This window comes from Pseudomonas sp. FSL W5-0203 (genome assembly GCF_001896155.1).
GTDB classification, from domain to species: Bacteria; Pseudomonadota; Gammaproteobacteria; order Pseudomonadales; family Pseudomonadaceae; genus Aquipseudomonas; species Aquipseudomonas paracarnis.
This window is the reverse complement of record NZ_MPOR01000014.1, coordinates 57,672-115,342: the sequence shown is the minus strand read 5'-3', so window position 1 is coordinate 115,342 and position 57,671 is coordinate 57,672. Positions and strand designations below refer to the sequence as shown.

Annotated in this window: 46 protein-coding genes and 1 pseudogene (2 of these 47 cut by a window edge); 35 read left to right on the top strand and 12 right to left on the bottom strand. The window is 62.2% G+C overall.

All coding sequences use genetic code 11. The features are described 5' to 3' along the window. Positions 1 to 106 carry the end of a hypothetical protein gene (locus BOP96_RS15005; protein WP_003188208.1) on the top strand. Its footprint begins 188 nt before the window's first position, so 106 of the gene's 294 nt are visible here — the last part of the coding sequence; its start codon lies off the left edge, out of view; it ends in the stop codon at positions 104 to 106. 69 nt (positions 107 to 175) lie between these two features. Here BOP96_RS15005 and BOP96_RS15000 read toward each other — a convergent pair whose 3' ends face one another. After that, complete coding sequence (locus BOP96_RS15000; protein WP_073453183.1) at positions 176 to 5,071, bottom strand: alpha-2-macroglobulin family protein; 4,896 nt, start codon at positions 5,069 to 5,071, stop codon at positions 176 to 178. Between the two features lie 307 nt (positions 5,072 to 5,378). On the opposite strand from BOP96_RS15000, the gene BOP96_RS14995 reads away from it, so the two are divergent. Beyond that, on the top strand, positions 5,379 to 6,722 hold the full coding sequence (locus BOP96_RS14995) for an MATE family efflux transporter (protein ID WP_072434919.1): 1,344 nt from the start codon (positions 5,379 to 5,381) through the stop codon (positions 6,720 to 6,722). Between the two features lie 112 nt (positions 6,723 to 6,834). Here the strand turns inward: BOP96_RS14995 and speA are convergent, their stop codons facing one another. The 4 genes from speA to BOP96_RS14975 form a co-directional block, all read right to left on the bottom strand. Continuing rightward, entirely contained in the window at positions 6,835 to 8,748 is a 1,914-nt protein-coding gene (speA, locus tag BOP96_RS14990; protein WP_003188203.1) for an arginine decarboxylase, read from the bottom strand. Positions 8,749 to 8,890: 142 nt separating this feature from the next. Next, complete coding sequence (locus BOP96_RS14985) at positions 8,891 to 9,262, bottom strand: translation initiation factor Sui1 (protein ID WP_003188201.1); 372 nt, start codon at positions 9,260 to 9,262, stop codon at positions 8,891 to 8,893. A gap of 182 nt (positions 9,263 to 9,444) precedes the next feature. Further along, entirely contained in the window at positions 9,445 to 9,981 is a 537-nt protein-coding gene (locus BOP96_RS14980) for an NUDIX hydrolase (RefSeq protein ID WP_014716735.1), read from the bottom strand. A gap of 2 nt (positions 9,982 to 9,983) precedes the next feature. Then, entirely contained in the window at positions 9,984 to 11,051 is a 1,068-nt protein-coding gene (locus tag BOP96_RS14975; RefSeq protein ID WP_003188197.1) for a DUF2333 family protein, read from the bottom strand. 298 nt (positions 11,052 to 11,349) lie between these two features. On the opposite strand from BOP96_RS14975, the gene BOP96_RS14970 reads away from it, so the two are divergent. The 13 genes and pseudogenes from BOP96_RS14970 to BOP96_RS14910 all read left to right on the top strand — a co-directional run bounded on the left by BOP96_RS14970 (position 11,350) and on the right by BOP96_RS14910 (position 28,288). Continuing rightward, positions 11,350 to 13,020: a response regulator gene (locus BOP96_RS14970; protein ID WP_014716734.1), complete on the top strand. Its 1,671-nt coding sequence runs from the start codon at positions 11,350 to 11,352 to the stop codon at positions 13,018 to 13,020. A gap of 1,499 nt (positions 13,021 to 14,519) precedes the next feature. Beyond that, a pseudogene (locus tag BOP96_RS30875) lies at positions 14,520 to 15,035 on the top strand (methyl-accepting chemotaxis protein); the annotation flags it as partial. 263 nt (positions 15,036 to 15,298) lie between these two features. After that, entirely contained in the window at positions 15,299 to 15,754 is a 456-nt protein-coding gene (aroQ, locus tag BOP96_RS14960; protein WP_014716732.1) for a type II 3-dehydroquinate dehydratase, read from the top strand. A 24-nt stretch (positions 15,755 to 15,778) separates the two neighbouring features. Then, the gene (gene accB / locus BOP96_RS14955; protein WP_003188191.1) at positions 15,779 to 16,243 is read left to right on the top strand and encodes an acetyl-CoA carboxylase biotin carboxyl carrier protein; all 465 of its coding nucleotides are present in this window, start codon (positions 15,779 to 15,781) and stop codon (positions 16,241 to 16,243) included. Positions 16,244 to 16,260: 17 nt separating this feature from the next. Further along, the gene (gene accC, locus BOP96_RS14950; protein WP_003188188.1) at positions 16,261 to 17,622 is read left to right on the top strand and encodes an acetyl-CoA carboxylase biotin carboxylase subunit; all 1,362 of its coding nucleotides are present in this window, start codon (positions 16,261 to 16,263) and stop codon (positions 17,620 to 17,622) included. 185 nt (positions 17,623 to 17,807) lie between these two features. Then, positions 17,808 to 18,686, top strand: a complete 879-nt coding sequence (gene prmA / locus BOP96_RS14945; RefSeq protein WP_014716730.1) for a 50S ribosomal protein L11 methyltransferase — start codon at positions 17,808 to 17,810, stop codon at positions 18,684 to 18,686. A gap of 30 nt (positions 18,687 to 18,716) precedes the next feature. Then, positions 18,717 to 19,976 carry a DUF3426 domain-containing protein gene (locus BOP96_RS14940; protein ID WP_032904014.1) on the top strand — a complete coding sequence of 420 codons (1,260 nt, stop codon included), beginning with the start codon at positions 18,717 to 18,719 and terminating at the stop codon, positions 19,974 to 19,976. A 185-nt stretch (positions 19,977 to 20,161) separates the two neighbouring features. Continuing rightward, positions 20,162 to 21,175, top strand: coding sequence for a tRNA dihydrouridine synthase DusB (dusB, locus tag BOP96_RS14935; RefSeq protein ID WP_003188182.1), 1,014 nt, complete (start codon positions 20,162 to 20,164; stop codon positions 21,173 to 21,175). Beyond that, positions 21,172 to 21,492 (top strand): DNA-binding transcriptional regulator Fis, encoded by a 321-nt coding sequence (fis, locus tag BOP96_RS14930; RefSeq protein WP_002555375.1) that lies wholly within the window; start codon positions 21,172 to 21,174, stop codon positions 21,490 to 21,492. Before dusB ends, fis begins: the two co-directional genes overlap by 4 nt. A gap of 82 nt (positions 21,493 to 21,574) precedes the next feature. After that, positions 21,575 to 23,182 (top strand): bifunctional phosphoribosylaminoimidazolecarboxamide formyltransferase/IMP cyclohydrolase, encoded by a 1,608-nt coding sequence (gene purH, locus BOP96_RS14925; RefSeq protein WP_014716728.1) that lies wholly within the window; start codon positions 21,575 to 21,577, stop codon positions 23,180 to 23,182. A 125-nt stretch (positions 23,183 to 23,307) separates the two neighbouring features. Continuing rightward, on the top strand, positions 23,308 to 24,600 hold the full coding sequence (gene purD, locus BOP96_RS14920) for a phosphoribosylamine--glycine ligase (protein ID WP_073453181.1): 1,293 nt from the start codon (positions 23,308 to 23,310) through the stop codon (positions 24,598 to 24,600). Between the two features lie 116 nt (positions 24,601 to 24,716). After that, the gene (locus BOP96_RS14915) at positions 24,717 to 27,491 is read left to right on the top strand and encodes a hybrid sensor histidine kinase/response regulator (RefSeq protein ID WP_019818278.1); all 2,775 of its coding nucleotides are present in this window, start codon (positions 24,717 to 24,719) and stop codon (positions 27,489 to 27,491) included. A 200-nt stretch (positions 27,492 to 27,691) separates the two neighbouring features. Further along, positions 27,692 to 28,288 (top strand): MarC family protein, encoded by a 597-nt coding sequence (locus tag BOP96_RS14910; RefSeq protein ID WP_003171467.1) that lies wholly within the window; start codon positions 27,692 to 27,694, stop codon positions 28,286 to 28,288. Here BOP96_RS14910 and BOP96_RS14905 read toward each other — a convergent pair. The 5 genes from BOP96_RS14905 to cobG form a co-directional block, all read right to left on the bottom strand. Further along, entirely contained in the window at positions 28,285 to 29,064 is a 780-nt protein-coding gene (locus tag BOP96_RS14905; RefSeq protein ID WP_032904016.1) for a hypothetical protein, read from the bottom strand. The genes BOP96_RS14910 and BOP96_RS14905 overlap by 4 nt on opposite strands. Positions 29,065 to 29,300: 236 nt before the next feature. Continuing rightward, entirely contained in the window at positions 29,301 to 30,938 is a 1,638-nt protein-coding gene (cobJ, locus tag BOP96_RS14900; RefSeq protein ID WP_044482917.1) for a precorrin-3B C(17)-methyltransferase, read from the bottom strand. Then, positions 30,938 to 31,669: a precorrin-2 C(20)-methyltransferase gene (locus BOP96_RS14895; RefSeq protein ID WP_073453179.1), complete on the bottom strand. Its 732-nt coding sequence runs from the start codon at positions 31,667 to 31,669 to the stop codon at positions 30,938 to 30,940. The genes cobJ and BOP96_RS14895 overlap by 1 nt, the downstream gene beginning before the upstream one ends. After that, the gene (locus BOP96_RS14890) at positions 31,669 to 32,295 is read right to left on the bottom strand and encodes a precorrin-8X methylmutase (RefSeq protein ID WP_073453177.1); all 627 of its coding nucleotides are present in this window, start codon (positions 32,293 to 32,295) and stop codon (positions 31,669 to 31,671) included. The genes BOP96_RS14895 and BOP96_RS14890 overlap by 1 nt, the downstream gene beginning before the upstream one ends. Further along, the gene (gene cobG / locus BOP96_RS14885; protein WP_073453175.1) at positions 32,288 to 33,634 is read right to left on the bottom strand and encodes a precorrin-3B synthase; all 1,347 of its coding nucleotides are present in this window, start codon (positions 33,632 to 33,634) and stop codon (positions 32,288 to 32,290) included. The genes BOP96_RS14890 and cobG overlap by 8 nt, the downstream gene beginning before the upstream one ends. 38 nt (positions 33,635 to 33,672) lie before the next feature. On the opposite strand from cobG, the gene cbiE reads away from it, so the two are divergent. The 20 genes from cbiE to ureC all read left to right on the top strand — a co-directional run bounded on the left by cbiE (position 33,673) and on the right by ureC (position 52,059). Continuing rightward, entirely contained in the window at positions 33,673 to 34,878 is a 1,206-nt protein-coding gene (gene cbiE / locus BOP96_RS14880; RefSeq protein WP_073453173.1) for a precorrin-6y C5,15-methyltransferase (decarboxylating) subunit CbiE, read from the top strand. After that, the gene (locus BOP96_RS14875; protein WP_073453171.1) at positions 34,875 to 35,600 is read left to right on the top strand and encodes a cobalt-precorrin-6A reductase; all 726 of its coding nucleotides are present in this window, start codon (positions 34,875 to 34,877) and stop codon (positions 35,598 to 35,600) included. The genes cbiE and BOP96_RS14875 overlap by 4 nt, the downstream gene beginning before the upstream one ends. Positions 35,601 to 35,656: 56 nt before the next feature. Next, on the top strand, positions 35,657 to 35,989 hold the full coding sequence (locus BOP96_RS14870; RefSeq protein WP_019818285.1) for a type II toxin-antitoxin system RelE/ParE family toxin: 333 nt from the start codon (positions 35,657 to 35,659) through the stop codon (positions 35,987 to 35,989). 5 nt (positions 35,990 to 35,994) lie between these two features. After that, positions 35,995 to 36,318, top strand: a complete 324-nt coding sequence (locus BOP96_RS14865) for a helix-turn-helix domain-containing transcriptional regulator (RefSeq protein WP_014716718.1) — start codon at positions 35,995 to 35,997, stop codon at positions 36,316 to 36,318. A 468-nt stretch (positions 36,319 to 36,786) separates the two neighbouring features. Further along, positions 36,787 to 37,179: a DUF2946 domain-containing protein gene (locus BOP96_RS14860; RefSeq protein ID WP_003188156.1), complete on the top strand. Its 393-nt coding sequence runs from the start codon at positions 36,787 to 36,789 to the stop codon at positions 37,177 to 37,179. A gap of 47 nt (positions 37,180 to 37,226) precedes the next feature. Further along, a complete protein-coding gene (locus tag BOP96_RS14855; protein ID WP_032904022.1) occupies positions 37,227 to 37,709 on the top strand; it encodes a copper chaperone PCu(A)C in 483 nt (160 codons plus the stop codon). Between the two features lie 10 nt (positions 37,710 to 37,719). After that, entirely contained in the window at positions 37,720 to 38,121 is a 402-nt protein-coding gene (locus tag BOP96_RS14850; protein ID WP_032873444.1) for a DUF2946 domain-containing protein, read from the top strand. A gap of 93 nt (positions 38,122 to 38,214) precedes the next feature. Then, positions 38,215 to 40,275: a TonB-dependent copper receptor gene (locus tag BOP96_RS14845; RefSeq protein WP_014716715.1), complete on the top strand. Its 2,061-nt coding sequence runs from the start codon at positions 38,215 to 38,217 to the stop codon at positions 40,273 to 40,275. Between the two features lie 118 nt (positions 40,276 to 40,393). After that, positions 40,394 to 41,755 (top strand): PepSY-associated TM helix domain-containing protein, encoded by a 1,362-nt coding sequence (locus BOP96_RS14840; RefSeq protein WP_073453168.1) that lies wholly within the window; start codon positions 40,394 to 40,396, stop codon positions 41,753 to 41,755. Positions 41,756 to 41,949: 194 nt separating this feature from the next. Further along, positions 41,950 to 43,215 (top strand): urea ABC transporter substrate-binding protein, encoded by a 1,266-nt coding sequence (gene urtA, locus BOP96_RS14835; protein ID WP_003188149.1) that lies wholly within the window; start codon positions 41,950 to 41,952, stop codon positions 43,213 to 43,215. 165 nt (positions 43,216 to 43,380) lie between these two features. Further along, complete coding sequence (gene urtB / locus BOP96_RS14830; protein WP_032904025.1) at positions 43,381 to 44,883, top strand: urea ABC transporter permease subunit UrtB; 1,503 nt, start codon at positions 43,381 to 43,383, stop codon at positions 44,881 to 44,883. Then, a complete protein-coding gene (gene urtC, locus BOP96_RS14825; protein ID WP_034126400.1) occupies positions 44,883 to 45,950 on the top strand; it encodes an urea ABC transporter permease subunit UrtC in 1,068 nt (355 codons plus the stop codon). Before urtB ends, urtC begins: the two co-directional genes overlap by 1 nt. Continuing rightward, positions 45,947 to 46,780, top strand: coding sequence for an urea ABC transporter ATP-binding protein UrtD (gene urtD, locus BOP96_RS14820; RefSeq protein ID WP_014716710.1), 834 nt, complete (start codon positions 45,947 to 45,949; stop codon positions 46,778 to 46,780). Before urtC ends, urtD begins: the two co-directional genes overlap by 4 nt. A 140-nt stretch (positions 46,781 to 46,920) precedes the next feature. Then, positions 46,921 to 47,619 (top strand): urea ABC transporter ATP-binding subunit UrtE, encoded by a 699-nt coding sequence (urtE, locus tag BOP96_RS14815; protein ID WP_073453166.1) that lies wholly within the window; start codon positions 46,921 to 46,923, stop codon positions 47,617 to 47,619. 30 nt (positions 47,620 to 47,649) lie between these two features. Then, positions 47,650 to 48,489: an urease accessory protein UreD gene (locus tag BOP96_RS14810; RefSeq protein ID WP_014716708.1), complete on the top strand. Its 840-nt coding sequence runs from the start codon at positions 47,650 to 47,652 to the stop codon at positions 48,487 to 48,489. Positions 48,490 to 48,581: 92 nt separating this feature from the next. Continuing rightward, positions 48,582 to 48,884, top strand: a complete 303-nt coding sequence (gene ureA, locus BOP96_RS14805; RefSeq protein ID WP_003171437.1) for an urease subunit gamma — start codon at positions 48,582 to 48,584, stop codon at positions 48,882 to 48,884. Positions 48,885 to 48,893: 9 nt separating this feature from the next. After that, positions 48,894 to 49,406 carry a GNAT family N-acetyltransferase gene (locus BOP96_RS14800; protein ID WP_019818288.1) on the top strand — a complete coding sequence of 171 codons (513 nt, stop codon included), beginning with the start codon at positions 48,894 to 48,896 and terminating at the stop codon, positions 49,404 to 49,406. Positions 49,407 to 49,411: 5 nt separating this feature from the next. After that, a complete protein-coding gene (locus BOP96_RS14795) occupies positions 49,412 to 49,945 on the top strand; it encodes a GNAT family N-acetyltransferase (protein ID WP_020301611.1) in 534 nt (177 codons plus the stop codon). Beyond that, on the top strand, positions 49,942 to 50,247 hold the full coding sequence (locus BOP96_RS14790) for an urease subunit beta (protein WP_003188134.1): 306 nt from the start codon (positions 49,942 to 49,944) through the stop codon (positions 50,245 to 50,247). The genes BOP96_RS14795 and BOP96_RS14790 overlap by 4 nt, the downstream gene beginning before the upstream one ends. Before the next feature lie 111 nt (positions 50,248 to 50,358). After that, positions 50,359 to 52,059 (top strand): urease subunit alpha, encoded by a 1,701-nt coding sequence (gene ureC / locus BOP96_RS14785; RefSeq protein WP_020301612.1) that lies wholly within the window; start codon positions 50,359 to 50,361, stop codon positions 52,057 to 52,059. On the opposite strand, the gene BOP96_RS14780 is transcribed toward ureC, so the two are convergent. Together BOP96_RS14780 and BOP96_RS14775 are read right to left on the bottom strand one after the other, a co-directional pair. Then, the gene (locus BOP96_RS14780; RefSeq protein ID WP_073453164.1) at positions 52,056 to 57,227 is read right to left on the bottom strand and encodes a dermonecrotic toxin domain-containing protein; all 5,172 of its coding nucleotides are present in this window, start codon (positions 57,225 to 57,227) and stop codon (positions 52,056 to 52,058) included. The genes ureC and BOP96_RS14780 overlap by 4 nt on opposite strands. An 83-nt stretch (positions 57,228 to 57,310) precedes the next feature. Beyond that, positions 57,311 to 57,671, bottom strand: partial view of a DnaJ C-terminal domain-containing protein gene (locus tag BOP96_RS14775; RefSeq protein ID WP_014716703.1) — the 3' portion only. It continues 578 nt past the right edge of the window; only the last 361 of its 939 coding nucleotides appear in the window; its start codon lies beyond the right edge, outside the window; its stop codon occupies positions 57,311 to 57,313.

Sequence of the window (57,671 nt, the reverse complement as noted above, 5' to 3'; positions counted from 1 at the left end):
GTTGTTCCTCTACTCGGCGGTACGCGCCTTTATGCGGGCCTCGATTATCGTGGGGATCATCTGGCTGATGCTGGGGCTGTGGTTGCTGAGTTGGGTTGTGCACTGACGGGCAAACGCTCGATTCCCCCTGTAGGAGCGAGCTTGCTCGCTCCTACAGGGATTCAACCATTGTCTTTCAGCGGCCCTTGATCACCATATACACCGGCGTCTCGCCCACCGCCTGCCAGTTCGGCCGATACATCGACTCTACCTGCGGCGGCGGCACGCGGTAGGTTCCCGGTGTCACCGCGCGCGCCAGGTACAGCAAGTGCGTGGCGCCATAGCCATCCAGATTCATCGCGGCCACATAGCGATCGTCCCTGAACTCCTGATGCTTGAGCGAGGCATTCTGCATCGACTCACGCCACTCCTTCACCTGGCTGCTGGCGTTCTCCAGGCTCGCCGCGCTTTGGGCCAGGTTCTGGTTTTCCAGTTCCAGGCCGGCAGGCAACAGGTCGACCACCAGGGCATCCGGCACCCGTTGCTTGGCGCTGACCGCCAAGTGCACCAGCACCAGATCACCGCTGTTGAGGTTACGCAGGTTCAACGGCTGGCCGTTCATGCCCAGGTATTCGCGGCGGATACTCAGGTTGTTGCCACCGGCCGCTGGCGGCACGTGTGGATAACCCGAGACCGTCAATTGCTGGTACACCGGCGCTTCACCCTGATTGCTCAAGGCCAGGTCGCTGGACAACAACTTACCGTCCAACTCCAACGTCGATTGCTGGTTGTTCAACTCACGCACACCGCCGCTGCCGGTGAGCGACACTTGCCAGTTCGCTTGGGGCTTGGCGAACCCGAGGCGCCCGGCCAGGAACAGGGAATTACGCTCCTGGGTCGACAGGTACGGGCTGGCGGCCAACTGATCCGACAAGGTGAACAACCGCTCCTCGCGCTGGCCCTTGGCCAAGTCGTTCTCCTCCAGCAACGCCAGGATCATCGCCTGGTCGCGCAGCGGGCTACCGTAGTCGGCCAGCCACTCATTGGCATTGCGCTGCGCCGCCAAGCCGGCCAACAACGCCTGATCCGCACGGGGCTGGTCACCCATTTTCTGCAGGGCAATGGCCAACTGCACCAGCGGTAAGCCGGAGCGTGCGTCGCTGCGCCGTTCGAACAGGCTGCGCAACGCGCCCAATGGCGCCTGCTGACTGCGCGCCAACACCATGCCGGCATACGCCTGCACGGCAAACCGGGTGTGTTCGGCGTTGTCGCTGTAATCCACCTCGATCAGATTACGTTCCTGCACATACCGCAACAGGCGCTCGCTGGCCTTTTTCAAGGCTTCAGGCGGGACGGCAAAACCCTGGTCGCGGGCGCGCAGCAGGAAGTCGGTGACATAGGCGGTCAGCCAATATTCTTCCTCGCCATCGGCGCCCCACAAACCAAAGCTGCCGTTGTAGCGCTGCATGCCCAGCAGGCGCTCAATGCCCAACTCGATCTTGCGCTTGCGCTCGGCATCCGGCTCGCCCTTGATACTCAGGCGCTTGAGCAGCGCGTCGTCGGCGTACAGCGACGGGTACAAGCCACTGGCGGTTTGCTCCAGGCAACCGTAGGGGTACGCCTTGAGTGCACTGATCTGCGCGCCCAGGTTCAACGGCGGCCGGCTCGACAGGCTCAACAACGCCTCACGTCCCGATGCATCGAATTGATCCAGTGCGCCCGACGGCAAGCTCCACGGCTGATCCTTGAGCACTGCGCGGTAATGCTTGAGCAAGGCCGGGTACGCCGGGCGTACGCCCAAGGTCCATTCGCGGCTGAACGGCGGCAGGTTTTCACCCGGCAAGTCCAGGCCGTTGACGGTGACCGTGACCTTGCCCTGGCCGAGCCCGCCCCAGGCTTGTACCGGAATATGCAGGGTGGTGCGCTGACCTTGCTTGAGCTCAACCGATTGCGTGCCACTGTTGACCAACTGCAACTGACCTTGCGCGGTCAATTGCACATCGAGTTTCTGGGCCTTGCCCGACAGGTTGGAGAGGTCCAGGGCCAGGGTGGTCTGGTCGCCTCCTGCCAGGAAGCGCGGCGCCGACAACTCGGCAATCAGCGGGGCGGCGATCACGGTCTTGCCTTCGGCCATACCGTAGCGATCATCGCTCCAGGCTTGGGCCATCAGGCGCAGTTCGCCGTTGAAGTCGGGAATATTGACGCTGACTTCACCCTCGCCTTTGTCGTTCAGAGTCACCGGGGCGCTTTGCAGGGCAACGATGGTAACGCTGGTGTCCGGGCGCTTGCCGCCTTTGGCCAATGCCGCGTCGCCACCAAATGCCAGGCTGGCCAGGCGCCCTTGACCGGCTTCGATCAGTTGCCCATAGATGTCGAATTGGTCGACGCCATAGGCTTTGCGGCCAAACAGGCTGGCGTACGGATCGGGCGTTGGGTATTCGGTGATATTGAGGATGCCCACATCCACCGCCGCCAGCAGTACGTGCACCTGTTGGGGCACGCTGCCATCGGCGTTTTTGGCGGCGATCTTCACCGTCAGCGGTTGTTTGGGGCGCATTTTTTCTGGCGCGGTGAGGGTCAGGCCGAGTTTGCGCTGGGTACGATCCAGCGGCAGGTGCAGCAAGCCCACGGCGCGTTTAGGCGTGATGTTGGCTTTGCGCTCGCCCGGACGAATCACCAGGGCGCTTACATACAGATCGTGGCGCGACCATTTCGGGTCGAGCTTCACCGCAAAGCTTTTGCCTTCGGCCGGCACGTCGATTTCCTGCCACCACAGCGGACCTTCGGCAGACTCCACCAACAGGTAGCCTTTACCGGCAGCCGGTGGCGTGACGGTGACGTTGGCGGTGTCGCCATCACCATAGGCGGGTTTGTCCAACGCCAGCTTGACCTGGTCGGGGCGCACAGCACCGCCTTCGGTGTTGTCCTGGGCCTGGTAGCCGGCCCAGAAGCGCAGGCTGCTGACCAGCCCGGTCTGCGGGTCTTCGACCTCCACGCGGTAAGGGCCCCACTCCACCTGGAAGCTGACCTTGGCGGTGTCGCCAGCCTTGATGTTCAGGCTCTGCTCATCGAGATTGAGGAATTTCTCGTTGAAGTGGTAGCTCCAGCCGTCATTCTCCGAGTAGTTCCAGTAGTAGTCGCGGCGCTCACGCACCAGGCGCACCTTGAGGTCTTGTGCGGCCAGTTTCTGACCGTCCTGGTTGGCCACCAGCACTTCGAATTCCACCGGGCCATCGCCGTTGGTTTCCTTGCCATCAAACAGGCCACGCAGGCCCGGCAACCGCTCGGCCGGCCAGATCGGCTGCACCAGGCGCCGGGTAATCGGCCGCCCGCCGGACTCTTGCAGGCTGGCTTGCACGATCAGTTGCAACGGCGATTTGGCCTCGGCCCACTTGCTTTCCAGGGTCAGCGCTTGCTCGCCATTGGCGTCGAGTACGCTTTCGTCCAGCTCGAAATCCTGGCTCAGCTCTTCTTCCGTGACGGAACCGAACTGGTAGCCCGGCAGGGATTTGACCGCCTCACGCAGTGGGCGCACGTACACCTGGCCACTGACGCGGTTACCGGACGCGGGCGCGCCGTAGAGGTAACGACCGTTGACCTGGATGACCGGGTTATCCGCCGGGCTCAACGCCGTGTCACTGCCCTTGAGTTCCAGCGCCAGGCGTTCGGGCAGGAAGTCTTCGACGAGAAATTCATACAGTTGCGGCTTGCCGTCACCGAGGTCGAATACCAACTGCCAGCGACCGGTCGGCGCCTCGCCGGCCAGTTGCAACGGGTATTGATACAGGCCGGACGCGTCGGCCTCCCACACGAACTTGCGGCTCACCTGTTCATCCGGGCGCCGTACTTCGACGCTGACCGGTTGCGGCTTTACCGCCTTGCCATCCTTGTCACGCAACAGCGCGTTGAGCAGCACGGTTTCGCCGGGGCGATACAGGTCACGCGGGCCGAACACAAAGAACTGCAACGGGTGAGAGGGCTGCCCGCCGATATCGAACTCGGCGAGGTCCAGCGCGGCGCTGTCCAGGCGCAGCAGGCTGGTTTGCTCGCCCTGCTTGGCCAGTAACACCTGGGCTTTTTTCGGCAGTGGCAACTCGGCGTGGCCACCGTCTTCGGTCTTGCCCTGTCCGAGCACACGGCCTTCGGCATCGAGGATTTCCAGTTCGACGCCGTTGAGCGCCTTACCGCCTTCCAACGCCTGGGTAAACACATCCAGGCGATTGGCATAGCGGTGCACCGACAGACCGATATCACTCAAGGTGAACAGGGTGGCCGGTTGCGAATAGTTGTAGGTGCCCGAAGCACGCATCACCGCCAGGTACACGCCCGGCTGCTGCAACTGCTTGAGGCCGGCAATCGGCAGCAGCAGGGTTTCGCGGGTATTGCGCGCCGGGTTCAGGTCGAAACGCCCGCCGTAGACCAGCTCGGCCATTGGCAGCAGTTCACGGGACTCATAGCTTTGCAGGCTGGTATTACGCCCCCACTGCGCCAGGAATGACGGCAGGGATTCGGGTTTGATCCGGAAGAATTCCACGTCGATCTTGTCGACGTTCAACGCGATCACCGGCAGGCCCTCGGCCAGGCGCGTCGGCAACAGGGTGCCGCGGCTGGCGAAGCCGACGGTGGCTTGCAGGTCGCGGGTTTCCAGGCGGGCGTTGTATTCGGCGGCGAGGGTGTTGCCGTTGACTGCCTTCACCCCGGCGTCCACGGTCAGCACCAGCTTGCGCTGCGGCTCAAGGTGGCGCAGGCGCAATTCCATCAGGTTATCGGACAGTTCCCAGGCGCCATCGACCTTGCCGGACTTGCTGTCTACCAGGTGCAGCTTGTCGGCGAACTTCTGATCCGGATCCAGAGGAATGGAAAAGCTCACCGACAAGGTGCTGGCCCCGTCCAACTGCACCTCGGACACGTCCACCACGCTCAGCTCGCGCCCGGCATAGCGTTGCTTCAACGCTGCCACGTCCACCGCAGCTTTCACCGGCTTCGGCGCTGCCGCCACAGTGGGCGCAGGCGGTGCAGCGGGTTTATCGGAAGAATCGCAAGCGCTCAGCAGGGCCAGCGCGCAGGCCAGGAACAGTCCTTTGTTAAGCATGGGGCACTCATAGTCAGAGGGAACCGAGGGGTGAACTATATATCAGCGCCGACCAAGCCGCTGCGGCACCGGTCACATTGACCGACGGAGGGGCGGTTGGTTCTTGGTGGGGCATGAAGCCAAGCCAAATCCCACAACCATTGGCGATCAAGATCAAAATGTGGGAGCTGGCTTGCCTGCGATAGCGGTGGGTCAGTCACCGGATGAGTTGGCAAAGAGTCCGTCATCGCAGGCAAGCCAGCTCCCACATTGGGCCTGCTGTACAACTGATGGCCGGGTACAATGCCGCTCCCCCGAAGGAGACTGCATGTCCACCTTATTGTCCGACTGGCGCCACCGCCCTACCCACCGCCGCGTCTGGGCCCTGGCCGCGCCGATGATCCTGTCGAATATCTCGGTGCCCTTGGTGGCCCTGGTGGACAGCATGGTCATCGGCCACCTGCCCCACGCCCATCAACTGGGCGCCGTGGCTGTCGGCGCCAGCCTGTATACCTTCCTCGCCTGGGCCATGGGCTTCCTGCGCATGGGCTCCACCGGCTTCGCCGCCCAGGCCGCCGGGCGCAACGATGGTGCGGCGCTGCGGCAAATCCTGTTGCAAGGCTTGCTGTTGGCGCTGGGGTTGGCGATGTTGCTGGGCACGGTCGGTATTCCCCTGAGCCACCTGGCTTTGGAATGGATGCAGCCCTCCCCTGAATTGAACCAACTGACCCGCGAGTTTTTCCACACCCGTCTGTTCGGTCTGCCAGCCGCCCTCGCCAGCTATGCGCTGGTCGGCTGGTTCCTCGGCACTCAGAATGCGCGGGCGCCGTTGGCGATTCTGCTGACCACCAACCTGGTCAACATTGCGCTTAACCTGTGGTTTGTACTTGGCCTGGACTGGGGCGTGGTCGGCTCCGCCCGTGCCTCGGTGATCGCGGAATGGACCGGCGCCCTGCTCGGCCTGGCGCTCACGCAAAAAGCCCTGCGCGCCTATCCGGGGCATATCGCCTGGGCCGCGTTGAAACTGTGGCAAAGCTGGCGCCCGTTGCTGGCGGTCAACCGCGACATCTTCATCCGCAGCCTGGCGTTGCAGTCGGTGTTTTTCATGATCACCGTGCAAGGCGCAAGGTTGGGCGATGCCACCGTGGCAGCCAATGCGCTGCTGCTTAACGGCCTGTTACTGACGGCTCACGCATTGGATGGCTTGGCCCACGCGGTCGAAGCCCTCTGCGGCCACGCCATCGGCGCCCGTGACCGGCAGGCGTTGCGTCGCTCATTAGTCGTGGCCTGCGGTTGGTCACTGATCGCCAGCATCGGCTTCGCCCTGCTGTTCACCTTCGGCGGCCATCTATTTATCGCCATGCAAACCGATATCCCCAGCGTACGCGAAACCGCCGATATCTACCTGCCCTACCTTGCGGTATTGCCGTTGATTGCGGTGTGGAGTTATTTGCTCGATGGCTTGTTTATCGGCGCAACGCGCGCGCGGGAGATGCGCAATGGGATGTTGCTGACGGTGCTGCTGGTACTGCCGATTGCCTGGGCGTTGCAGGGCTTGGGTAACCACGGGTTGTGGATCACCTTCCTGCTGTTCATGGCGGTGCGCAGCCTGACGCTGTGGGCGATCGCCTGGCACTTGAATCGGCAAGGGCTGTGGCTGGGCGGGAACTGAAGGAACGCAGACCCAAATGTGGGAGCTGGCTTGCCTGCGATGGCGGTGGGTCAGCCCCCTAACGGTTGCCTGACACTCCGCCATCGCGGGCAAGCCCGCTCCCACATTTTTATTACGAGGACAGGTACGAAGAACGGGTCAGACCCAGGCGCAACGCGTCCAGAAACTGAGTGCGCTCCGAGGCCGAGATCTTCGCACTGGCGCACTTGTCCCGGTAATGAGTCATCAACTCCTCCGGCGACAAGTGCACATAGCGCAGCATGTCTTCGATGGTGTCGTGAGTCTCGATCCCGGCGCTGTACACCGAACCGTCTTCACGCTGGTAGATGTTCACCGAGTCGGTGTCACCGAACAGGTTGTGCATGTCGCCCAGGATTTCCTGATAGGCGCCGACCAGGAAGATCCCCAGCAGGTAATCTTCGCCTTCATTCAAGCCGTGAACCGGCAGGCTGGTTTCGATGCTTTGCTCGTCGACGTATTGCTTGATCTTGCCGTCGGAGTCGCAGGTCAGGTCTTGCAGCACGGCGCGGCGCAGCGGCTCTTCGTCGAGGCGGTGCAGCGGCAGAATAGGCAGGACCTGGCCGATGGCCCAGGTATCCGGCAAGCTCTGGAATACCGAGAAGTTGCAGATGTACTTGTCGGCCAGCTTGTCATTGAGTTCGTCCAGCACCTGGCGGTGCGAGCGCTGGCGGGCTTTCAACGAGTTGTGCAGGCGGCGGCACACCGCGAAGTAGCACTGTTCGGCCAGGGCTTTTTCGGCCAGGGTCAGCTTGCCGTCGGCGTACTGGGCCGCCACATCGCTCATGTAGTGGGTGGCGCGCCAGTAGGTTTCGGTGACCATCTCGATGTCGGTCGGGCCCAGCAGGTCCACCAGCCATTGCACGGTTTCGGGCAGGCTTTCCTTGTTTTCAATGGTCGGGATTTCGTCGTTGTGCTTCTCGACGTCAGTGACCTGTACCACCAGCATGGCGTGGTGAGCGGTCAGGGAACGGCCGCTTTCGGAGAAGATGTTCGGATGCGGCAGGCTCTGCGCGTCGCAGAATTCCTTGAGCATGCCCACTACCACGCCGGCGTAGTCGTCCATGTCGTAGTTGATCGAACTGGCGTTGCGCGAGTGGGTGCCGTCGTAGTCCACGCCCAGGCCACCGCCGACGTCGATGTGGTCCACCGGCAGGCCGAGGTTGCGCAGTTCGCCGTAGTAACGAATGGCTTCCTTGAACCCGTGCTGGTAGTCGGCCAGGTTGGCGATCTGCGAGCCCATGTGGAAGTGCAGCAGGCGGATGCCCTGGTCCAGGCCGGCCGCGCGGAAGCGCTCGACCACTGACAGCAGCTGCGCTGCGGATAAGCCGAATTTGGATTTCTCGCCACCGGTGTCCGCCCACTTGCTCGATGCCAGAGACGACAGGCGCACACGCAGGCCCACCTGCGGCTTGACCTTGAGGCTCGCCGCCTCTTCGATCACCAGCCCCACCTCGGACTCTTTCTCGATCACGATGAACACGTTGTGGCCGAGCTTCTGGCCCATCAGCGCCAGGCGGATGAACTCACGGTCTTTATAACCGTTGCAGACGATGGTGCCGCCCTTCGGCGCCAGGGCCAGCACGGCCAGCAGCTCAGGCTTGGAGCCGGCTTCCAGGCCGATGGAGACGTTCTGGGTGGCAATGATGTTCTCGATCACCGCTTCCTGCTGGTTCACCTTGATCGGGTACAGCGCGGTGTACTTGCTCTGGTATTCCAGGCGCTCGATGTTGGCATCGAATGCACCGGTCAATTGGCGCACGCGGTCTTGCAGGATATCGGGGAAGCGCACCAGCAGCGGCAACGACAGGCCGCTTTTGCGCAGCTCATCGACTTGCTCGTACAGGTCGACGGGCGTGCTGTTCGGGCCGTTCGGACGGACTTCTACGCGACCGGCTTCATTGATCGCGAAATACCCGGCCCCCCAATGGCGAATCCCGTAAACACTGCGGCTGTCCGCAACTGTCCATTGGCTGCCATCGTCTTTGCGTGTGCGTCGTACGGACATCGAAGTCCCCTATAAATGAAGGCGAAGGCGCCACCTCTCGCGGAGGCTGGCGCAGTCTAAAGAATGAAAATGACGATTTGCCTGCAAGGGAAGTAGACCCCACTGGCAGGACAGAGTTTAGCCACAGGTTGGGAAGAGGCTTTCAGCCGCCGGACTTCTTGGCCTTGTACCCGAGCTTGATCAGCTCGGCCAACAGCAACTCGACGTGATCGCCCTGGATCTCGATAACCCCGTCTTTCAACGCGCCACCGGTGCCACAGCGCTTTTTCAGCGAGGTGGCCAATTCCTTCAGGGCCTCTTCAGCCAGGGGCACGCCGGTGATGGTGGTCACCGTCTTGCCGCCACGGCCTTTGCTCTCGCGACGCACGCGGGCAATACCGTCGCCTTCAGGGATCAGAGTCTGTTTGCAGGTGCACGAATCCACGGGCTGACGACAGTCCGGGCAGTGTCGACCTGCGTCGGTGGAAAATACCAGGCCACCAAGGGCGGCGAAGGATGCGGCTTTTTTGGCCACCGGCAATCCTCTTGGGAGGATGAAGACTGATCGGCGCCGCACAAGGCGGTGACCGACCGCGAAGCCCCACTCAGGCAGGGGCAGCGCTACCGAACCGCTAATGTGGTTCGGGTGAAAAGGCGCGCAGTGTAACGGCAAAAAGCCGACTTGCTAAGAGCCAAATGGCGCCATTTTTTGCAACTTTAGCGACGCGAGGCCAGATAGCGCCGCAAGCCTTCCTGGGCGTCCGGGCAGTAGGGCTTTTGTTCGGCCTCTTGCTGGATGATTTCGATGCTTAAAAACCGCGCTTCCATGACCTCCTCGGGCTGCAGGCGCAGGGGGCCGTCCCAGACGGCAGAGTAGGATTTGCACCAAAGCCGACTGTCGCCATCCTCAAAATAGAAATGGTCATGTTCGGTCAAGGGCACACCGCTGACGCCCAATTCCTCTTCCAGCTCGCGGGCTGCCGAAACGGCATAACTCTCACCTTCGGCCACCATCCCACCCGCCGCCGTATCCCAATACCCTGGATACAACGCCTTGCTGAGCGTGCGCCGGTGCACACACAACTCGCCTTTGGAATTGAACAGGAAGATAAACGTGCAGCGGCCAATCAAGCCGCGCTGGCGCAGGTCGGACCTGACCAGGTGGCCGAGCAGGTGGTCCTGCTCGTCGACCCAGCAGATCAGTTCAGCATCGGAAGCCGCTCGGTGTGCGGCCTCCTTTTGAGTAGCGTCCATCATCAACCCTGGTTGAGGAGCTGACGCAAGTCGATCACTGCAGCGTTTGCCCGGGAAATGTAGTTGGCCATCACCAGCGAATGGTTCGCCAGTACGCCGAAGCCACTGCCGTTAAGAATCATAGGACTCCATACCGGTTCCTGCGAGGCCTCTAGCTCACGAATGATCTGGCGCACGCTGACGGTGGCGTTTTTCTTGGCCAGTACGTCGGCAAAGTCGACTTCGATGGCTCGCAACAGATGGGACAGGGCCCACGCCTGGCCGCGCGCTTCGTAGAACACGTTGTCGATTTGCATCCATGGGGTTTCCACCACTTCTTCATCAACCTGCGGCACTTCACCCGGCGCCAGCGCCTCGGTTTTCAGCGCAGTGTTCAACTTGACCCGGCCTACGCTGGCGGACAGACGCTGGGACAACGAACCCAAACGGGTGGCCACATCACCCAGCCAGTTGTTGAGGTTGTCGGCACGCGCATAAAACAGCGCGCCGCGCTGGTTCGGGTCAGACAGGCGCGCTTCGTAGCGGCTCAGGGAATTGATGCCTTCCTGATATTCCGACTCACTGGAAGGCAGCACCCAGCTCTTGTTATCGAAGTTGAAGCGCGGCTCGGCCTTGGCCAAGTCAGCGTCTTCAGCCGACTGCGACTGGGAGCGGGCGAAGTCTTTACGCAGGGCGCGGGTAAGGTCACGCACCTGCACCAGCACGCCGTACTCCCAGCTCGGCATATTGTCCATCCACAAGCCCGGAGGGAAACGGTCGTTGGAGATGTAGCCGCCTGGCTTGTTCAGCAAGGTGCCGACCACGGTCTTGAGTGTTTCAACGGTGGTGTAACCCACCACCATCTGCTTGCCTTCCTTCTCGGCGGCAAGCTGGGCGTTTTGCTGCACCGGAAACAGCGCCGGCTCCTGGCTCCAGTACCAACCCAGGCCACCGGTGACCAGCAGGTACAAGCCGATGATGCTGAGCAACGCCCGGCTCATCAGCAGGTTGCGAAAATAGCTGCGGTTGGCCGACTTGGGCTCAGGGGCGGGGCCTTTGGCACTGCCTTCGCGGTTTTTCCAGTCCAGCATGGCGATATCCTTTCAATCACTTGAGTTCATGCACGTCAATTGTCCGGGTGCGTTCAGACATTCCGACCACAACCCTACCCCATCGTGCCCATCGGTGCGGGGCTTTTACACGAAAGTGGCGCACCGGGCCGCTTGGACTATAAAGGATGCACACCTTTTACGCTGGGCGACCAGCCGGTCAATAACTGAATCTCTGGCATGCAGACTTAATTGACGTATGACACTCATCTATCAGAAAAGAGGTGCTAGCATAGAGCCATCAGTCGACCTCAGCATGCACCCTCACAGTAGTCAGGATATGACCGAGTCAGAAGACCCCAGCCGCGAGCGTCTCAAGCAGCACTTTGCCCAGCGGGTAATTCATCAGGCACGTCAAATTCTTGAGATCTGGCAGCGCCTGCAACGCAGCGAGTGGTCGAACGCCGACTTTTCCGAACTCAGCGAAGCTAACCTGCGCCTGCAGCGCTTCGCCGAACGCTTCGAACAGCCCGAACACACGCAACTGGCACGGCATATCAGTGAGTCCCTGCAAGCCGTGGACGAGAACAGTGGCCGCCTGAGCAGCCAACTGATCACCGAGCTCAACCGCTTGATGCAACGCCTGTCCCGCACCGGCCTGCGCCAGGGCGACCAGCTTGAGCAAACTTTCCTGCCGCCGATGCGCAAGCCGATCTATGTGATGCTCGCCGACCATGACCGCGCCGAGCGCCTGGCCAAGCAGCTCGAATTCTTTGGCATGAGCGCCCACGCCCTGGACAGCGTCGCCGCCTTTCGCGCGGCCATGGCCGAGCGTTTGCCGTCGGCGATCGTGATGGACGTGGACTTCTGCGGCACAGGCCTGGGCCTGAAGCTCGCTGCAGAAGCCCAAGAGGGCCTGGAGCACAAGCTGCCACTGTTGTTTTTCAGCCTGCACGAAACCGACACCCCGACGCGCCTGGCCGCCGTGCGCGCCGGTGGCGAAGAGTTCCTGACCGGCACCCTGGAAGCCTCAAGCCTGCTGGAAAAGATCGAAGTGCTGACCTGCGCGGCCCAGTACGAACCATACAAAGTGCTGATCATCGACGACTCGCGGGCCCAGGCGCTGCACACCGAACGCCTGCTCAACAGTGCCGGGATTATCACCCGCACCTTGATCGAACCGATCCAGGCCATGGCCGAGCTGGCGGATTTCCAGCCCGACCTGATCATCCTCGACATGTACATGCCTGCCTGTACCGGCACCGAACTGGCCAAGGTGATTCGCCACAACGACCGCTACGTCAGCGTGCCGATCATCTACCTGTCGGCTGAGGACGACCTGGATAAGCAACTGGATGCGATGAGCGAGGGCGGTGACGATTTCCTCACCAAACCGATCAAACCGCGTCACCTGATCACCACTGTGCGCAACCGGGCGTCGCGTGCGCGCAACTTGAAGGCGCGGATGGTGCGCGACAGCCTCACCGGGCTGTACAACCACACGCATATCCTGCAACTGCTCGAAGATTGCAGCTTCCGCGCCCGCCGCGAGAACAAGCCTCTTAGCTTTGCCATGCTCGATATCGACCACTTCAAGCGCGTCAATGACAGCCACGGCCACCCCATGGGCGACCGGGTGATCAAGAGCCTGGCACTGTTTCTCAAGCAGCGTTTGCGCAAGACCGATTACATCGGCCGCTACGGCGGTGAAGAGTTCGCCATCGTGATGCCCGACACCGACCTGGAATCGGCCTGCAAGGTGCTAGACGACATTCGCCGGCGCTTTGCAGAAATCCACTACCCCGCCCAACCGCAGGATTTGTGGTGCACCTTCAGCGCCGGCCTGGTGGAGCTGTGCGACGATTCCGACAGCCTGATGATGGCCGCTCAGGCTGACGAAGCGCTCTACCGCGCCAAGGACGCCGGACGCAACCGCGTGCAAGCCGCTCGCACATCAAAGCAAAGTGCCATCTTTTCACCAGAATCCACCGATTCGGTCATAACGCTGTAATACAAACGCAATAAATTCAGGCGCTTATCTCTTGCCGTCGGTTGAAACCCCGCATGCGCCTGAAGCTGCTGACCAATCTCAATACCCTTCTGCTGGTGGCCGTGTGCCTGGCCCTCGGCGCGACGCTGTGGTGGTCGCAACGGGCGCTGGAGCGCCCGTACTTGTTGATGGAGCGCTACCTGGGGTTGTCCCAGATCTTTCAAAACCAGGCCGCCCGAAACATCGAGGACTACTTGGCCAGCGGCGATGCCCTGCGCCTGAGCAGTGCCACCCAGAGCCTGGAAAGCCTGCAGCTGCAACTGGGCGAACTGCCGCCCGAATTGGCGCAAAGCCTGCGGCCCAGCCTCGTGGAGTTGGAGACCTTCAGCAAGACTGACCTGTTGGCCGCCGGTAAATTGGCTGGCGACCCGCAAGCGCTGTTGCTGCAAGCCGAACGTGAACTGGGCGCAAACCTGGAACAACTGAGCCAGTACGCCAGCGGCGTCAATTCCGCGGAGGCTGCGCGCTATATGTCGCCGCTGCTCGCCGCCTCGCAACATTTGGGCAAACTGTCCCTGGCCCGCGACAAGCTGGTCAGCAGCGGGCGCGCCGAGTTGGCTGCGGATGTCGAGCGGGAGGTGACTAACCTGCGAACCCAGGCCGACCTGCTCGCGCAACTGCCCCTATTGGGAATAAAGGCCAGCGCTGAATCCAACACCGATGATTTTTCCGCGCTGATGGGGCTGGAAAACACCGAAAAAACCGAAGCTCAGGACACCGGCGTCGACCTCAAGCGCGAACTCAACAGCCTGCTGACCCGCTACCCCGCCGAGCTGCAGCGCACCCGTGAACAGATCCAGCAACGCGCCGATCTCGCCGCCAGCACCCACCTTAAAATCACTAACGTGCAACAAGCCATCGCCGGCCTGGAACCCGTGGTGCGCGCGCAACATGCCAGGATCCAGGGCGAAGTACGCGTGATGCAGGGCGTGATGATTGGCCTGATCCTGCTGATCGCATTGCTGATCGACACCCTGCAACGCCGCCTGGCGCGCGTACTGACCAACCTGGCACCCGCCTTGTCGACCTGGGCCGAAGGCGACTTCAGCCAACCGATTGCCCTGGGCAAGACCAACCGTGAACTGCACGATATCGAGGCCTCCCTCAACCGCCTGCGCGCCTACCTGGTGGATTTGGTAAGCACCATCCGCGGCAATGCCGAAGAAGTGGCGGGCAGCAGCCGCGCCCTGGCCGAACTGAGCAGCGGCCTGCACGACGGCGCCGAACGCCAGGCCGGCGACACCGCGCAAATCCGTGATTCCCTGGGTGAGTTGGAAGCCACCATCCAGCAAGTTGCCGGGGATGCCAGCCAGGCGGCCGGCGCCAGCCGCAGTGCGGGCCAGGCCGTGGAGCAAGGCCAGCGTGTGATCGGCCTGAGCCTCACCGGGCTGCATGCGCTGGTGGGCGAAGTGCAGCAAAACGCGCAGATGATCGAGAAACTTGCCGAAGAGTCCGCCACCATCGGCGGCGTGCTCACGGTGATTCGCTCGATTGCCGACCAGACCAACCTGCTTGCGCTCAACGCCGCCATCGAAGCCGCCCGCGCCGGTGAGGCCGGGCGTGGTTTCGCCGTGGTGGCCGACGAAGTGCGCTCCCTGGCCCAGCGTACCGCCGGTGCCACTGCCGAAATCCAGGGCCTGATCGCCGGCCTGCAAACCGCCGCGCACCAGTCGGTAGAAGGCATGCGCGCCCAGGTCGAACACGCCGAAGCCACCGCCCAGCAGGCCCAGGCGGCGGATGGCGCGCTGGATGAAATCGTCGGGGCGATCCAGACCATCTCGGATACCGCCGTACGCATTGCCGATGTGACCGCGCAGCAGAGTGGCGCCGTGAGCGAGATACGCGACAACAGTGAGCGGATTCATCAATTGGGTGAGGATAATTTACTGCGCATTGGCCAGGGCCGTAGCCAGGGCGAACACCTGCTGGTACTGGGCGGGCAACTCACCACCGCAGTACAGGCCTTTCGCGTCTAGCCCGATCTGATGTCCCATGAAGACCAAAATGTGGGAGCTGGCTTGCCTGCGATAGCGGTGGATCAGCCAACTCATCCCCCACTGATACACCGTCATCGCAGGCAAGCCAGCTCCCACACTGACCGAACGCAGGCTCTTGGTCACAAATTTTGCGCAATCCTCGCTAATCGTGCCGGCTACTGCATAGAACTGGACAGTCACAAAGGCTTTGCGGCATAGTCGCCGGGTTCTGACGCACCCACACCAATAACAAGGAACAGCCAATGGCGACCTTACTGGTTCTTCACGGACCCAACCTGAACCTGCTTGGCACCCGCGAACCGGGCGTCTACGGGGCAGTAACCCTCGATCAGATCAACCTCGACCTGGAACGACGGGCACGTGAAGCCGGCCACCATTTGCTCTACCTGCAAAGCAATGCCGAGTATGAATTGATTGATCGTATCCATGCCGCGCGCGGCGAAGGCGTGGACTTTATTCTGATCAACCCCGCCGCTTTTACGCATACAAGCGTTGCATTACGTGACGCGCTGCTGGCGGTGAGCATCCCATTCATCGAAGTGCATTTATCGAACGTGCACAAACGCGAAGCTTTCCGCCATCACTCTTACTTCTCCGACGTAGCGGTAGGAGTGATCTGCGGCCTTGGCGCCAGCGGTTACCGACTGGCCCTGGAGGCCGCCCTGGAACACATTGAAGAACAGGCTAAACGCCCCTGACCGACCCTTGGGAGTTGATGATTCATGGATATCCGTAAAGTTAAGAAACTGATCGAACTGCTGGAAGAATCCGGTATCGACGAGCTGGAAATCAAGGAAGGCGAAGAGTCCGTACGGATCAGCCGTCACAGCAAGACCCCGGCCCAACAGTTCTACGCGCCACAGATGCAAGCACCGGCTCCAGCCGCTGCAGCTCCAGCTGCCGCACCTGCCGCCGCCGCTGCACCTGCCGCCCCAGCCGCGCCTGCGCTGAACGGCTTCGTGGTCAAGTCGCCAATGGTCGGTACTTTCTACCGCACCCCGGCACCGACCTCGCCAGCCTTCGTTGAAGTGGGCAAAACCGTGAAAGTGGGTGACACCATCTGCATCGTTGAAGCGATGAAAATGATGAACCACATCACCGCGGAAAAAGCCGGCGTCATCGAATCCATCCTGGTAGAAAACGGTCAGCCGGTTGAGTACGACCAGCCGCTGTTCACCATCGTTTGAACCGCGGAGCGCCTTCGATGTTGAAACCTGCGAAGAAACTGCAAAAAGTCCTGATCGCCAACCGCGGCGAGATCGCGCTGCGTATCCTGCGCGCCTGTAAGGAAGAGGGCATCAAGACCGTCGCTGTTTACTCGACGGCCGATACCGAATTGATGCACGTGAAACTGGCGGACGAAAGCATCTGCATCGGCCCGCCACTGGCCACGAACTCGTACCTGAAAGTCTCGAATATCATCGCCGCGGCAGAAGTGACCGGCGCCGATGGCATCCACCCGGGCTACGGCTTCCTCGCGGAAAACGCCGACTTCGCCGAACAAGTGGAAAAATCGGGGTTTGCCTTCATCGGCCCGAAAGCCGAAACCATTCGCCTGATGGGCGACAAGGTCTCGGCCAAGGACGCCATGATCGCGGCCGGCGTGCCCACCGTTCCAGGCTCCGACGGCCCACTGCCTGAAGACGAGGAAACCGCTCTGCGCATTGGTCGCGAAGTCGGCTACCCGGTGATCATCAAGGCCGCCGGTGGCGGTGGTGGTCGCGGCATGCGCGTGGTGCACAAGGAAGAAGACCTGATCGAAGCCGCCAAGCAGACCCGCTCCGAAGCGGGCGCCTGGTTCGGCAACCCGATGGTCTACCTGGAGAAGTACCTGACCAATCCACGTCACGTGGAAGTCCAGGTACTGTCCGATGGCCAGGGCCACGCTATCCACCTGGGCGACCGCGATTGCTCGCTGCAACGTCGCCACCAGAAAGTCCTGGAAGAAGCTCCGGCTCCGGGCCTGGATGAAAAGGCGCGTCAGGAAGTCCTGGCACGCTGCGTCAAGGCTTGCATCGATATCAACTACCGTGGTGCCGGCACCTTCGAGTTCCTCTACGAGAACGGCCGTTTCTACTTCATCGAGATGAACACTCGTGTGCAGGTAGAGCACCCGGTATCGGAGATGGTCACCGGTATCGACATCGTCAAGGAGATGCTGAGCATCGCCGCCGGTAACGTGCTGTCGTTCACCCAGGACGACGTGAAGATGCACGGCCACTCCCTGGAGTGCCGCATCAACGCCGAAGACCCGAAAACCTTTATCCCAAGCCCTGGCCTGGTCAAGCATTTCCACGCGCCCGGCGGCAACGGCGTACGTGTGGATTCGCACCTGTACAGCGGCTACAAGGTTCCGTCCAACTACGACTCGCTGATCGGCAAGCTGATCACCTGGGGTGCCACTCGCGACGAGGCCATGGCCCGTATGCGCAACGCCCTGGACGAAATCGTGGTCGACGGCATCAAGACCAACATTCCGCTGCATCGGGATCTGGTTCGTGATGAAGGCTTCTGCGAAGGTGGTGTTAACATTCACTACCTGGAACACAAGCTGGCCAACCAGTAAGTGCTCCACCCAACAAAGCCGCCTTCGGGCGGTTTTGTTGTTTATGGGCCACCGACCCCCGATCGTTCCCACGCTCCGCGTGGGAACGATCGTCGGCGCAGTCGTCTTCTGGCTTGCTCTCGCGTAAACTTGCGCGCTTTCGCGGCCTGCCCGCCGCACATTCATTTTTTTCAAAGGTGCCCGCCATGCCTTGGCTGCAAGTCCGTCTCGCCATCAGCCCAGAACAAGCCGAAACCTACGAAGACGCGTTCCTCGAAGTGGGTGCCGTGTCGGTGACCTTCATGGACGCCGAAGACCAGCCGATCTTCGAGCCGGAACTCAATACCACGCCGCTGTGGTCCCACACCCACTTGCTGGCCCTGTTCGAAGACGGCACCGACGCCGCTGCCGTTCTGGCCCATATGGAACTGCTCACCGGCAGCCCGCTACCCGAGCATCACAGCGAAGTCATCGAAGACCAGGACTGGGAACGCAGTTGGATGGATAACTTCCAGCCCATGCGCTTCGGCCAGCGCTTGTGGATCGTGCCAAGCTGGCACGCTGCTCCTGAGCCAAACGCCGTCAACCTGCTGCTGGACCCGGGCCTTGCGTTCGGTACCGGCACGCACCCGACCACTGCCCTGTGCCTGGAATGGCTGGACGGCCAGGACCTGACCGACAGCAACGTACTGGACTTCGGCTGCGGCTCGGGGATCCTGGCCATCGCCGCCCTGCTGCTGGGCGCCAAGGAGGCCGTGGGCACCGATATCGACGTGCAGGCCCTGGAAGCCTCCCGCGATAACGCCGGGCGCAACAACATTGCCGAGGGCAAATTCCCACTCTACCTGCCTGAGGACCTGCCCCAGGTTCAGGCCGATGTGCTGGTGGCCAATATCCTCGCCGGGCCACTGGTGTCGCTGGCGCCGCAACTGTCGAGCCTGGTCAAGCCGGGCGGGCGCCTGGCGCTGTCGGGCATCCTCGCCGAGCAAGGTGAAGACGTGGCTGCGGCCTACGCCAAGGACTTCGAGCTGGACCCGATCGCCAACCGTGATGGCTGGGTACGCATCAGCGGTCGTCGGCGCTAGAATGAGCGCTTGCCTGAATCGGATGGCCGCATGACCGACAGTTTCGTCACCCAGTGCCCACATTGCCAATCGCGTTTTCGCGTCAACCACGCTCAGCTGAGCGTGGCTCGCGGCGTGGTGCGTTGCGGCTCGTGCCTGCAAGTATTCAACGCCGCTCGCCAGTTGCTGGAGCAACGGGCCCAGGCGTCTGCGCCGGAGCCTGAAGTGCCGACCACCGCCGAGCCGGCCGCCGAACCGACTGTCGAAATGCCTCCCCCGCCACCGCGGGCCATCAGCCAGAAGCAGTGGACGGCCGAAGAGCTGGACCTGGATAACCTGGACAAGGAACTGGCCAGGCTGGAACGTCGCGAGATCCAGCACACCCAGGCAGTGGGCGCAGAACGTCGCCAGCCAGGCGCCGACCGTCGGCAAAAGGAAGAGTCCTTCAGTGCCAGCCGCGACACGGTCAAGGCCGAGGAAGAAAAATGGGCGGCCAGCCTGTTCAGTGAGCCACCCGAAGAGCGTGCACAGGCACCAGAAGAAGAGCCCGAGCCGGTTAAGGCACCTGCGTCCAAACAGCGCACCGAACCGTCCATGTCTGCCCACGTCGACGAACTCGATGACGAACCAGCTCTGCACGCCACTACCGTGGATGACGACCTCGACCCGCCGCTGACACCCACCCGCGACGAGCACGATGAGCCTGAACCCGAAGACCGCGCGTTCGCGCGACGCAAGCGCGCGCGAACGGAGGCCGGTGTACACGATGAGTTGCTCCAGGACCTGGAAGACGACCCCCTGCACCTGTATGCGCAGAAGCGTCCGTCAGGCTGGGGTCGCCGTCTGCTCTGGATATTGTTGGTCGTACTCGCCGCCGCCGGCCTGGCCGGCCAGTACATCGCCTACCAGTTCGACGACCTGGCCCGCCAGGACGCCTATCGCCCGTGGTTCCAGACGCTATGCCCGAAACTGGGGTGCACCGTGCCATCGCGGGTCGACATTACCCATATCAAGAGCAGCAACCTGGTGGTGCGCAGCCACCCCGAGTTCGCCGGGGCACTGGTGGTAGATGCCATCCTCTATAACCGCGCGACCTTCTCCCAGCCCTTCCCACTGCTGGAGCTGCGCTTTGCGGACTTGAACGGCGGCCTGATTGCCAGTCGTCGCTTCAAGCCCGCCGAATACCTGAGCGGCGAGTTGGCCGGCGTGAGCGAAATGCCCTCGCAGACGCCGATCCACATCTCCCTGGATATCCTGGACCCCGGCAACAAAGCCGTGAATTACAGCCTGAGCTTCCATTCACCCGAGTGAAACGGCGCGCCCACCGAGGTTTGACGGCGGATTATTGACTTGGCCATCGTCAACCAAACCGATGGCGATAAAAAAATAACTGTTCAGATTTTATCCAATTCAGCCTTTAACCCGTCATCGAGAGCGGGTATCATGCCAACCCTTTTTCGAACTCTAATGATCCGGCCCCACAACAGGGAAGTCCTATGTCGGCGGTACGCATCGGCCCATACACATTGCAGAACGGCTTGATCCTCGCCCCGATGGCGGGTGTCACCGACCAGCCCTTTCGTCAGCTGTGCAAGCGTTTGGGCGCGGGTCTAGTAGTCTCTGAAATGGTTACCAGCGACATGAGTTTGTGGAACACCCGCAAGTCGCGGATGCGCATGATCCACGAAGGTGATCCCGAGCCACGCTCGGTGCAGATCGCCGGTGGCGATGCGCAGATGCTGGCGGATGCAGCCCGGGCCAATGTGGAGCTGGGTGCACAGATCATCGATATCAACATGGGCTGCCCGGCCAAAAAGGTCTGCAACAAGGCCGCCGGTTCCGCGCTGTTGAAAGATGAGCAGTTGGTCGCCGAGATCCTGCAGGCCGTTGTCGGCGCAGTAGATGTACCGGTGACCCTGAAGATTCGTACCGGTTGGGACCGGGACAACAAGAATGGCCTGACGGTGGCGAAGATCGCTGAACAGGCTGGTATTGCAGCGCTGGCGGTGCATGGCCGCACCCGCGCCGACCTTTACACCGGTGAAGCCGAGTACGACACCATTGCCGCGATCAAGCAGGCCGTGTCGATGCCCGTCTTTGCCAATGGCGACATCGACAGTGCCGAGAAAGCCCGGCGCGTGCTGCACGCGACCGGTGCCGATGGTTTGTTGATTGGCCGGGCCGCCCAGGGGCGGCCGTGGATTTTTCGTGAAATCGAGCATTTCCTGCGTACTGGTGAAGTCTTGCCGGCACCAGAGTTGGTCGAGGTGGAACGTATTCTGCTAGAGCATCTGGCCGCCCTGCACGCCTTCTATGGGGACGTGATGGGAGTACGCATTGCTCGCAAGCATGTCGGCTGGTATCTCGCCACCTTGCCGGGCGCCAAGGAATTCCGCGCTCAGTTCAATCGTTTGGATGAAACGCAGGCACAGGTCGCCACCGTTCGTGAGTTCTTCGCCGGACGCGACAAGAGCCTGGGAACAGGGGATGGAGAAGGGGTGGCCGCATGACGATGATGACCGAGACTTTAGTGAGTGGAACAACACCCGTGAGCGACAACGTCAATTTGAAACAGCACCTCAACACGCCTAGCGAAGAAGGCCAGACCCTTCGCGGGAGTGTCGAGAAGGCGCTGCACAATTATTTCGCCCACCTTGAGGGCGCTTCCGTCACGGATGTGTACAACCTGGTGCTCTCCGAAGTCGAGGCGCCCTTGCTCGAAAGCGTGATGAACTACGTCAAGGGCAACCAGACCAAAGCCAGTGAGCTGCTGGGCCTCAACCGTGGCACCTTGCGCAAAAAGCTCAAGCAGTACGATTTGCTGTAAGCATTCAATCAAACCAGAAAGGCGCCCGCGTAAAACCGGTCGCCTTTTTTGCTGACTTCCTTTGCTTTTGATGGAAATTGAGATGACCGACCAGACCACCCGCCTGCCGATCCGCCGTGCCTTGATCAGTGTTTCCGACAAGACCGGGATCCTTGAATTTGCCCGGGAGCTGGAAGCCCTGGGTGTGGAAATCCTCTCCACGGGCGGGACCTTCAAACTGCTGCAGGACAACGGCGTGGCCGCAGTGGAAGTCGCGGACTACACCGGTTTCGCAGAAATGATGGACGGTCGCGTCAAGACCCTGCACCCGAAAATCCACGGCGGCATCCTCGGCCGTCGCGGCATCGACGACGCCATCATGACCGAGCACGGCATCAAGCCGATCGACCTGGTGGCCGTTAACCTCTACCCGTTCGAAGCCACCATCAACAAGCCAGGCTGCGACCTGCCGACCGCCATCGAAAACATCGATATCGGCGGCCCGACCATGGTGCGCTCGGCGGCCAAGAACCATAAAGACGTGGCCATCGTGGTCAACGCCAGTGACTACGCCAACGTCCTGGAAAACCTCAAGGCCGGTGGCCTGACCTACGCCCAGCGCTTCGACCTGATGCTCAAGGCGTTCGAACACACCGCCGCCTACGACGGCATGATCGCCAACTACATGGGCACCGTGAACCAGGCGGCTGACACCCTCAGCACCGAAGGCCGCAGCCAGTTCCCGCGCACCTTCAACAGCCAGTTCATCAAGGCCCAGGAAATGCGCTACGGCGAGAACCCGCACCAGAGCGCGGCGTTCTACGTGGAAGCCAAGCCTGCCGAAGTGGGCATTGCCACCGCGACCCAACTGCAAGGCAAAGAACTTTCCTACAACAACGTGGCCGATACCGACGCCGCGCTGGAATGCGTGAAGAGCTTCGTCAAACCGGCCTGCGTGATCGTCAAGCACGCCAACCCGTGCGGCGTGGCCGTCAGCCCGGACGCTGAAGGCGGTATCCGCCAGGCGTACGAACTGGCCTACGCCACCGACACCGAATCCGCATTCGGCGGCATCATTGCCTTCAACCGCGAACTGGATGCCGAGACCGCCAAGGCCATCGTCGAGCGCCAGTTCGTCGAAGTGATCATCGCCCCAAGCGTCAGCGAAGAAGCCCGCGCCATCGTCGCCGCCAAAGCCAACGTGCGCCTGCTGGCCTGTGGCGAGTGGTCGGCAGACCGCGCCGCGGCCTGGGACTACAAGCGCGTCAATGGCGGCCTGCTGGTACAGAGCCGCGACATCGGCATGATCGGCAGCCAGGACCTGAAAGTCGTGACCAAGCGCGCGCCGACCGAGCAAGAGATCAACGACCTGATCTTCGCCTGGAAAGTGGCCAAATACGTCAAGTCCAACGCCATCGTCTACGCCAAGAACCGCCAGACCATCGGTGTCGGCGCTGGTCAGATGAGTCGCGTGAACTCGGCGCGTATCGCCGCGATCAAGGCTGAGCACGCCGGTTTGCAGGTGGTGGGTTCGGTGATGGCTTCCGATGCATTCTTCCCGTTCCGTGACGGCCTGGACAACGCTGCAAAAGCCGGCGTGACCGCCGTGATCCAACCGGGCGGTTCGATGCGTGATGCAGAAGTCATCGCCGCCGCTGATGAAGCTGGCATTGCGATGGTCTTCACCGGCATGCGCCACTTCCGCCACTGATTGATCGTTCCCACGCTCCGCGTGGGAACGCAGCCAGGGACGCTCCGCGTCCCTCGGACGCAGAGCGTCCGTAGAGGCATTCCCACGCAGAGCGTGGGAACGATCATCCTAACGAGGTTTTTGAAATGAATGTTTTGATCATTGGCAGCGGTGGCCGTGAACACGCCCTGGCCTGGAAAGTAGCCCAGGACCCACGCGTGCAGAAAGTCTTCGTGGCCCCCGGCAACGCCGGCACCGCCATCGAAGCCAAGTGCCAAAACGTCGCCATCGACGTGCTGGCCCTGGAGCAACTGGCAGATTTTGCCGAGAAGAATGTTTCCCTGACCATCGTCGGCCCGGAAGTGCCACTGGTGGCAGGCGTCGTCGATCTGTTTCGCAGCCGTGGCCTGGACTGCTTCGGGCCTACCGCGGGCGCCGCCCAGCTGGAAGGCTCGAAAGCCTTCACCAAGGACTTCCTGGCTCGCCACAAGATCCCCACGGCCGACTACCAGAACTTCACCGAGATCGAGCCGGCCCTGGCTTACCTGCGTGAGAAAGGTGCACCGATCGTGATCAAGGCCGATGGCCTGGCTGCCGGTAAAGGCGTGATCGTCGCCATGACCCTGCAGGAAGCCGAAGACGCCGTGCGCGACATGCTCGCCGGCAATGCCTTTGGTGACGCCGGCTCGCGGGTGGTCATCGAGGAATTCCTCGATGGCGAAGAAGCCAGCTTTATCGTGATGGTCGACGGCAAGAACGTATTGCCGATGGCCACCAGCCAGGACCACAAGCGCGTCGGCAACGGCGACAGCGGCCCGAACACCGGCGGCATGGGTGCCTACTCCCCGGCACCCGTCGTAACCGCCGACGTGCACCAGCGCGTCATGGACCTGGTGATCTGGCCAACCGTGCGCGGCATGGCGGATGAAGGCAACGTATACACCGGTTTCCTCTATGCCGGCCTGATGATCGACAAAGCAGGTAACCCCAAAGTCATCGAGTTCAACTGCCGCTTCGGCGATCCGGAAACCCAACCGGTGATGCTGCGTCTGCAATCGAGCCTGGTGCTGCTGGTGGAAGCCGCCCTCGCCCAGGCCCTGGACAAGGTCGAAGCGCAGTGGGACCCACGTCCTAGTGTTGGGATTGTGCTGGCGGCCGGTGGCTACCCTGCCGACTACGCCAAGGGCGATGTGATCGAAGGCCTCGACGCCGCCGCTGCGCTGGAAGGCAAGGTGTTCCATGCGGGCACCGCGCTCAAGGACGGCAAAGTTGTAACCGCCGGTGGCCGCGTATTGTGCGCCACCGCGATGGGTGCCAGTGTCGATGCCGCGCAACAACAGGCCTACAAACTGGCGGCGAAAATCGACTGGAAAGGCTGCTTCTACCGCACCGACATTGGCTACCGTGCCATTGCCCGCGAACGTGGTGAGAACAACTGAGCAGCTACACTTGCAGTAGCTATCCGTTCGGTTAGGTAAGGGCCTTTGGCCCTTGCCGTACCCTGTCGCCCCGCGCATAGTTAACCCGTGCATCCACCTACCGAAGGGATTTCGCCGTGCGCTGGCTCAGGATCGCCATAGGTTTCACAATCAGTCTACTGACCCTGCTCTGCTTGCTACCGGCCCAGGCCGCCGCACAAGGCAGTGGCTGGGCGGTATTGCTTGATGAACAGGCCGACCTGCAACTGAGCGACATCCGTTCCGCCCGCTATACCAATCAATTCAGCCCCATCGAACTGGACCGGATCACTGCCGCGCAGCCGGACGGTGCGTTGTGGGTGCGCTTCAGGCTGCAACCCGGCAAGCACGAACAAGTGCTGCGGGTGTTTGCCCCGGACCTGTCCAGCCTGAGCCTGTACGTACTGGACGGCGACACCCTGGTGGAGCAGCAAATCACCGGCACTCGCCAACCCCAGGCTGAGCGCCCGTTGCCCAGCAGTGACTTCATGTTACCGATGCCCCAGAGCCCGCGGCCCCTGGAGGTGTATTTGCGCCTGGTCTCGGAACACGAACTGCGCCCTTACATCACCCTGGAACCGGCGGTGCTGGCCGCTGCCAACCAGAACCAGACATTGATCTACGGTCTGCTGTTCGGCGTGCTGTCGATGCTGATCCTGCACAACCTCACGCGATTCGCCTACCACCGCTCGCGCAGTAGCCTGTGGCTGGCCGCGTGCGAATTCCTGTTGATGCTCAGCCTGGCGCTACTGCTCAACCTGGTGGGGCCGTGGCTGCCGAACTGGCACGCGATCCAGACCCCTGGCGCCTACCTGGCCCTACTGCTGACCGCACCCTGCGGGTTGATGTTTGCCTACCGCTTTTTCATGCCACTGGGCCCGCACCCGCTGAATAAAGTGTTGATGGCGGACATCCTGCTGATCGTCCTGTGCGGCTTGCTGTTGTTGTTCGTCAACACCTTGCCGCTGAACATCATCACCTATGCCCTGGTCGCGCTGGCGGGCCTGAGCATGCTGTTCGTCTCGGCCTATCATTGGCAAAAAGGCTACCGCCCGGCGCGCTTGTTCGTGGCGGCCATGGTGGTGTTCAACATCGGCACGCTGATCATCCTGCCCGCCCTGCTCGGCCTCACCCTGGTGGCGCCACAAGGCCTGATCGTCACCCTGCTGAGCTTTATCTGCCTCAGCGGCCTGCTGATGAGCCTGGCCCTCGGCGAGCGCCAGCGCGCCATTGTCGAAACCCGCTTCAGCCTGAGCCGCGACCTGGCGGCCAGCAACGCCGAAATCGCCGCCAAGGCCGAGTTCCTGGCGAAGATCAGCCACGAAATCCGCACGCCCATGAACGGTGTGCTGGGCATGACCGAGTTACTGCTGGGCACGCCGTTGTCGGTGAAGCAACGCGACTATGTGCAGACCATCCACAGCGCCGGTAACGAGTTGCTCACCCTGATCAACGAAATTCTCGACATTTCCAAGCTCGAATCCGGTCAGATCGAACTGGATGATGTGCAGTTCGACCTCAATGCATTGATCGACGACTGCCTGAGCATCTTCCGCGCCAAGGCCGAGCAGCAGAATGTCGAGCTGATCAGCTTTATCCAGCCTCAGGTGCCACGGGTGATCAGCGGTGATCCGACGCGGCTGCGCCAGGCGCTGCTGAGCCTTTTGGAAAACGCCCTGCACAAAACCGATGAAGGCGAAGTGCTGATCGTCGTCGCCCTGGATGAGCGCAGCCCCAAGCCACGCCTGCGCATTGCCGTGCAAGACAGCGGCGTGCCTATGGAAGCCGCCGAACGCGACGCCCTGCTGCACAGCGAACTGCACAGCAAGAACTTCCTCTCGGCGACGCGTTTGAGCGGCCACCTGGGCCTGGTCATTGCCCGCCAATTGATCCTGTTGATGAACGGCGAGTTCGGCATCAAAAGCGGCAGTCACCAGGGCAGCACCCTGTGGCTGACCCTGCCCCTGGACCCGGAACGCCTGGAGCATCCGACCAGCGACCTCGACGGCCCGCTCAAGGACGCCCGCGTACTGGTAGTGGACGATAACGACACCTGCCGCAAAGTGCTGGTTCAGCAGTGCACGGCCTGGGGCCTGAACGTCAGCGCCGCGCCTTCGGGCAAGGAGGCCCTGGCGCTGCTGCGTACCAAAGCGCACCTGCGTGATTACTTCGACGTGGTGCTGCTGGACCAGAATATGCCCGGCATGACCGGCATGCAACTGGCGGCGAAGATCAAGGAAGATCCGAGCCTGAACCACGACATACTGCTGATCATGCTCACCGGCATCAGTAACGCGCCGAGCAAGATCATTGCGCGCAACTGTGGGATCAAGCGCATTCTCGCCAAGCCAGTGGCGGGTTATACCCTCAAGACCACCCTGGCCGATGAGCTGACCCAGCGCAGCAAAGGCGCCCTCGTTGCACGCCCGGCCCCCAGCGCACCGGCAGCCATTACCGTGCCCAGCGATTTCCGCATCCTGGTAGCCGAAGACAACAGCATCTCCACCAAAGTGATTCGCGGCATGCTCGGCAAGCTCAACCTCAACCCGGACACCGCCAGCAACGGCGAAGAAGCGCTGCAGGCAATGAAAGCCCAGCGTTATGACCTGGTATTGATGGACTGTGAGATGCCGATCCTCGATGGTTTCTCCGCCACGCAGCAACTGCGGGCGTGGGAAATCAGCCATCAACGCGTGCGCACGCCGGTGGTGGCGCTTACCGCGCATATCCTGTCGGAACACAAAGAACGCGCACGCCAGGCGGGCATGGACGGGCATATGGCCAAGCCGGTGGAACTGTCGCAACTGCGCGAGCTGGTGGACTACTGGGTGGCGCAGCGCCAACAGCGCCCTGAGCACAGCACCCTTTCCTGATGATCGTTCCCACGCTCCGCGTGGCAACGCCGCCCGGTAAGCTCCGCGTCCTGCTTGAACGCGACGCAGAGCGTCACTGGATGCATTCCCACGCAGAGCATGGGAACGATCAGCAGAGCGCGGGAACGATCAGCCAGCTCCCACATTTGATCTGTGTCGGATAGACTCCTCCACACTTTCCCCGCCCGCGAGCCGCCCCCATGCTCCATGTGTTGTTCAGCGTTTACCTGAAGATGCTGGTGCTCTACAGCCCGTTCTTTGTGCTGTCCTGCTTTATCAGCCTGACCCGTGGCTACTCCAGCAAGGAGCGTCGGCGCCTGGCGTGGAAAGTTGCACTGGCCACCCTGGTATCGAGCGTGTTGCTCTACCTGTTCGGTCGGGTAATTTTCAGCGTGTTCGGCATTACCGTGGATGCGTTCCGTATCGGCGCCGGCAGCGTGTTGTTTATCTCCGCATTAGGCATGGCTCAGGGCAAGTCGGCGGTGCAGACCGACAACGTGCAGCAGGACGTGACCATCGTGCCGCTGACCATCCCGCTCACCGTCGGCCCCGGCACCATTGGCGCCTTACTGGTGATGGGCGTCAGCCAACCGCACTGGGACGATAAGCTCACCGCCATCCTCAGTATTGCCCTGGCCAGCCTGACAGTGGGCGTGGTGCTGTACCTGTCCAACCGTATCGAACGCATTCTCGGCGACCAGGGCTTGCAGATTGTCAGCCGGTTGATGGGCCTGTTCGTCTGCGCCCTGGCCGCGCAAATCATTTTTACCGGGGTACGCGGCTACCTGGTGCCCTAGATCCGGTATTTGGCGATAGCCATTTCCACTTTGTCACCGGCGCTTTCGCGCATCAGTTGGATGGTTTTCTCGTTGACCATCGAGGTACTGAGCACCAGGCAAGTCTGCCCGCTGAAGGCCTCGAACGAGGAGCTGTCCCACTCCAGGAAGGGCAGGCCCACCTGTTTATCCACACCATGGGTGCTGTAGGTCACCAGCACCATGATCAACTCGCCGTCTGTTTCAGCGCAGGAGGCCAGGCCGAAATCGCCGCCCTCACGCACCGCGCAATTGCGCTTGAACAGCTCGAAAGACGCTGGCTGGCGCTTCAGTGTGTCCAGCGCATCGGCGGCCAGCTTTGGCAATGCGCTGAGCAGTGGCCCGGACAGCGCCGTCGACGTCAGCATCGAGGCGATGATATTCAGCGCCGCCAGTTGCACCGTCAGGCCCTTGCCCGCACGCGAGACTCGCTCAAAGCGACTGCGCAGCGGCAGCCACCCCAGGCTGACCATCACCTTGATAAATTCCTCGTACCACGCCTCGCTGCCTCGCTGGACGTTCAGCACATCGCTCACATAACTGCTGGCCAGCAGATAGCTTTTGCGCACGTATTCCCGATTCAACGCCGACAAGCCTTCGGCAAACGAAATCACGCCATTGTTGACCACGGCCGCATTGCAATCATCCTCGCTATCCAACACTGCCGTGGCCTGCCTGGCAGGTGCGCCCGGTAACTTGTAGGCGGCAATCAACTTGCGCCTTTTTTTGCTGTTGATCCTTTTGTGACGTCGCTCCATTTTCTGTTCTCCACAAGCACCCCACATGGGGCTTGCTTCCACACTAGTCCAGGGAGCGGCGGGGTTTCCATGCGACAAACATCCCTTGGCCTGCCCCGCCCAAAACCAGCGTCCAGCAATGACAAGGCGCGGCGGGCAGGCGTGCGGTTTTCATCGCATAAAAAAGAAAAAGCTCCGAACAACGCCAGGGGAATCCCTGGGATATTCGGAGCTTTCCGGCAGCCAACGGGGCTGTTTCAGGAGTTGGGTTTGTTGCCATACCAACGTGGCGTGTACACCCACTCGCCGCCACCCGCACGCGGGAACACACAAGTGGTGGATGAACCGATCAGTACCATGGTGCGCATGTCCACCTGCTCGGGCGTCAGTTGCCCCAAGGTGGTGACGCGCAGTGTCTGGCCTGGGCGGCCGATGTCACGGCCCAGCACCACTGGCGTCTGTGGCGTGCGATGCAGCGCGACGATTTCCAGGGCGCGCCCCAGTTGCCAAGGCCGCGACCGCGAGATCGGGTTGTAGAACGCCAAGGCCAGGTCGGCCTGGGAAGCCAGGTCCAGGCGTTTTTCGATGATAGACCAAGGCTTGAGGTTATCCGACAGCGACATCACACAGAAGTCATGCCCAAGCGGCGCGCCTGCCTGGGCGGCGGTGGCCAGCGAGGCGGAGACCCCTGGCAGGATTTCCAGGTCGACCTGATGCCAGGCCGGCTCGCTGGACTCGTGCAGCGCCTCGATCACCGCCGCGGCCATGGCGAATACACCCGGGTCACCAGAGGACACCACCACCACCGAGCGGCCTTGCGCAGCTAGCTCGAAGGCGTGGCGGGCGCGCTGCATTTCTTCGCGGTTGTCGGTGCAGTGTTGCACTTGATCGTCACGGAATGGCCCGGCCATGCGCACGTAGGTTTCATAGCCCAGCACATCGGTGCAACGCGCCAGTTCCGCCTTCACCGCCGGCACCATCAGTTCTGCGGCGCCGGGGCCCAGGCCAATCACCGCCAGCCGCCCGCGCGGGCGCCCAACCTGTGACAGGTCCAAGGGCTGCTCGGCCACGGTAATACTGATGTCCGCAACGGGTGTCAGCGCGGCAAAGCGCAACGGTACACCCAAGGCCGACGCGGCCTCATGCAAGGACGCGTCAGCCATCTGCAGGTCGCTGGCCAGCAAGCAGGCCAGGGATTGCACGGCCACGCCCGCCTCCTGCAACGCCGTGCGCACACGCTCGGCCAATTGCGCACCCGGCCGGCAGGTAACGTAGACATTCTGCGGGTAAATCAGCAACTCGTTGGCTGTCGGTGTGCGCTCGGCACTGCCTACATGAATCGCCAGGCGCGCTTGTTGATCCTGAGGCAGGTTAGCCTCCTCCAGCCATGGCGCCGTGCCTTCGATGCGCACGCTTTCGCCGGCCAGAAGGTCGGAGACAAAGCGTTTGCCCAACTCGATGTCGGCCAGTTGATAACCCGCTGGCGGGTTGAGCAGGCAGGTGCCAAAACGCAACTCGCCGCTGGTGGTGATGGCGGCAGACACGCCAAGTGCTGCGCCAATGTCGCGCGCCATCAGGTTCACGCCACCCAGGCCACCGAGCAACGGCACCACCGCGCTGCCGTCTTCGGCCACGGCCAGCACGGCGGGCTCTTCGCCCTTTTCCAGCAGCAACGGCGCCAGGGTGCGGATCACAATGCCCGCGGCGCACAGGGCAATCAGTGGCGTGCCCTGCTGATAAAGCTGACGCAAGGTCGCGCCGAATTCGCTGTAGGTGCGGTCTGCACCTTCAACCCGTGTGGCCAAACCGTGGATCAACGCGCCGGGGTAAACCTGCTGAAGCTTGCGCGCAGTCGTCAGGCTGCCCTGGCCCAGAATCACAATCGCCGGGGTCATCAACCTTGCCACCGTTCACCGGGCACGATGATCAGTGAGAAATACGGCGACGACATCGGCTCCACCTGATCCAGCGGCACGATCTTCTGGTTGGCCATGGTCGCGCGTTCGACGTACAACGCCCGCTCGGCCAGACCCAGTTCTTCCAACACCTGGCGCACTTTCGGAAAGTTGCGCCCCAGCTTCATGATCACTGCGGCATCGGCATCCGCCAAGCGGCGCTTGAGGTCCTTGTGGGGCAACACGCCCGAGAGCACCGACAAGCTCTGGTTGCGATACACCAACGGCGCGCCGAGTACCGAGGCACCACCGAGCATCGAGCACACGCCTGGAATCACCTCGGCGTCGTAGCGCTCGGCCAGGCGGTCATGCAGGTACATGTAGGAGCCGTAGAAAAACGGGTCACCTTCGCAGATCACCGCCACGTCGCGGCCCGCGTCCAGGTGCGCGGCCACGTCGAGGCTGGCGTTGTCGTAGAAGTCGCTGATCACTTGCTCGTAGGACAGCGGCGCGGGCAGCGCCTCGGTGGTCACCGGGTACACCAGCGGCATCAGGGTCTGTTGCGGCACCAGGTGGTCCTCGATGATGCCGAAGGCGTTGCCCTTCTTGCCCTTGGCCACGAAGTACGCCACCACCGGCGATTCACGCAGCAAGCGCAGAGCCTTGACGGTGATCAGTTCCGGGTCGCCGGGGCCTACGCCCAGGCCAAGCAAACGTCCGCGCACCTGCATTATTCGACCTCCGTGGCCAGGGCATTGACGGCGGCGGCAGCCATGGCGCTGCCGCCCAGGCGACCTTGCATGATCACGAACGGCACCCCACGGCTGTCAGCGGCGAGCATGGCCTTGGATTCGGCGGCGCCGACAAAACCCACCGGGAAACCGAGGATCAACGCCGGTTTCGGCGCGCCGGCGTCGAGCATTTCCAGCAGGTAGAACAACGCGGTCGGCGCGTTGCCGATCACCACCACACTGCCCTCAAGGTACGGGCGCCACAGCTCAAGGGCGGCGGCGGAACGGGTGTTGCCCAGCTCCCGCGCCAGCTCCGGCACGCTGTCGTCACGCAGGGTGCAGATCACCTGATTATTGGCCGGCAGGCGTGTGCGAGTCACGCCTTCGGAGACCATCCGCGCATCGCACAGAATCGGCGCGCCAGCGGCCAACGCGTCACGCCCGGCCTTGCCGGCCCCTTCGGAGAATTGCAGGCCGTCGATGGCTTCGACCATGCCGCACGCATGAATCACCCGCACCGCGAGTTTTTCCAAATCAGCCGGGATGCGGTCCAACTTGGCTTCCGCGCGAATAATGGCGAAGGAGTTGCGATAGATCTCCTGACCGTCGCGGATGTAATCAATCATCGGTGTTGCTCCGTGGACGAGCGCACAACAGGGCGCCCGCCGCTTCAATGGAAAGAGTGCGCGCGTGCAGCCGGCCAAAACCAGGCTGGGCTGCATCGCGAAAATAGAGGTCGTAGTGGCCGGGGCTCACCGCCAGCAAGGTGACTGGCGCGGTGTGCGCGGCAGCACAGGAGCGCGGGCAGCCGGACAGATGCACCTCAACGCCCGATTGCAGAGCGGCCAGTTGCACGGCGTCAGCCTTGGTGTCGGCCAGGCCTTTTGCGCAGCCGCTGGAACCGGTGCAGGCAATCATGCGCGCCAGCGGGTGGCCGAGCGAGCAGATAAAGCCCAGTTGCGCCAGGCGCTCGGTCACGGCGTGAGGCTTTTCGACGTTGGGCACCAGCACACCTTGCCAGGGGGTGAAGCGCAAGGTGCCGTCCCCATAGTCGCTGGCCAGTTGTGCGGCGCCCTTGAGCATCGTCGGGTCCAGGCGGCCCAAGGGCGCGAGGGCGGCGACGTAGAACTGATTCTTTTGCACTTGTGGATAAGTGCCCACCTGGAGCGACGCGTCGCTGGGCGGGCGTGTGAAGCCGTCGGCTGGCAGCAACGGCAAGCGCAAATGGCTCAATACGTTATCCACAGGCAAATGACGCATACGCGTTTGCTCTGGGGTGGCGAGGTCCAGAAAGGCTTCCAGCACAGCCACTACCAACTCAAGGCCTTGGCCCAATGGCACGGCGGCCAGGGGCGCATCCAGGCCCGGACAGCCGGCCAGGCCGAACGCGAGCAGGGTTTCGCCGTGGCGTACGAAGGCCGATAACCACAGGTCGTGGTGATGTTCGAGCATCGCCAGGTCCTCGCCACCATCGAGTTGCACCGCGAACTTGGCCGACAATTCATGGAAACGCGGATGGTTCTCCAGAGTGGCGAGGATCTGTGCGGCCAGCGGGCGGGTGTCGAACAGCATCTGCGGGTCGATGCCGGCGCTGGGGCTGAGCATCAGGTTGCGCACGTCGTCACCGCCCGCGTTGCTGGGGCCCAGGCCCGCCGCCAGCAGCCGGGCGATCAACGCCTCCTGCTCGGCGCCGATGCCGCGGATCTGCAGGTTGGCGCGGTTGGTCGCCTCGATCACCCCGCCCGCATACGCCTGGGCCGCGTCCGCCACGGCGTGGGCCTGGGCGGCAGTGATCGCGCCGCCCGCCAATTTGACTCGGCAAATGCCACCGTCCAACGCCTGCACAATACGCAGCAACCCCGGACAAGCCGAGGGGCGCAAGGTATTCACAGCGGGCGTTGGGTTCACGGGGCTACCGGTTGATGGGCAAAGGCGCGGTATTATGCCTGCTTTGTCCGGCGGCATGAAAAGCCTGCCCGTCGGATGTCGTTCAAGGAATTGATATGTCGCCCTGGCTGACGGTTGTAGGCATCGGTGAAGACGGCTTCAAAGGCCTGGGCAGGAATGCCCGGCATGCCTTGCTGCGCGCCACGCGGATTATAGGTGCTCAGCGCCAGTTGGACCTGCTGCCGCAATGTATTGGTGGCGAGCGCCAGCTGTGGCCGAGCCCGTTTTCCCTGGAGCCGGTGTTGTCGCGGCGTGGAGAGCCTGTGTGCGTATTGGCCAGTGGCGACCCGATGTTCTATGGCGTCGGCGCCAGCCTGGCCCGGCAAGTGGCGGCTGAGGAGTTGACGATTTTGCCCGCGCCCTCGTCGGTATCCCTGGCGGCGGCGCGCGTGGGCTGGCCGTTGCAGGAGGTGGTGACATTGTCGGTAGTGGCGCGGCCATTGGCGGCAATCAACGCGCATTTGGCCAGTGGTGTGCGCTTGTTGGTACTGAGCAATGATGGCAGCAGTCCCGCCTTGATTGCTGCGTTGTTAACCGAGCGCGGTTTTGGCCCCAGCCGCATCAGTGTGTTTGAACACCTGGGCGGCCCGGCTGAACGGCGTATCGACGGGCACGCGCAAGCGTGGGAGCACACCGCGGTTGCTGATTTGAACCTGGTCGCCATCGACTGCCTGGCGGATGCGAACGCACCGCGTCTGTCGCGTCTTGCCGGCTTGCCGGACTCAGCCTTCAAACACGATGGCCAACTGACCAAGCGCGATGTGCGCGCCATGACCCTCGCCCGCCTCGCGCCCATGCCGGGCGAACTGTTATGGGACGTGGGCGCGGGCAGTGGCTCCATCGGTATTGAATGGATGCGCACCCATCCCAGCTGTCGTGCCTTGGCGATTGAAGCCGACACCGGCCGCCAAGGCCTGATCGAACACAACCGCGACGCCCTCGGGGTGCCCGGTCTGCAACTGATTCGCGGCAAGGCGCCGGAGGCGTTAAGCGGCCTGGAAACACCAGACGCCATCTTCATCGGCGGCGGCGTCACCCGCGACGGCGTGCTCGATACCTGCTGGCAACACCTGCGCCCCGGTGGCCGCCTGGTTGCCAATGCCGTGACCCTGCAAAGCGAAATGACCTTGATGAACTGGCGTGCCGAGCATGGCGGCGAACTGACCCGCATCCATGTGGCCCAGGCGCAGCCCTTGGGCGAGTTCGATACCTGGCGCCAGGCGCTGCCGATCACGTTGCTGGAAGTGATCAAGCCGCTATGAAAAGGATTCTATTACTGGGCGGGGTCACGGAAGCGCTGGCCATCGCCCGCACCTTGGGGCCTGAACACGTCTACAGCCTGGCCGGCGTGGGCCGCGTACCCACCGACCTCACCTGCCAGGTGCGGGTCGGCGGCTACGGCGGTAGTGAAGGCCTGGCGCAGTTTGTACGTGCCGAACGCATCAGCCTGATCCTTGATGCTACGCACCCGTATGCGGCGCAGATCAGCCGCAACGCGGCCGAGGCTGCAAGGGCATGCGGCGTACCTTGCTGGGCATTGCGACGCCCGGCGTGGCAGCCGCAGCCGGGGGATGACTGGCGAGAGGTCGCCGACTGGGCCGAACTGGTCGAAGCGCTCAAACCCTTCAAGCGCCCGCTGTTCACCTTGGGTCGCGAACCCTTGCAGCACCTCGACGAAATCCCCGCCGACCAGTTCTGGACATTGCGCGCGCTGGATGTGTATCCGGGCAACAAGCGCTGTGAAGTGATCGGCGCACGCGGGCCGTTCCTCATCGAGGACGAGCGGGCGTTATTAGAAGAACGGCGAATTGATGTGCTGATCAGCAAGAACAGCGGCAGCACCGCCACCGAGCCGAAGCTGGAAGTGGCGCGTGAGCGTGGGGTGCCGGTGTTGGTGTTGAAGCGGCCGATGTTGGCTCAAGTAGATAGGGAATTCCTGTCGTCTGAAGAAACACTCAGCGCGTTGGCAAACTTCACTCGATGAGTCAGGATCGCTCGCTTGCTTGATTAGTAACCTATTTGTTACCTTCAGGACGGCTAATGATTGAGATCGAAGAATACCAACGCGACAACGATTCCAGTCCGTTCGATGAGTGGTTTTCATCCTTGAGTGTCCCAGCGGCAACTCGAGTTTCAACCGCTTTAGTTCGGCTTGAAACAGGCAACACCAGCAACATCAAGTGGTTCGATGGGCTAGGCGAATACCGTATCGACTGGGGACCCGGCTTGCGAATCTATTTGATACGAGAAGGACATCGATTAATCATCCTGTTCGGTGGTGGTGATAAGTCCAGTCAAAAGCGCGATATCAAGGTCGTAAAGTCGCTGATTAACGAGTATCAGCGTGACAAGAAATTGAAACAAAAGAGGTGACCAGCATGGCGCTTACCCGTAGCTACAAACACACCATCGCTGAACGTGCCCAGCGAGACCCTGCATTCGCCCAAGCGCTTCTCGACGAGGCCGCTACGCTATTTCTCAATGGCGAGCCGGAAATCTCTCGCGTGATCCTGCGTGATTTAGTCAACGCCACAGTAGGCTTTGAAGGCCTTGCGAAACAAACCGCCAAACCTAGTAAAAGCCTGCACCGAATGCTTTCGGCCAGCGGCAACCCCAGCATGGATAACCTTGCGGCGATTTTTGCCGTGATTAGAAAAGCCCTGGGTGTCGATATGCAGGTCCACGGCGTACCCGCTGCATAATTTGGGAGCGGGCTCGCTCGCGAAGGCAGTGTGTCGGCCAAAACATCCAGCGACTGACACACCGCTTTGCGAGCAAGCCCGCACACACTTTGGAATTGCGTTATCAAATGACGGTAGTAGATCAGCCAGCCAAGGCGCTAGCTCAATCAACTGCGCAACCATTGGCTGGAAAAAGCCCTATACCTGACTTGATCGTTCCCACGCTCCGCGTGGGAATGCATCCTGTGACGCTCCGCGTCACGGCTTTAAAAGCGGACGCAGAGCGTCCAACGCGGCATTCCCACGCAGAGCGTGGGAACGATCAGCCCGCCTGGTACGCTGCGTCCCTTCTGCAAAATTGGCAAGCGGCCGTTCTCGTCTATCCTCAAACCCACCACTGCGACACCAAACCACACCCGCCCTTTTTACTTATCCCCCCCGATCAGGCTAAATACCCGCCTGATCGTTTAACCCTACGGATTATCCGCCATGGCCCGTCAACGCTTTGCAATTGCCTGGATCGCCTGCCTTGCAGTGCTGTTCAATGCGTTTGCCATGCCGTTGGCCAGTGCGATGCAGCAGACGGATGACCCGATCAAGCGTCTGATGTGGGGCGGGTTCTGTTCGTCCAATGGCGCGAGCCTCAAGGCGATTGCCCTGGGCAAGCTGGAAATCCCGGCGCCGCCGGATGATCACTCGGCTATGCAGCATTGCTGGTGTTGCTCGGGTTCGGCGCCGTTGGTGGCGTTGCCAGGGCATGTGCCGCAGTTGTATGTGACGCGCTTCGAGGCGGTGCAGAGCCTGCCGCCGCGCTTATTGCGCAATCCCACCCCGCGCCAGCAATGGCCAAGCCTTAACCCCCGCGCCTCTCCAACGGTCTGAGCTTCTTCGCAAGTGAACTGCGTTTAGAACCGTTCTGGAGAACTGCCATGCTTAAATCTTCCCTGCTTCTGGCCGCGTTGCTGCTGCCGGTGTTCAGTGCTGCCAATGCCGATGACTACAAGGCCGGCGACTTGGAGGTCAGCAATCCCTGGTCCCAGGAATTGCCGCCGAATGCGCCCACCGTCGCGGCGTACTTTGTGATTCACAATACTGGGGAGACGGCAGATCGCCTGCTCAGTGCCGAGACGCCCTTGGCGGAGAAAGCCGAATTGCATGAGCACGTAATGCAAGGCGACCTGATGAAGATGCAACAGGTGCCCAACGTGGACGTACCAGCCAAGGGTGAACTGACCTTCGCGCCAATGGCCTATCACGTCATGCTGCTGGGCCTCAAGGACCGCAGCCTGCTCGCCGATGGCAAGCAATTCCCGCTGACCCTCACCTTCGAGAAAGCCGGCAAGGTCGAGGTGCAAGTGTCGGTGCATAAAGCGCCACCGATGGCTGGCCACGAGCATATGCACGCTCAGTAAGCCAACCTCGATGGGCGCTCCTCGCGCCAGGTTGTCTCCCCACTACCGCGTGAAGCGCGGCAGTTGGATCAGCCTGTTCGCCATGCTGATGATCTTTATCGGTCCGCTGATTTCCCAGGCGATGCCGATGGATCATCACGCCGGTATGTCCATGGAAATGCCCATGGATATGCCGAGCGACCACGGTGAATCCCATCACACCCAAGCTCCAGCCGAACACCACGCACTCTGGGCCAAGTGCGGCTATTGCGACCTGCTATTCAGCTGCCCGGCCCTGCCCGGCAGTGTGTCGTTCGTGGCCCTCGGCACCCCGCCGCCCGCCAACGCCCTCACACCCGCCACGCGCCTGGGCCATGCCCGGCAGAGCATCTTCCCCGGCGCCCGTAGCCGTGCGCCGCCCATCGTTTCGTAAGCCCTTCACAGCGTTACTTCACCCCGGCCGACTTTAGACAGACAGCCGCAGGCTGCTGGCCGTGTTGTTTACGATTGATTGATGGAATTTGTCATGTCCAGGTTTTCTGCTGACACCCGTTTGGGAAGTACTGCCCTGCTCACCGCCTTATGCGGCGCACTATTGGCTGCCCACGCTCACGCCGACGAGCATGAGCTGAGCCCCACCGTCATCACCGCGATCGCCCCTAGCTCACCGCTGACCGTGGTCACCAACCCCAAAGACCCGCGCCAACCGGTGCCCGCCAGCGATGGCGGCGACTACCTCAAGACCATCCCCGGCTTCGCCCTGGTGCGCAACGGCGGCACCAATGGCGATCCGGTGCTGCGCGGCATGTTCGGCTCGCGCCTGAATATCCTCACCAACGGCGGCATGATGCTCGGCGCCTGCCCGGGCCGCATGGATGCGCCAACTTCGTACATTTCGCCGGAAACCTACGACAAGCTCACCGTAATCAAAGGCCCGCAAACCGTGCTCTGGGGCCCGGGCGCGTCTGCCGGCACCATCCTGTTCGAGCGTGAGCCGGAGCAGTTCGGCGAGCTGGGCACACGGGTCAACGCCAGCGTATTGGCCGGCTCCAACGGGCGTTTCGACAAGGTCATCGATGCCGCTGCCGGCGGGCCATTGGGCTACGTGCGGGTGATCGGCAACCAGGCCCATGCCGACGACTACAAGGACGGCAACAACGACACCGTCGCCTCGCGCTATGACAAGTGGAACGGTGACGTGGCCGTGGGTTTCACGCCCGACGCCGACACCCTGCTGGAACTCACCGCCGGGCGTGGCGACGGCGAGGCGCGCTACGCCGGGCGCGGCATGGACGGCTCGCAGTTTCTGCGCGAAAGCCTGGGGCTGCGTTTCGAAAAGTCCAATATCGGTGAGGTGCTGGATAAGGTCGAGGCCCAGGTCTACTACAACTACGCCGATCATGTGATGGACAACTACAGCCTGCGTGTCCCTTCGGGCACCGGCATGATGGCGGGCCCCATGGCGTCCAACGTCGACCGCCGCACCCTTGGCGCACGCATCAAGGCCACCTGGCGCTGGGCGGATGTGCAATTGATCAGCGGCCTGGATGCGCAGACCAATGAACACCGTGCGCGCAGCAGCATGGGCATCGACACGTATAAGGATTTGCCGCGCAACAAGGACGCCAATTTCCACAACTACGGTGTGTTCGGCGAACTGACCTGGTACGCCGCCGACAACGATCGCCTGATCACCGGCGCGCGCTTGGACCGCGCCTCGGCCAAGGACTTCCGTCAACGCACCGGCTCGGGAATGATGTCGCGCCCGAACCCGACCGCCGGCGACACCCGCGCCGATACATTGCCCTCGGGCTTTGTGCGTTATGAGCACGACCTGGCGGACAGCCCCACCACGCTGTATGCCGGCCTGGGCCACGCGGAACGTTTCCCGGATTACTGGGAGCTGTTTTCCCCCAACACCGGCGCGGCCGGTTCGGTGAATGCCTTCGACGGCGTGAAGCCCGAGAAAACCACCCAGCTCGACTTCGGTGCCCAGTACAAGAGCGCCGACCTGGAAGCCTGGGTGTCGGGCTATGTCGGCCAGGTGCGCGACTTCATCCTGTTCGACTACAGGCCCGGCATGATGGGCACCACCTCCCAGGCGCGCAATGTGGACGCACGCATCATGGGCGGCGAAGTGGGCGCAGCGTACAAGCTGAGCCAACACTGGAAAGCCGACGCCAGCCTCGCCTATGCCTGGGGCAAGAACAGCAGCGACGGCAAGGCCCTGCCACAAATGCCACCGCTGGACACGCGCCTGGGCCTGACCTACAGCGAAGACGATTGGAGCGCTGGTGCGTTGTGGAGGGTGGTCGCGGCGCAACACCGTATCGACCCGAACAAAGGCAACGTGGTCGGCAAGGACTACGACAAGAGTGGCGGCTTCGGCGTGTTCTCGCTGAACGCGGCCTACCGCATCAACAAGCACTTCAAGGTCAGCACCGGCGTCGACAACTTGTTTGGCAAGGCCTACGCCGAGCATCTGAACCTGGCCGGTAACGCAGGCTTCGGTTACCCAGCCAACGACCCGCAGGCCATCAAGGAGCCGGGGCGTACGCTCTGGACCAAGGTAGACATGAGCTTCTAAAAGCATCGCAGGCAAGCCAGCTCCCACAGGTGCAATACAGTCCCCTGTGGGAGCTGGCTTGCCTGCGATGGCGGTGTAACAGACCAAGAAAAATCAAAAGCCTTATGCGGAGCACCCGATGACCACACAAAAAATTTCCTTCTACAATCTGGCCTGGCGCTGGCACTTTTACGCCGGCCTCTTCGTCGCCCCCTTCATGGTGCTGCTGGCCCTCACCGGCATCATCTACCTGTTCAAACCCCAGCTCGACCCGCTGATGTACGGCCATCTGCTCACCGTGCCCGCCGCCGAACACGCGCTGAGCGCCGACGAGCAACTGCAGCGCGCCCAGGCCGCCTACCCCCACGCCGCGATCAGCAAATACCTGCCCCCTGCCGACGCCACTCGCAGCGCGCAGTTCGTGATGCGCAACGATGCCCACGAAGTGACGGTGTTCATCGACCCCTATCGCGGCACCGTCCTCGGTGAGCAGGACGCAAACAACAACCTGCAAGCCATCGTCCGCGCCCTGCACGGCGAACTGATGATCGGCACCGTCGGCGATCGCCTGATCGAACTCGCCGCCGGCTGGGGCGTGATGCTGGTGGTGTCCGGCCTGTACCTGTGGTGGCCGCGGGGCAAGTCCTCGGCCGGCGTGTTATGGCCGCGCTTCGGCAGCCGTGGCCGCTTGTTCTGGCGTGACCTGCACGCTGTCGCCGGGTTCTGGGGCGCGGCGTTCCTGCTGGTGATGCTGCTCAGCGGCATGACCTGGACCGGTTTCTGGGGCAAGCAATATGCCGACCTGTGGAACACCTTCCCAGCCGCGATGTGGAACAGCGTGCCGCAGTCCGACCAGCAGGCCCGTGTGCTCAACACGGCCACCCAGCAAACCGTGCCCTGGGCCCTGGAAAACACGCCGATGCCAATGTCCGGCGACCACGCCGAGCATATGAATCACGGCGCAATGCACGCAGGCCCGGCCGCACCCACGGTGCGCCTGCAACAGGTGGTCGACCTGGCCAACACACGCAAGGTCGAGCCCGGCTACAGCATTACCTTCCCCACCACCGCCTCCGGTGTATTCACCGTCGCGGTGTTCGCCGACGACCCGCGCAACGACGCCACCCTGCACGTGGACCAGTACACCGGCAAGGTCCTGGCCGATGTGCGCTGGGATCATTACAACCTGGTCGCACGCGCCACCGAGACCGGCGTGATGCTGCACGAAGGCAAGATGTTCGGCTGGGTCAACCAACTGATCGTGCTGGTGATCTGCCTGATGATTCTGCTCAGTGCGGTCAGCGGCGTGGTGATCTGGTGGAAGCGCCGGCCCCAGGGTGGACTGGGTGTACCGCCGCTGCGCCACGACCTGCCCAAGTGGAAAACCGCGATGGCGATCATGCTCGGGCTGGCGATCATTTTCCCGTTGGTAGGGGCTTCGTTGGTCCTGGTGTGGGCGCTGGATCGCTTGCTGCTGTCACGCATTAGCGCAACCGCCTGAAGCATTGTCGCCCAACGCCCTCTTTTGAAGCCTGCCGTGCACCCAACGGCCTCCGTGGCGCCAACCTGGTGCGCCACGGAGCGGCTTTACCTCCCGAACCCGCCGGTAAACCCGTGTCTGGCGTAGCAGGCACAGCCCTTGCAAAGCCCTGTGTATCTGCCCCACAACAATTATCGGTACACGGAGATCGCACCATGAAGCGTCGCAGCTTGATCAAGGCTTTCACTTTGTCGGCATCCATTGCCGCCATGGGTTTGACCTGGACCGTCCAGGCCGCCGAGACCATCAAGGTCGGCATCCTGCACTCGTTGTCCGGGACCATGGCGATCTCCGAAACCTCGCTCAAAGACATGGCGCTGATGACCATCGACGAGATCAACGCCAAAGGCGGGGTGAACGGCAAGATGCTCGAACCGGTGGTGGTAGACCCAGCGTCCAACTGGCCGCTGTTCGCCGAGAAAGGCCGCCAACTGCTGACCCAGGACAAGGTCGCCGTGGTGTTCGGCTGCTGGACCTCAGTGTCGCGTAAATCGGTGTTGCCGGTGTTTGAAGAACTCAACGGTTTGCTGTTCTACCCGGTGCAGTACGAAGGTGAAGAGATGTCGCCCAACGTGTTCTATACCGGTGCGGCGCCGAACCAGCAGGCGATCCCGGCGGTGGAATACCTGATGAGCGAAGAAGGCGGCAGCGCCAAGCGTTTCTTCCTGCTCGGCACCGACTATGTGTACCCGCGCACCACCAACAAGATCCTGCGCTCGTTCCTGCATTCCAAAGGCGTGGCGGATAAAGACATCGAAGAGGTCTACACCCCGTTCGGCCACGCCGATTACCAGACCATCGTCGCCAACATCAAGAAGTTCTCCGCCGGTGGCAAGACGGCTGTGGTCTCCACCGTCAATGGCGACTCCAACGTGCCGTTCTACAAAGAACTGGCCAACCAAGGCTTGAAAGCCACCGAGGTACCGGTGGTGGCGTTCTCGGTGGGTGAAGAAGAACTGCGTGGCATCGACACCAAGCCGTTGGTGGGCAACCTCGCGGCCTGGAACTACTTCCAGTCGGTGGAAAACCCGGTGAACCAGAAGTTCGTGGCCGACTGGAAAGCCTACGCCAAGAAACACAACCTGCCGGGCGCCGACAAAGCCGTGACCAACGACCCGATGGAAGCCACCTATGTGGGCATCCATATGTGGGCGCAGGCGGCGGAAAAAGCCAAGTCCACCGACGTCGACAAAGTGCGTGAAGCCCTGGGCGGCCAGACCTTCGCCGCGCCGTCGGGCTTCACCCTGACCATGGACAAGACCAACCACCACCTGCACAAGCCGGTGATGATCGGTGAGATCCAGGCCGACGGGCAGTTCTCGGTGGTGTGGCAGACCGAAGCGCCGATTCGTGCGCAGCCGTGGAGCCCCTACATCCCGGGCAATGACAAAAAGCCGGACTATGCCGTGAAGAGCAACTAACGCCCCCCACAGCTCGAATGTAGGACATGGTCACTGTGGGCGCTGGCTTGCCTGCGATGCAAACAACTCGGTGTGCCTGACACACCGCAGCGATGCCATCGCAGGCAAGCCAGCCCCCACACAGCCTGCTCCCACACTGTCCCCGCATGATCAGGACATTTTGCTATGCCCACTGCCCTCCACCGCCTTATCCTCGCCGTGCTGCTGGTGCTGCCCTTTGGCGCACACGCCAGCGACGCCGAAGACTTCCTTGCCGCCAACCCGGTGCAGCAAGCCAAACTCCTGCAGGACTGGGCCGCCCACCCCGACCCAACGCGTATCGAGTTGGTGGACGCCCTTGAGCAAGGTCAACTCATGCTCAACGGCGAAACCAAGACCGTGCGCCTGAACAACCGCCTGCGCGGCTTGATCAATAACGTGCAAGCCAGCCAGCAACTGCTCGCCGCCGACCCCAAGGTGCGCCTGGACGCAGCGCGCACCCTGCAAAAAAGCGCGGTACCTGCACAACTTAAATTCCTCGACCAGCAGGTCGCCGCCGAAACGGATGAGCAGGTGCACAGCGCCCTGAGCCTGGCCCTGGCCAACCTGCAATTGGTCGACCCCGACCCGGTGGTGCGCCTGGCAGCCGTGCGCTTGCTCGGCAGCACCGGCGACCCGCTGGCCCGCACGCGCCTTGAAGCGCTGCTGGCGCCAGGCGTGGAAGCCGACGCCGCCGTGCACACCGCCGCTGAAACCAGCCTGGCCCAGGTCAAACGCAAACTGATGATGGGTGAAATCCTCGGCCAGGCGTTCAGCGGCATGTCCCTGGGCTCGATCCTGCTGTTGGCGGCCCTGGGCCTGGCGATCACCTTCGGCCTGCTCGGCGTGATCAACATGGCTCACGGCGAGATGCTGATGCTCGGCGCCTACTCCACCTATGTGGTGCAGTTGATGATGCAGCGCTATGTGCCCCAGGCCATCGAGTTCTACCCGTTGATCGCGTTGCCGGTGGCGTTTTTTGTCACCGCGGCCATCGGCATGGCGCTGGAACGCACAGTCATCCGTCACTTGTATGGCCGCCCACTGGAAACCCTGCTCGCCACCTGGGGCATCAGCCTGATGCTGATCCAGCTGGTGCGCCTGGTGTTCGGCGCGCAGAACGTCGAAGTGTCGAACCCGGCCTGGCTGTCTGGCGGCATCCAGGTACTGCCCAACCTGGTGCTGCCGTACAACCGCATCGTCATCATTGCCTTCGCGCTGTTCGTGGTGGTGCTCACCTGGCTGCTGCTGAACAAGACGCGCCTGGGTCTGAACGTGCGCGCCGTCACCCAGAACCGCAACATGGCGGCTTGCTGCGGCGTGCCCACCGGGCGTGTGGACATGCTCGCCTTCGGCCTCGGTTCCGGCATCGCGGGCCTTGGCGGCGTGGCGCTGAGCCAGATCGGCAACGTCGGCCCGGACCTGGGCCAGAGCTACATCATCGACTCGTTCCTGGTGGTGGTGCTCGGCGGCGTCGGCCAGTTGGCCGGCAGTGTCATGGCCGCCTTTGGCCTGGGGATCGCCAACAAGATCCTCGAACCCCAGATCGGCGCCGTGCTCGGCAAGATCCTGATCCTCGCGCTGATCATTCTGTTTATCCAGAAACGCCCGCAAGGACTCTTCGCACTGAAAGGACGGGTGATCGACTGATGAACCAGCCATTGATGCTTACGGCCACGCAAAAGGCCGGCCCCAAGGTCACGATTGCAGTCGGCGCAGTCATCCTGCTCCTGCTGCTGGCGTTGCCCCTGTGCTCGCTCTTGTCTGCCGACAACCCGCTGCATGTGTCGGCCTACACCTTGACCCTGGTGGGCAAGATTCTCTGTTACGCCATCGTCGCCCTGGCGCTGGACCTGGTGTGGGGTTACGCCGGGATGTTGTCCCTGGGCCACGGTTTGTTCTTCGCCCTGGGCGGCTACGCCATGGGCATGTACTTGATGCGCCAGGCGGCAGGCAGCGAGTTGCCGGCGTTCATGACCTTTTTGTCCTGGACCGAATTGCCCTGGTACTGGGCCGGCACCGACCACTTCCTGTGGGCGTTGTGCCTGGTGGTACTGGCCCCCGGGGTGCTGGCGTTGGTGTTCGGTTTCTTCGCCTTCCGCTCGCGAATCAAGGGCGTGTATTTCTCGATCATGACCCAGGCCCTGACGTTCGCGGGGATGCTGTTGTTCTTTCGCAACGAGACCGGGTTCGGCGGCAACAACGGCTTTACCAACTTCCGCAGCATCTTAGGTTTTGGCATCACTGAACCGGGCACGCGGGCGGTGTTGTTTTTCGCCACGGTGTTGTTGCTGGTGGCCAGCCTCTACATCGGCTGGCGCCTGGCGAAGAGCAAGTTCGGGCGCGTGCTCACCGCCCTGCGCGATGCCGAGAACCGCCTGATGTTCTGCGGTTACGACCCACGCGGTTTCAAGCTGTTCGTGTGGGTGTTGAGCGCAGTGTTGTGCGGCCTTGCCGGTGCGCTGTATGTGCCGCAAGTGGGCATCATCAACCCCAGCGAAATGTCACCGACCAACTCCATCGAAGCCGCCGTGTGGGTAGCGCTGGGCGGGCGTGGCACGCTGATCGGGCCGCTGCTCGGCGCCGGTGTGGTCAATGGCATGAAGAGTTGGTTCACCGTGGCCTTCCCCGAGTACTGGCTGTTCTTCCTGGGGGCGCTGTTCATTATCGTCACCCTGTACCTGCCCAAGGGCGTTATCGGCCTGCTGAAGAAATGAGGAACGTCATGCTTGAACCTATTTTCGACGCAGGCAGCGGCCGCGATGCGATTGGCATCGGCCAGGTCGCGGGCAAAGGGCTCAACACCCGCCACGGTACCATTCTGACCCTGGAAGATATCAGCGTCAGCTTTGACGGTTTCAAGGCCCTCAACGACCTGAACCTGTACATCGGCGTTGGCGAATTGCGCTGCATCATCGGCCCCAACGGCGCGGGCAAGACCACGCTGATGGACGTGATCACCGGCAAGACCCGGCCCAGCCACGGCAAGGCCTGGTTTGGCGAAACCCTGGACCTGACGCGCATGAGCGAAGTGCAAATCGCCCAGGCCGGCATCGGGCGCAAATTCCAGAAGCCCACGGTGTTCGAAGCCCTCAGCGTGTTCGAAAACCTGGAGCTGGCGCAGAAGACCGACAAGTCGGTGTGGGCCAGCTTGCGAGCGCGCCTCAACGGCGAGCAAAAAGACCGCATCGAGGAAGTGCTCGACACCATCCGCCTCACCGCCTCGGTGCATCGCCCAGCCGGTTTGCTGTCCCACGGCCAGAAGCAGTTCCTGGAAATCGGCATGTTGCTGATGCAAGACCCGCAACTGTTGCTGCTCGATGAACCAGTGGCGGGCATGACCGACGCCGAGACCGAGTTCACCGCCGAACTGTTCAAGCGCCTGGCCGGCAAGCACTCGTTGATGGTGGTGGAACACGACATGGGGTTTGTCGGCTCGATTGCCGACCATGTGACTGTGTTGCACCAGGGCAGCGTGCTGGCCGAAGGGTCGCTGGAACAGGTGCAGGAAAATGAGCGGGTGATCGAGGTTTACCTCGGCCGCTAACGCTGACACGAACGGCTGTATGTGGGAGCTGGCTTGCCTGCGATAGCGGTTTACCTGACACACCGGGTCGCCTGCATCGCAGGCAAGCCAGCTCCCACAGTTGATCCGGCTCCCGCAGGGGGATTGAGGAGGTTTTGAGAATGCTGCAAGTCGACAAGCTGCACCAGTATTACGGCGGTAGCCACATTCTGCGCGGGCTGTCCTTCGACGTGAAGGTCGGCGAAGTCACCTGCCTGCTCGGGCGTAACGGCGTGGGCAAGACCACCCTGCTCAAGTGCCTGATGGGTCTGCTGCCAGCCAAGGAAGGCGCGGTGAACTGGGAAGGCAAGGCCATCACCGGCTTCAAGCCGCACCAGCGCGTACATGCCGGCATCGCCTACGTGCCCCAGGGCCGGGAGATATTCGGGCGGCTGACCGTAGAAGAAAACCTGCTGATGGGACTATCGCGTTTCCCCCGTTCCGAAGCCAAAGAGGTGCCGGCCTTCATCTACGAACTGTTCCCGGTATTGCTGCAAATGAAGCACCGCCGCGGCGGCGATTTATCCGGGGGCCAACAACAACAGTTGGCGATTGGCCGCGCCCTGGCGAGCCGCCCGCGCCTGTTGATTCTCGATGAGCCCACCGAAGGCATCCAGCCGTCGGTCATCAAGGAAATCGGCGCGGTGATCAAGAAGCTCGCGGAGCGCGGCGACATGGCGATCCTGTTGGTGGAGCAGTTCTATGACTTTGCCGCTGAACTGGCTGACCAGTACCTGGTGATGTCCCGTGGCGAAATCGTGCAGCAGGGCCGTGGTGAAAATATGGAAAGCGAGGGTGTGCGTGGGCTGGTAACCATCTAATCTGTAGCCTCCTAACGATAAGCACACGCCATGAACCTGCCCATTACCCCTGCCCTCTTCACGCCCAGCTGGCACGCCGAGCTGGAACTCGGCTACGCGCGTGTCAAAGACACCACACGCCCGGTATTGCGCCGCCACCTTGGCCCGCTGCGCGTGCAAAAACATTTGTACGCCGAAGGCCCTGAGGTGTGCCAGCACATCATCGTGCACCCACCCGGCGGGATTGCCGGTGGCGATCGCCTGGACATCAGCGCCCATGTGGGCACGGGTGCCTGGGCACAACTGACCAGCCCCGGCGCCGCCAAGTGGTACCGCGCCAGCGGCCCGGCGTATCAGCAACTTGAACTGACTGTGGAGGCCGGCGCGACCCTGGAATGGCTGCCTCAGGAAACCATCGTGTTCAGCGCGGCCCAGGCCGAACTCACCACGCGAATCGAGCTGTTGGGCGATGCACGGTTGTTCTATTGGGATGTGGTCGCCCTGGGGCGCCCGGCCAGTGGCGAACGGTTCGACCTGGGCCATTTTCAATCGCACCTGGACATTCGCCGCGACGGCCAGTTGCTCTGGCATGAGCGCCAGCGCATTGTGGGCGCCGATGGGTTGCTGGATTCGCCTATCGGGCTGGATGGGCAGCCGGTGTTTGCCACATTGTTGGTGACCGGTGAGATCGAACCTGAATTATTGGAACAATGCCGCTCACTACCCCACGCGGTGCGCGGTGACCTGACCCAACTGCCCGGCTTGCTGGTGGCGCGGTGCCTGGCCAGTGAAGCGCTGCTGGCGCGGGGGTGGTTGATTGATTTATGGCGGCTTTTGCGACCGGCCGTACTCGGCAGGGAAGCGATATCACCAAGAATCTGGAGCACATGAAGATCAAACTGTGGAGCCAGCTCCCACATAAATCAGCTTCACATGGGATCTTCTATGTATTTAAGAATGAATTTTATGAAGGACCCTGAACCATGGACCTGACCCCTCGGGAAAAAGACAAACTGCTGATCTTCACCGCAGGCCTGGTCGCCGAACGGCGCCTGGCACGCGGAGTGAAGCTCAACTACCCGGAGACCATCGCCTATATCTCCGCCGCCCTGATGGAGGGCGCCCGCGATGGCCGCACGGTGGCCGACCTGATGCACTACGGCACCACCCTGCTCAGCCGCGAACAGGTTATGGAAGGCATCCCGGAAATGATCCCGGATATCCAGGTGGAAGCCACGTTCCCCGACGGCACCAAGCTGGTCACCGTCCACCAGCCCATTGCCTGAGGCGCAGCCATGATTCGTGATGCAACCGAACACGACCTGCCGGCAATCCGCGCCATTTACAACGACGCGGTGTTGAACACCACGGCGATCTGGAACGAGCAACCGGTGGACCTGGCCAACCGCCAGGCCTGGTTCAGTGCGCGCCAGGCGCAGCAATACCCGATCCTGGTGGCGGTGGACAACGACGAAGTCACCGGCTACGCCTCATTCGGCGACTGGCGCCCCTTCGAAGGCTTCCGCTACAGCGTCGAACACTCGGTATACGTGCGCAATGACCAGCGTGGCAAAGGCCTCGGCCCACACCTGATGCAGGCCCTGATCGAGCGCGCCCGCAGCTGCGGCAAGCACGTCATGGTCGCCGCCATCGAAAGTGGCAACCTGGCCTCGATCCGCCTGCATGAGCGCCTGGGCTTCGTGACTACCGGGCAAATGCCGCAAGTGGGCATCAAGTTCGGCCGCTGGCTGGACCTGACCTTTATGCAACTGACCTTGAACCCGGGCGCACAACCGCCCAAGGAGTGACATCGATGAGCGCTGCACAACTGCGTCGAGTCAATGCGGAAAGTTTTGCCCACTACCGCCGGGGCTTGATCGAGCTGTTGCTGGACGCGGTGCAGCACGGCGCGTCGGTGGGCTTCATGGCCGACTTCGATGAGGCCCAGGCCCGGGACTACCTGAGCGGCGTGCAAGCCGGTGTCGAGGACACCAGCCTGCTGCTGTGGGTGGTGGTGCGCGACGAGCAGGTGATCGCCAGCGTGCAATTGGCGTTGTGCCAGAAAGCCAACGGTCTGAACCGCGCCGAGGTGCAAAAGTTGCTGGTGCACAGCAGCGCCCGTCGCCATGGCCTGGGCCAGCAATTGATGAATACCCTGGAACTCGCCGCGCGCCAGCACAAGCGTGGCCTGCTGTACCTGGACACCGAGGCCGGCTCCGGCGCCGAAGCCTTTTACCAGTCGCTGCGCTACACCAAAATCGGTGAGCTGCCCGACTATTGCCAAAGCCCGGACGGGCGCTACAGCCCGACCGCCATCTACTTCAAGACCCTGGGGCAACCTGCATGATTCCTGGTGAATATCAGATCCAGCCTGGCGAGATCGAACTGAATGTCGGCCGCCGCACCCTCACCCTCGGCGTGGCCAACAGCGGCGACCGGCCGATCCAGGTGGGCTCGCATTACCACTTTTTCGAGACCAATGACGCGCTGGAATTCGACCGAGCGGCCAGCCGTGGCATGCGCCTGAATATTCCGGCGGGCACGGCGGTGCGGTTTGAGCCGGGGCAGCGTCGGGAGGTGGAGTTGGTGGATTTGGGTGGTGGGCGGCGGGTATTTGGGTTTGCAGGGCGGGTCATGGGCGACCTTTAGGGCCTCATCGCAGGCAAGCCAGCTCCCACAGTTGAAATGCAACCCCCTGTGGGAGCTGGCTTGCCTGCGATAGCGATTTCACATTCAACACCTATTCTTCAGGGCACACACATGAAAATCACCCGCCAAGCCTACGCCGACATGTACGGCCCCACCGTCGGTGACAAGGTGCGCCTGGCCGACACCGAACTGTTCGTCGAAGTGGAACAGGACTTCACCGTCTACGGCGAAGAGGTCAAATTCGGCGGCGGCAAGGTGATCCGTGACGGCCAGGGCCAGAGCCAGTTGCTCGCCCATGAAGTGGTCGACACGCTGATCACCAACGCGCTGATCATCGACCACTGGGGCATCGTCAAGGCTGACGTGGGCCTCAAGAACGGCCGCATCCACGCTATCGGCAAGGCTGGCAACCCGGACATCCAGCCCGGTGTGACCATGGCCATCGGCGCCAGCACCGAAGTGATCGCCGGGGAAGGCATGATCCTCACGGCGGGCGGCATCGACTCCCATGTGCACTTTATCTGCCCGCAGCAGATCGAAGAGGCCCTGACCAGCGGCGTCACCACCATGATCGGCGGCGGCACGGGGCCGGCCACCGGCACCAACGCCACCACCTGCACCTCCGGCCCGTGGCACCTTGCGCGGATGCTGCAGGCCAGCGATTCGTTCCCGATGAACATTGGCTTTACCGGCAAGGGCAACGCCAGTTTGCCCGAGCCGCTGATCGAGCAGGTCAAGGCCGGTGCGATCGGCTTGAAGCTGCACGAAGACTGGGGCACCACGCCGGCGAGCATCGACAACTGCCTGAGCGTCGCCGATGCCTACGACGTGCAGGTGGCGATCCACAGTGACACCCTCAATGAGTCGGGCTTTGTCGAAACCACCCTCGCCGCGCTCAAGGGCCGCACCATCCACACCTACCACACCGAAGGTGCCGGTGGCGGCCATGCACCGGACATCATCAAGGCCTGCGGTTTCCCCAATGTGCTGCCCAGCTCCACCAACCCGACGCGGCCGTTCACGCGTAACACCATCGACGAACACCTGGACATGTTGATGGTGTGTCACCACCTGGACCCGAGCATTGCCGAAGACGTGGCCTTCGCCGAAAGCCGCATCCGCCGCGAAACCATCGCCGCCGAAGACATCCTGCACGACCTCGGCGCGTTCTCGATGATCAGCTCCGACAGCCAGGCCATGGGCCGCGTCGGCGAGGTGATCACACGCACCTGGCAGACCGCCGACAAGATGAAAAAACAGCGTGGCCCGCTGCCCGGCGACGGCCCCGGCAACGACAATTTCCGCGCCAAGCGCTACATCGCCAAATACACCATCAACCCGGCGATCACCCACGGCATCAGCCATATCGTCGGCTCCATCGAAGTCGGCAAATGGGCCGACCTGGTGCTGTGGCGCCCGGCTTTTTTCGGCATCAAGCCCACGCTGATCCTCAAGGGCGGCGCCATTGCTTCGAGCCTGATGGGCGACGCCAACGCCTCGATCCCGACGCCGCAGCCGGTGCATTACCGCCCCATGTTCGCCAGCTTCGGCAGCTCCCTGCACGCCACCAGCCTGACGTTTATCAGCCAGGCCGCGCAGGCGGCCGGACTGCCCGAGGCCCTGGGCCTGAAGAAGCAGATCGCGGTGGTCAAGGGTTGCCGCGATGTGCAGAAAACCGACCTGATCCACAACGATTACCTGCCGGATATCGAGGTTGACCCGCAAACCTATCAGGTCAAGGCTGACGGTCAGTTGCTGTGGTGCGAACCGGCCGAGGTGTTACCGATGGCCCAGCGGTACTTCCTGTTCTAGAGGATGGCGCTGATCGCTTGATCGGTCAGTGTCTGGTTCAAGGTGATCAGCTCGGCATTGATGCGGCCAAAGGTGTCATCGTAGTCTTGCTGGGGCATCAGTTGCCCCGGTTCACTTTCCGAAGCCGATCGGCCCAGGCGCCGGGCTGTCTGGCTGATGGTTTGACGCAGGGCCTGCCTCGCTCTCTCGGGGAGGTGGGCAGCGGCGGCCCATTGTGCCTGCGCGGCCTCATAGTCGATCAGGGCGTCGAATTTTTCGGCAATCAGCGCGTAATCAGTTTGATGCGCACGCTGCAGGAAGTCAGTCCACATCGGCTGCTCCAGCAGATTGTCACGCAACTGCGCGCCCTGATCCTGCAGCTGTACGCGCTGGAATGCCGCCTCCACCATCGGCGCCGTGACATAGTCCTCGCGAAACATCATGCTTCTGGATTGCCAGGGCAAGTCCAGCCGGGTGGCCAGCGGCACCGTATACGCCAGATAGATTTCGACTTCGTCGATATCGGCGATCACATTACCGGCGCCATCGTAATGCTCAATGCGCAGGCCCTGGGCATCATACTCGGGAAACCTGGCGCCCTGCTCCTGCAACTCGGCGACGCGAGCATGGGCAATACGCCCCAGCTCATCAAGGCGCCATTTCCTCCTGGCCAGGTTGAACACGGCCCTGCGCACGGCGTCGACATCCTCGCTGAAGTAGGCTGACCAATGCAGCACGGCAACGCCCATCGAATTGAACAACTGCGCCCCGGCGTCCACGCAGGCCGCTGGGTCCCGGGCCATCAGGAACAAGTGTTCGCGTAATTCGGCGTCTTCGCCCATCGCCTCAAGCATGCGCCAGACTTTGGCGGTCAATTCCGGCAACCATACGCCGCCCCTGCCTGTCGAGTCCCCGGAGTGCCTGACGGCACGAAGAAGATTGAAAAAGCCCTCAGAGCCAAACGAGCCTTCAAGCATGTCCCATAACACTTGCCTGGAGGGCCATTCCTGCGCCGAATAACCGGTTTTCCACTGCTCGCTGTCGAGCGCGCCCCTTTTCGGCAATTGGCGATCCGGATCCCGGCCAGCGGCCTCGATGTACCGCTTGAATTGAGCAAGCAGCTCAGGCGTCAGCTCTTCACGGGTGAGGAAGGTTTTCGCCACAATCAGTGCCTTATCCGAGCCCGGCGCGAACTCGGGAATCCGCGCTATCGGGTTCTGCCGCATATCCAGAATGAAATTTTCCGGCCTGGGCACACGGAACACACTGGCAGGCCACTCCTCCAGGCTTGTGTCATTGAGCAGCAAGGTCTGTAAGCGCGGCATGCGCCCAACATCGGGTGGCAAGCCGAGTGGGTTCATGTCCAAAAACAACTCCTTGAGACGCACCCGATCTTTCAAGCGCAGGACGTCTTCAGGCGTCAGGACAATATCGTTGCCGCCCAAATGCAACCGCTGCAAATGCGGCATCTGTTCGATGGCTGACGGCACGCTTGTCAGTTGAGCAGCCTCGATCCCTAATCGACGCAGACCGCGAAAGTTGGCGAGCAGTGGCTGCACATCCGCATCCGTCAGCTGCGAGCCTTCGGATCCCACAATGCCCAAGTAGCTGACATGGTCGAAGTTTGCAGTCAGTGCGGGCAAGGTTCTGAGCTGCTGCGCCAGGTCGTCTTCCAACCATTCGATTTTCTGCCCCAAAAGGCGCCCATTTCGATCGTAGTGCCGTGGGCCGACCTTTCTCCAGGCGTCATCCAGCGCCGTATAAATCTTGCGCCTGGCCCTCAGCACCTGGCGTTGCTGGTCACCGAACGCCTCCATGCCCTGGGGCGGTGTGCTCAACCAGTTGTGCAAGGTGGCCTGCAGGGTCTTGTACTCTTGCTCCAACGCACGCAGCCAGCTCAGGTCCAGCGCGCCGCGCTCGTTGATCAGGGCGAGCATTTCGTCCCGGGTGATTTGCGGGTACAGGCTGCGGATCCGCTCGCGCGTGATTTTTTCCCACTCAGCGCCACCCCGCCCGCTCAATGGATAGCCGCGACGCTCACCCGGCAACACGCTGGGCGGTCGAAAAAAAGGCAGTTTTTCCGGCGACATGCCCAAGGCTTTGCGCAACGGTACTCGGCCTATTGCATGCTGCTTGATCAACCCCTTCAATTGCTCACCCTGGCCGACGTGGGGCACGCCAATCGCGTTGCGATGGGCATCGGTCAACGCATGCTGCAAAGCACCATAGAAACCATTGAGCCCATGCAGGTGCTGGCCGCGCTCATCGAAGGCTTGGTAACGCCCATCCTCCATGCGTGCCAACACCTTGCGACTACTCGCCTCCAGGGGGCCGAAGCTGGCGCGCAATGGGCCTTCAAACCGGCCTTCGCGAACTTCCAGGCGCAAATTGTCCGACCAGCCGGGCAGTGCCGGCAGTGTGTGGAGGGCCAGGGTTTCGGTGTCTGGGCCGGCCAACGCGTCGAGGTACAAGCCTTCATACGCGAGGGTCAGGCGCATTTGCTGCTGCGCCCGGCGCGCCTTTTCAGCGAGGCGCAGGGGAATGCGCTTGGCGCGGTTCATCGTGTCGCGCTCGCTCGGCGTCGCGTCCGCCAGCACTTCGCGCGCCAAAATCGTCGGCACGCCACTGAAGTCGCGCTGGATCAGCATAATCGCGGTGTCGGAGGGTGGCTGCTGCTCGACGTAGATACTCTTCATCAACCGCTCGCGCACCTCGATGGCCCTTTGTTCGAGTTTCAATCTCAGGGCCTCGGTTCTCGCCTCGGGTGTGCGGGCGGTGTAACTGCCCACCAGAGCATCGCGCTGAGGTTCGCTGAGCGCTTCGATAATGCGTATGGGCAACTGGCCGCTCATCAAATCGGCGCGGTGGACCTGCACGGTGTCCGCCCCCGCGGCCTGCTGATTACCGTATTTGATCGACGGTCCGCTCAACTCGGTGCCGGCAAATGCCTCGATCGCCTTGCTCGCTGGCCATCCCGGCAACTCCACCGCCAGGGATGCGGCATAGCTGCACAGTGCGCTGCTGAGCGAGCCCTGGCGAATGCCCTCGGCGACGTTCACCGCATCGCGATACGCCCTGAACTGGCGCAGGGTGTCGAGCAGGATCGCCGGTACCGCCTCGCCTTCCACATGCACGCGGCGCAGCACGTCCTCACTCACAGCCGCCACGCTGCGCGCCTGCTCCAACTCGGCATCGCTGAAGCCCTCCGTCACCGGGCCCAATCGCCGCATCAACGTGGCGCCTTCCCAGGTGTGCGGGCGTTCCACTTCATGGTTCCAGAGGCCAGCGCTGTTGCTCTTCAATATCGGTTGATAGGCCTCGGCACGTGTGGGATGGAGGATGCGGAATTGCTCGGTCAGCGGGTCTTGTTGCACGGCATAGCGTTTGCCCTCCAACGGCAGCACGGTCTGGCCGTTGTGCCGGTGCAGGCCTTGCTCATCCGCCGCCACTGAAGGGAGGGACGCGGTGTGCTCATAGGCCGACAAGTCGGGTTTCCAGAGCCGAGTCTTGCCACTGGGCAGGGTAACGGCCTTGAGCTGCTCGATAAACGGCGACACGGTGAAGTGCACCACGGCTGCCTGTACCGCCAGCGCCGCCAGGTTTTCCACCACGTCGGTGATGTGCGCCCAGCCCGCTTCGCGGTCGCCTTCGCTCAGCTCGATAACACCGTCGATGACTTCGTAAAGTAGTTGCCCGGCCATCGCCACAGCCATCACCACACCCAGCGGCGGCACCGCCATGGCCACCAGGTTCAGGCCGAACAGGCCGATACTCAGGTAATGCGCAGCGCGCAGTGAACGCGAGGCCTCATCGACATCGGAGGTGCTCACCGCACGATGCCGGGCGTTCTCGAACAGCCGCGTACGCAGGCTGCCCAGGCGATAGGTCCACAGGTCTGCAACTTGCCATAGGTCCGTCAGGGTGTGGGCGCGAATGTTGAATTCAGGGGCAGCGGCATGTACGCGCACGTAGGGCTGGGGTTCGCCCAGTGTCGAAGGCGTGGCAAAGGACGGAGAAGTCAGCAAGCGCCCCCACTCCGATCGCAAGGCCTGTGCACCAAACGGCTGGGGAGGTGCGTCCAGCACCAGTTCGGTCAGTCGTTTGTAGTAGTAGGCGCGGTCTTTGTCGGCAACGAACCGGGCAAAAAAATGCTGGTTCGGCGTAGCCTTCCAGCCTTGGGAGCGGTCAGCTTGCTGGGTGGTTTTCGCGCTCAGGCGCTCGGTCAAATCATTGCGAAAGTCATTGAAGCTTTCATAACGCTTGATGGGATGGTCGGGGTCATCGGGAATATAGACGATGACCCAACAGGTGTAGCCAGGCTTGGCGCAAGTGTCGATGACCAGGCAATCGTGCACATGCAGGTTCATCAGGCTCAGGCTGCGATACCCGATGGGCTTGCCGTCGCTGAGGATGTGTTTTTCCCCGGCCGCCACCCGCATCAGCAGCGCGTGGTCGCTGTCGCCAATGTCGCCTTTGAGCAATGCCAGGTACGCCGCCGCCTTGAAGGCGGCTTTCTGATGCCGGACATAACGTTCGCGCAGTTCGGCTTGGGATTTGGCGTCGTCAGGTTTCAATTGCGCCCGCAGGTGAGCCTGGTACTGCTTGCCCAGGTCCAGGTCTCGGCACAGCTGGGTGAACGCATGAATCTTCAGGGTCGTGGTGTGGCGCTCGAAATGATCGCGCACGTCCGGTTGGGTAATGAAACCTGAGGAGCTGTTGAAATAGCCCTCTCGAGTCTCCCGTTGCTCAAAGTTGCCGAGGGCAGCGTGCAGCAGGGAGAACGTTTTGACCCTGAAGCCACCGGTCTTCACGCCAAAGGCATCTTCGACCGGTACATACAGGCGCAACCAGGTTTGATTGACGTCCAGCTCGTGGCCGATAGCCTTTAGCTCGGCTTCCAGCAAGGGTTGGGCAAACGCTTGCTCCGAGCGTATGGGACTGAAGGTTTTCTCCAGTTCGTTGAGCGACTCGCAACGGGCGTCCAGCAACACTTTGAGCTGATCTTTGCGTGCCTGGGAAGCGGCGTCATACCAGCGGGGAATAGCCGGCGGCGTGTCCTTGAGGGCCTTGCGACGGGACGGCGAACTGTTGACCAGGCAAGTGGGGATCGCCTGCTTGATCAGTTCGTAATGCTGGCCCTGCTCACCAGGAGGCGGGGTGGCGGGGTCGATGACCTGAAAGTCCGGCATGGGATGACAACCTTTTCTTGGAAGAGGTTGTCATCCTAGGCACGCCGTTTTTGCGGCTGGCGCTAACTAAATCAATGATCTGTTCAGAACTGCTCGCGCGGATTGAACGCAGCCTTTTGCGCCAGGGCCTCCCACAACGCCTTGACCTCATCATCCGCCGCCTTGGGCATGACAGCCTTGAGCTGGATGAACAGATAACCGCGCTGCCCGGCCTTGTTCAGCAAGCCATGGCCCTTGGCGCGCATGCGCTGGCCGTTCTGGCTGCCGGCGGGCACCTTGAGATTAATCTTGCCGGTCAGCGTGGGCACCGCGACTTCCGTACCCAGCGCCAACTCCCACGGCGCCAGCGGCAGGTTGATGATCAGGTTTTCACCATCCACCTCGAACTTGGCGTGTGGTGCAAACTTGATGATCAGGTACAAGTCGCCATTGGCCCCACCACCA

What these genes read in the sequence shown, in the direction of transcription:
- BOP96_RS15000 (WP_073453183.1), bottom strand. Translation starts at nt 5,071, where the DNA reads ATGCTTAACAAAGGACTGTTCCTGGCCTGCGCGCTGGCCCTGCTGAGC.
- BOP96_RS14995 (WP_072434919.1), top strand. Translation starts at nt 5,379, where the DNA reads ATGTCCACCTTATTGTCCGACTGGCGCCACCGCCCTACCCACCGCCGC.
- speA (WP_003188203.1), bottom strand. Translation starts at nt 8,748, where the DNA reads ATGTCCGTACGACGCACACGCAAAGACGATGGCAGCCAATGGACAGTT.
- BOP96_RS14980 (WP_014716735.1), bottom strand. Translation starts at nt 9,981, where the DNA reads ATGGACGCTACTCAAAAGGAGGCCGCACACCGAGCGGCTTCCGATGCT.
- BOP96_RS14975 (WP_003188197.1), bottom strand. Translation starts at nt 11,051, where the DNA reads ATGCTGGACTGGAAAAACCGCGAAGGCAGTGCCAAAGGCCCCGCCCCT.
- BOP96_RS14970 (WP_014716734.1), top strand. Translation starts at nt 11,350, where the DNA reads ATGACCGAGTCAGAAGACCCCAGCCGCGAGCGTCTCAAGCAGCACTTT.
- aroQ (WP_014716732.1), top strand. Translation starts at nt 15,299, where the DNA reads ATGGCGACCTTACTGGTTCTTCACGGACCCAACCTGAACCTGCTTGGC.
- accB (WP_003188191.1), top strand. Translation starts at nt 15,779, where the DNA reads ATGGATATCCGTAAAGTTAAGAAACTGATCGAACTGCTGGAAGAATCC.
- accC (WP_003188188.1), top strand. Translation starts at nt 16,261, where the DNA reads ATGTTGAAACCTGCGAAGAAACTGCAAAAAGTCCTGATCGCCAACCGC.
- prmA (WP_014716730.1), top strand. Translation starts at nt 17,808, where the DNA reads ATGCCTTGGCTGCAAGTCCGTCTCGCCATCAGCCCAGAACAAGCCGAA.
- BOP96_RS14940 (WP_032904014.1), top strand. Translation starts at nt 18,717, where the DNA reads ATGACCGACAGTTTCGTCACCCAGTGCCCACATTGCCAATCGCGTTTT.
- dusB (WP_003188182.1), top strand. Translation starts at nt 20,162, where the DNA reads ATGTCGGCGGTACGCATCGGCCCATACACATTGCAGAACGGCTTGATC.
- fis (WP_002555375.1), top strand. Translation starts at nt 21,172, where the DNA reads ATGACGATGATGACCGAGACTTTAGTGAGTGGAACAACACCCGTGAGC.
- purH (WP_014716728.1), top strand. Translation starts at nt 21,575, where the DNA reads ATGACCGACCAGACCACCCGCCTGCCGATCCGCCGTGCCTTGATCAGT.
- purD (WP_073453181.1), top strand. Translation starts at nt 23,308, where the DNA reads ATGAATGTTTTGATCATTGGCAGCGGTGGCCGTGAACACGCCCTGGCC.
- BOP96_RS14910 (WP_003171467.1), top strand. Translation starts at nt 27,692, where the DNA reads ATGCTCCATGTGTTGTTCAGCGTTTACCTGAAGATGCTGGTGCTCTAC.
- BOP96_RS14905 (WP_032904016.1), bottom strand. Translation starts at nt 29,064, where the DNA reads ATGGAGCGACGTCACAAAAGGATCAACAGCAAAAAAAGGCGCAAGTTG.
- cobJ (WP_044482917.1), bottom strand. Translation starts at nt 30,938, where the DNA reads ATGACCCCGGCGATTGTGATTCTGGGCCAGGGCAGCCTGACGACTGCG.
- BOP96_RS14895 (WP_073453179.1), bottom strand. Translation starts at nt 31,669, where the DNA reads ATGCAGGTGCGCGGACGTTTGCTTGGCCTGGGCGTAGGCCCCGGCGAC.
- BOP96_RS14890 (WP_073453177.1), bottom strand. Translation starts at nt 32,295, where the DNA reads ATGATTGATTACATCCGCGACGGTCAGGAGATCTATCGCAACTCCTTC.
- cobG (WP_073453175.1), bottom strand. Translation starts at nt 33,634, where the DNA reads ATGCCGCCGGACAAAGCAGGCATAATACCGCGCCTTTGCCCATCAACC.
- cbiE (WP_073453173.1), top strand. Translation starts at nt 33,673, where the DNA reads ATGTCGCCCTGGCTGACGGTTGTAGGCATCGGTGAAGACGGCTTCAAA.
- BOP96_RS14875 (WP_073453171.1), top strand. Translation starts at nt 34,875, where the DNA reads ATGAAAAGGATTCTATTACTGGGCGGGGTCACGGAAGCGCTGGCCATC.
- BOP96_RS14870 (WP_019818285.1), top strand. Translation starts at nt 35,657, where the DNA reads ATGATTGAGATCGAAGAATACCAACGCGACAACGATTCCAGTCCGTTC.
- BOP96_RS14865 (WP_014716718.1), top strand. Translation starts at nt 35,995, where the DNA reads ATGGCGCTTACCCGTAGCTACAAACACACCATCGCTGAACGTGCCCAG.
- BOP96_RS14860 (WP_003188156.1), top strand. Translation starts at nt 36,787, where the DNA reads ATGGCCCGTCAACGCTTTGCAATTGCCTGGATCGCCTGCCTTGCAGTG.
- BOP96_RS14855 (WP_032904022.1), top strand. Translation starts at nt 37,227, where the DNA reads ATGCTTAAATCTTCCCTGCTTCTGGCCGCGTTGCTGCTGCCGGTGTTC.
- BOP96_RS14850 (WP_032873444.1), top strand. Translation starts at nt 37,720, where the DNA reads ATGGGCGCTCCTCGCGCCAGGTTGTCTCCCCACTACCGCGTGAAGCGC.
- BOP96_RS14845 (WP_014716715.1), top strand. Translation starts at nt 38,215, where the DNA reads ATGTCCAGGTTTTCTGCTGACACCCGTTTGGGAAGTACTGCCCTGCTC.
- BOP96_RS14840 (WP_073453168.1), top strand. Translation starts at nt 40,394, where the DNA reads ATGACCACACAAAAAATTTCCTTCTACAATCTGGCCTGGCGCTGGCAC.
- urtA (WP_003188149.1), top strand. Translation starts at nt 41,950, where the DNA reads ATGAAGCGTCGCAGCTTGATCAAGGCTTTCACTTTGTCGGCATCCATT.
- urtB (WP_032904025.1), top strand. Translation starts at nt 43,381, where the DNA reads ATGCCCACTGCCCTCCACCGCCTTATCCTCGCCGTGCTGCTGGTGCTG.
- urtC (WP_034126400.1), top strand. Translation starts at nt 44,883, where the DNA reads ATGAACCAGCCATTGATGCTTACGGCCACGCAAAAGGCCGGCCCCAAG.
- urtD (WP_014716710.1), top strand. Translation starts at nt 45,947, where the DNA reads ATGAGGAACGTCATGCTTGAACCTATTTTCGACGCAGGCAGCGGCCGC.
- urtE (WP_073453166.1), top strand. Translation starts at nt 46,921, where the DNA reads ATGCTGCAAGTCGACAAGCTGCACCAGTATTACGGCGGTAGCCACATT.
- BOP96_RS14810 (WP_014716708.1), top strand. Translation starts at nt 47,650, where the DNA reads ATGAACCTGCCCATTACCCCTGCCCTCTTCACGCCCAGCTGGCACGCC.
- ureA (WP_003171437.1), top strand. Translation starts at nt 48,582, where the DNA reads ATGGACCTGACCCCTCGGGAAAAAGACAAACTGCTGATCTTCACCGCA.
- BOP96_RS14800 (WP_019818288.1), top strand. Translation starts at nt 48,894, where the DNA reads ATGATTCGTGATGCAACCGAACACGACCTGCCGGCAATCCGCGCCATT.
- BOP96_RS14795 (WP_020301611.1), top strand. Translation starts at nt 49,412, where the DNA reads ATGAGCGCTGCACAACTGCGTCGAGTCAATGCGGAAAGTTTTGCCCAC.
- BOP96_RS14790 (WP_003188134.1), top strand. Translation starts at nt 49,942, where the DNA reads ATGATTCCTGGTGAATATCAGATCCAGCCTGGCGAGATCGAACTGAAT.
- ureC (WP_020301612.1), top strand. Translation starts at nt 50,359, where the DNA reads ATGAAAATCACCCGCCAAGCCTACGCCGACATGTACGGCCCCACCGTC.
- BOP96_RS14780 (WP_073453164.1), bottom strand. Translation starts at nt 57,227, where the DNA reads ATGCCGGACTTTCAGGTCATCGACCCCGCCACCCCGCCTCCTGGTGAG.